This window comes from Salinivibrio kushneri, assembly GCF_005280275.1.
GTDB lineage: Bacteria > Pseudomonadota > Gammaproteobacteria > Enterobacterales > Vibrionaceae > Salinivibrio > Salinivibrio kushneri.
On record NZ_CP040021.1, the window covers coordinates 1,403,290 to 1,460,960 of the forward strand.

General features: G+C 50.6%; 44 protein-coding genes (1 of these 44 running past the window's edge). 18 read left to right on the top strand and 26 right to left on the bottom strand.

What is annotated here, in order from left to right:
• From FCN78_RS06730 to pepN, 3 genes are all read right to left on the bottom strand, one after another.
• A protein-coding gene (locus FCN78_RS06730) for an NAD-glutamate dehydrogenase (protein WP_077658639.1) crosses the window boundary here: on the bottom strand, window positions 1-1,585 show its 5' end (the start). 3,236 nt of this gene lie to the left of the window's left edge; only the first 1,585 of its 4,821 coding nucleotides appear in the window; it begins with the start codon at window positions 1,583-1,585; the stop codon falls past the left edge of the window.
• A gap of 203 nt (window positions 1,586-1,788) precedes the next feature.
• Complete coding sequence (locus tag FCN78_RS06735; RefSeq protein WP_069362421.1) at window positions 1,789-2,007, bottom strand: DUF2835 domain-containing protein; 219 nt, start codon at window positions 2,005-2,007, stop codon at window positions 1,789-1,791.
• A gap of 124 nt (window positions 2,008-2,131) precedes the next feature.
• Entirely contained in the window at window positions 2,132-4,741 is a 2,610-nt protein-coding gene (gene pepN / locus FCN78_RS06740) for an aminopeptidase N (RefSeq protein WP_077658640.1), read from the bottom strand.
• A gap of 278 nt (window positions 4,742-5,019) precedes the next feature.
• On the opposite strand from pepN, the gene pncB reads away from it, so the two are divergent.
• Entirely contained in the window at window positions 5,020-6,192 is a 1,173-nt protein-coding gene (pncB, locus tag FCN78_RS06745) for a nicotinate phosphoribosyltransferase (protein ID WP_077658641.1), read from the top strand.
• A gap of 97 nt (window positions 6,193-6,289) precedes the next feature.
• Here the strand turns inward: pncB and FCN78_RS06750 are convergent, their stop codons facing one another.
• The 4 genes from FCN78_RS06750 to FCN78_RS06765 all read right to left on the bottom strand — a co-directional run bounded on the left by FCN78_RS06750 (window position 6,290) and on the right by FCN78_RS06765 (window position 10,385).
• A complete protein-coding gene (locus FCN78_RS06750; RefSeq protein WP_077458720.1) occupies window positions 6,290-6,940 on the bottom strand; it encodes a hypothetical protein in 651 nt (216 codons plus the stop codon).
• Between the two features lie 188 nt (window positions 6,941-7,128).
• Window positions 7,129-9,138, bottom strand: a complete 2,010-nt coding sequence (gene prc, locus FCN78_RS06755; protein WP_077648846.1) for a carboxy terminal-processing peptidase — start codon at window positions 9,136-9,138, stop codon at window positions 7,129-7,131.
• 17 nt (window positions 9,139-9,155) lie between these two features.
• Window positions 9,156-9,812 carry an RNA chaperone ProQ gene (gene proQ, locus FCN78_RS06760; protein ID WP_077658642.1) on the bottom strand — a complete coding sequence of 219 codons (657 nt, stop codon included), beginning with the start codon at window positions 9,810-9,812 and terminating at the stop codon, window positions 9,156-9,158.
• Between the two features lie 114 nt (window positions 9,813-9,926).
• Window positions 9,927-10,385, bottom strand: a complete 459-nt coding sequence (locus FCN78_RS06765) for a GAF domain-containing protein (protein WP_077458723.1) — start codon at window positions 10,383-10,385, stop codon at window positions 9,927-9,929.
• 76 nt (window positions 10,386-10,461) lie between these two features.
• Here FCN78_RS06765 and FCN78_RS06770 point away from each other — a divergent pair, with 76 nt between their 5' ends.
• The 3 genes from FCN78_RS06770 to FCN78_RS06780 are packed head-to-tail and all read left to right on the top strand — an operon-like array spanning window position 10,462 to window position 16,117.
• The gene (locus FCN78_RS06770) at window positions 10,462-12,261 is read left to right on the top strand and encodes an ABC transporter ATP-binding protein (RefSeq protein WP_069362428.1); all 1,800 of its coding nucleotides are present in this window, start codon (window positions 10,462-10,464) and stop codon (window positions 12,259-12,261) included.
• Between the two features lie 3 nt (window positions 12,262-12,264).
• A complete protein-coding gene (locus FCN78_RS06775; protein WP_077658643.1) occupies window positions 12,265-13,518 on the top strand; it encodes a paraquat-inducible protein A in 1,254 nt (417 codons plus the stop codon).
• Window positions 13,481-16,117, top strand: coding sequence for a PqiB family protein (locus FCN78_RS06780; RefSeq protein ID WP_077658644.1), 2,637 nt, complete (start codon window positions 13,481-13,483; stop codon window positions 16,115-16,117). Before FCN78_RS06775 ends, FCN78_RS06780 begins: the two co-directional genes overlap by 38 nt.
• A gap of 242 nt (window positions 16,118-16,359) precedes the next feature.
• Here FCN78_RS06780 and FCN78_RS06785 read toward each other — a convergent pair whose 3' ends face one another.
• Window positions 16,360-17,193 carry a CvfB family protein gene (locus FCN78_RS06785; RefSeq protein ID WP_077486276.1) on the bottom strand — a complete coding sequence of 278 codons (834 nt, stop codon included), beginning with the start codon at window positions 17,191-17,193 and terminating at the stop codon, window positions 16,360-16,362.
• 182 nt (window positions 17,194-17,375) lie between these two features.
• On the opposite strand from FCN78_RS06785, the gene FCN78_RS06790 reads away from it, so the two are divergent.
• The 3 genes from FCN78_RS06790 to FCN78_RS06800 all read left to right on the top strand — a co-directional run bounded on the left by FCN78_RS06790 (window position 17,376) and on the right by FCN78_RS06800 (window position 20,605).
• Complete coding sequence (locus tag FCN78_RS06790) at window positions 17,376-18,845, top strand: protein adenylyltransferase SelO (protein ID WP_077658775.1); 1,470 nt, start codon at window positions 17,376-17,378, stop codon at window positions 18,843-18,845.
• A gap of 169 nt (window positions 18,846-19,014) precedes the next feature.
• Complete coding sequence (locus FCN78_RS06795; RefSeq protein WP_069362432.1) at window positions 19,015-20,070, top strand: 3-deoxy-7-phosphoheptulonate synthase; 1,056 nt, start codon at window positions 19,015-19,017, stop codon at window positions 20,068-20,070.
• A gap of 52 nt (window positions 20,071-20,122) precedes the next feature.
• Window positions 20,123-20,605, top strand: a complete 483-nt coding sequence (locus FCN78_RS06800; protein WP_069362433.1) for a YajQ family cyclic di-GMP-binding protein — start codon at window positions 20,123-20,125, stop codon at window positions 20,603-20,605.
• A 112-nt stretch (window positions 20,606-20,717) separates the two neighbouring features.
• Here the strand turns inward: FCN78_RS06800 and FCN78_RS06805 are convergent, their stop codons facing one another.
• Window positions 20,718-21,455 carry a substrate-binding periplasmic protein gene (locus FCN78_RS06805; protein ID WP_077458728.1) on the bottom strand — a complete coding sequence of 246 codons (738 nt, stop codon included), beginning with the start codon at window positions 21,453-21,455 and terminating at the stop codon, window positions 20,718-20,720.
• A gap of 480 nt (window positions 21,456-21,935) precedes the next feature.
• Between FCN78_RS06805 and FCN78_RS06810 the strand changes: the two genes are divergently transcribed.
• The 4 genes from FCN78_RS06810 (at window position 21,936) to FCN78_RS06825 (ending at window position 27,225) form a co-directional block, all read left to right on the top strand.
• A complete protein-coding gene (locus tag FCN78_RS06810; RefSeq protein ID WP_077486280.1) occupies window positions 21,936-23,627 on the top strand; it encodes an NAD-dependent malic enzyme in 1,692 nt (563 codons plus the stop codon).
• 119 nt (window positions 23,628-23,746) lie between these two features.
• The gene (locus tag FCN78_RS06815) at window positions 23,747-24,418 is read left to right on the top strand and encodes a SanA/YdcF family protein (RefSeq protein ID WP_069362436.1); all 672 of its coding nucleotides are present in this window, start codon (window positions 23,747-23,749) and stop codon (window positions 24,416-24,418) included.
• A gap of 230 nt (window positions 24,419-24,648) precedes the next feature.
• Window positions 24,649-26,019, top strand: coding sequence for an SLC13 family permease (locus FCN78_RS06820; RefSeq protein WP_077458730.1), 1,371 nt, complete (start codon window positions 24,649-24,651; stop codon window positions 26,017-26,019).
• A 123-nt stretch (window positions 26,020-26,142) separates the two neighbouring features.
• Entirely contained in the window at window positions 26,143-27,225 is a 1,083-nt protein-coding gene (locus FCN78_RS06825) for a ketoacyl-ACP synthase III (RefSeq protein WP_077658645.1), read from the top strand.
• A 44-nt stretch (window positions 27,226-27,269) separates the two neighbouring features.
• Here FCN78_RS06825 and nagK read toward each other — a convergent pair whose 3' ends face one another.
• From nagK to FCN78_RS06840, 3 genes are all read right to left on the bottom strand, one after another.
• Window positions 27,270-28,172, bottom strand: coding sequence for an N-acetylglucosamine kinase (nagK, locus tag FCN78_RS06830; protein ID WP_077658646.1), 903 nt, complete (start codon window positions 28,170-28,172; stop codon window positions 27,270-27,272).
• 107 nt (window positions 28,173-28,279) lie between these two features.
• A complete protein-coding gene (locus FCN78_RS06835; protein WP_077658647.1) occupies window positions 28,280-29,029 on the bottom strand; it encodes a tRNA-uridine aminocarboxypropyltransferase in 750 nt (249 codons plus the stop codon).
• Window positions 29,030-29,151: 122 nt separating this feature from the next.
• Complete coding sequence (locus FCN78_RS06840; protein ID WP_069362441.1) at window positions 29,152-29,496, bottom strand: DUF3802 family protein; 345 nt, start codon at window positions 29,494-29,496, stop codon at window positions 29,152-29,154.
• A gap of 350 nt (window positions 29,497-29,846) precedes the next feature.
• On the opposite strand from FCN78_RS06840, the gene FCN78_RS06845 reads away from it, so the two are divergent.
• From FCN78_RS06845 to FCN78_RS06855, 3 genes are all read left to right on the top strand, one after another.
• On the top strand, window positions 29,847-32,990 hold the full coding sequence (locus FCN78_RS06845; RefSeq protein WP_162274061.1) for an ATP-binding protein: 3,144 nt from the start codon (window positions 29,847-29,849) through the stop codon (window positions 32,988-32,990).
• 128 nt (window positions 32,991-33,118) lie between these two features.
• Complete coding sequence (locus tag FCN78_RS06850; protein WP_077458734.1) at window positions 33,119-33,805, top strand: DUF3334 family protein; 687 nt, start codon at window positions 33,119-33,121, stop codon at window positions 33,803-33,805.
• A gap of 405 nt (window positions 33,806-34,210) precedes the next feature.
• Window positions 34,211-35,659 (top strand): glyceraldehyde-3-phosphate dehydrogenase, encoded by a 1,449-nt coding sequence (locus tag FCN78_RS06855; RefSeq protein WP_077600000.1) that lies wholly within the window; start codon window positions 34,211-34,213, stop codon window positions 35,657-35,659.
• 72 nt (window positions 35,660-35,731) lie between these two features.
• On the opposite strand, the gene fruA is transcribed toward FCN78_RS06855, so the two are convergent.
• Genes fruA through fruB form a run of 3 tightly spaced genes read right to left on the bottom strand, consistent with a single transcriptional unit; the run spans window position 35,732 to window position 39,609 of the window.
• Window positions 35,732-37,459, bottom strand: a complete 1,728-nt coding sequence (gene fruA, locus FCN78_RS06860) for a PTS fructose transporter subunit IIBC (protein ID WP_077658649.1) — start codon at window positions 37,457-37,459, stop codon at window positions 35,732-35,734.
• Window positions 37,460-37,486: 27 nt separating this feature from the next.
• Window positions 37,487-38,443, bottom strand: coding sequence for a 1-phosphofructokinase (pfkB, locus tag FCN78_RS06865; RefSeq protein WP_069362447.1), 957 nt, complete (start codon window positions 38,441-38,443; stop codon window positions 37,487-37,489).
• On the bottom strand, window positions 38,440-39,609 hold the full coding sequence (gene fruB / locus FCN78_RS06870) for a fused PTS fructose transporter subunit IIA/HPr protein (protein ID WP_077658650.1): 1,170 nt from the start codon (window positions 39,607-39,609) through the stop codon (window positions 38,440-38,442). Before fruB ends, pfkB begins: the two co-directional genes overlap by 4 nt.
• Before the next feature lie 428 nt (window positions 39,610-40,037).
• Between fruB and cra the strand changes: the two genes are divergently transcribed.
• Window positions 40,038-41,051 (top strand): catabolite repressor/activator, encoded by a 1,014-nt coding sequence (gene cra / locus FCN78_RS06875; protein ID WP_077658651.1) that lies wholly within the window; start codon window positions 40,038-40,040, stop codon window positions 41,049-41,051.
• Here the strand turns inward: cra and FCN78_RS06880 are convergent.
• The 7 genes from FCN78_RS06880 to rsuA form a co-directional block, all read right to left on the bottom strand.
• Entirely contained in the window at window positions 41,048-42,136 is a 1,089-nt protein-coding gene (locus FCN78_RS06880) for a lipocalin-like domain-containing protein (RefSeq protein ID WP_162274062.1), read from the bottom strand. The genes cra and FCN78_RS06880 overlap by 4 nt on opposite strands.
• A 40-nt stretch (window positions 42,137-42,176) precedes the next feature.
• Window positions 42,177-44,642, bottom strand: coding sequence for an ABC transporter permease (locus FCN78_RS06885; RefSeq protein WP_077658653.1), 2,466 nt, complete (start codon window positions 44,640-44,642; stop codon window positions 42,177-42,179).
• Entirely contained in the window at window positions 44,623-45,294 is a 672-nt protein-coding gene (locus FCN78_RS06890) for an ABC transporter ATP-binding protein (RefSeq protein WP_069362451.1), read from the bottom strand. The genes FCN78_RS06885 and FCN78_RS06890 overlap by 20 nt, the downstream gene beginning before the upstream one ends.
• 150 nt (window positions 45,295-45,444) lie before the next feature.
• The gene (locus FCN78_RS06895; RefSeq protein ID WP_235607519.1) at window positions 45,445-46,818 is read right to left on the bottom strand and encodes an MATE family efflux transporter; all 1,374 of its coding nucleotides are present in this window, start codon (window positions 46,816-46,818) and stop codon (window positions 45,445-45,447) included.
• 97 nt (window positions 46,819-46,915) lie between these two features.
• Window positions 46,916-47,557, bottom strand: a complete 642-nt coding sequence (locus tag FCN78_RS06900; protein ID WP_077658654.1) for a DUF2913 family protein — start codon at window positions 47,555-47,557, stop codon at window positions 46,916-46,918.
• Window positions 47,554-48,762 (bottom strand): Bcr/CflA family multidrug efflux MFS transporter, encoded by a 1,209-nt coding sequence (locus FCN78_RS06905; RefSeq protein WP_077658655.1) that lies wholly within the window; start codon window positions 48,760-48,762, stop codon window positions 47,554-47,556. Before FCN78_RS06905 ends, FCN78_RS06900 begins: the two co-directional genes overlap by 4 nt.
• A 220-nt stretch (window positions 48,763-48,982) precedes the next feature.
• Complete coding sequence (gene rsuA, locus FCN78_RS06910) at window positions 48,983-49,675, bottom strand: 16S rRNA pseudouridine(516) synthase RsuA (RefSeq protein WP_077658656.1); 693 nt, start codon at window positions 49,673-49,675, stop codon at window positions 48,983-48,985.
• Between the two features lie 288 nt (window positions 49,676-49,963).
• Here rsuA and FCN78_RS06915 point away from each other — a divergent pair, with 288 nt between their 5' ends.
• From FCN78_RS06915 to rplY, 3 genes are all read left to right on the top strand, one after another.
• On the top strand, window positions 49,964-50,425 hold the full coding sequence (locus tag FCN78_RS06915; RefSeq protein ID WP_069362456.1) for a GNAT family N-acetyltransferase: 462 nt from the start codon (window positions 49,964-49,966) through the stop codon (window positions 50,423-50,425).
• A gap of 61 nt (window positions 50,426-50,486) precedes the next feature.
• Window positions 50,487-52,292, top strand: coding sequence for a DNA repair helicase RadD (gene radD, locus FCN78_RS06920; protein WP_077658657.1), 1,806 nt, complete (start codon window positions 50,487-50,489; stop codon window positions 52,290-52,292).
• Between the two features lie 192 nt (window positions 52,293-52,484).
• Window positions 52,485-52,766: a 50S ribosomal protein L25 gene (gene rplY / locus FCN78_RS06925; RefSeq protein ID WP_046073181.1), complete on the top strand. Its 282-nt coding sequence runs from the start codon at window positions 52,485-52,487 to the stop codon at window positions 52,764-52,766.
• Window positions 52,767-52,846: 80 nt separating this feature from the next.
• Here rplY and FCN78_RS06930 read toward each other — a convergent pair whose 3' ends face one another.
• From FCN78_RS06930 to FCN78_RS06945, 4 genes are all read right to left on the bottom strand, one after another.
• Window positions 52,847-53,809: an ion channel gene (locus tag FCN78_RS06930; protein WP_069362458.1), complete on the bottom strand. Its 963-nt coding sequence runs from the start codon at window positions 53,807-53,809 to the stop codon at window positions 52,847-52,849.
• 87 nt (window positions 53,810-53,896) lie between these two features.
• Window positions 53,897-54,181, bottom strand: coding sequence for a DUF1289 domain-containing protein (locus FCN78_RS06935; protein ID WP_077523038.1), 285 nt, complete (start codon window positions 54,179-54,181; stop codon window positions 53,897-53,899).
• A 60-nt stretch (window positions 54,182-54,241) separates the two neighbouring features.
• Complete coding sequence (locus FCN78_RS06940; protein ID WP_077658658.1) at window positions 54,242-56,608, bottom strand: DNA polymerase II; 2,367 nt, start codon at window positions 56,606-56,608, stop codon at window positions 54,242-54,244.
• Between the two features lie 111 nt (window positions 56,609-56,719).
• Complete coding sequence (locus FCN78_RS06945; protein ID WP_077658659.1) at window positions 56,720-57,607, bottom strand: hypothetical protein; 888 nt, start codon at window positions 57,605-57,607, stop codon at window positions 56,720-56,722.
• Between the last annotated feature and the right edge of the window lie 64 nt (window positions 57,608-57,671).

The following is a 57,671-nucleotide window of genomic DNA, read 5'->3' on the forward strand; positions in this document are numbered from 1 at the left end:
CAGGGAGCATGGCTTCCTTGTACGAACGTGGAAACGCGCGTAAATAGCGTTTGGCGATTGGCGTACCTCGGTTTTCACCAAAGTTAGCAATCACCGCCTCTTGCAGGCGATCGTCCCACGACGACGCTGCCTCTGTTAGGTTTTGTTCGATCTTCTTCACATCAATATCGAAATTGTTGTTTTCTACTCGGACGATATAGTGCGTCCGTGCCAAGGGGCTTTCCGAGAAGAAAGTGGTAAATTCTACCGTCTGATCGGAACCAAAGTATTGCTGGAGAATACGCTGGGTTTGACGACGGAACTCGGTGTTGTAGCGCTCACGAGTGATATACACCATGCACGAGAAAAAACGCCCAAATGGATCGCGACGGACAAACACTCGCAACATGTCGCGATCTTGCATCTGCACCACGCCCATCCCAACGTCGCGCATTTCGTCTTCCGTCGCTTGGAACAACTCATCACGCGGATAGTTTTCCAAAATATTCGCTAATGCTTTCCACGAATGAGATTCACGATAAAAACCACTGTTATCGAGAATGCGGCGTACTTTATTTCGCAGGACGGGAATACTTGCCGTGGATTGGTTATAGGCAGATGATGCGTAAAGGCCTGTGAAACGGTGTTCGCCAATCACATTCCCTTGTTTATCAAACTTTTTAATGCCGATGTAATCCACATAAGCCGGACGGTGAACTCGCGATTTGGCGTTACTTTTTGTGAGCACCAGTAGCTCTTTTTTCAACGCTTCAGCACGGGCGGACTCTGGCATTTCTGACAAGCTGAGTACCGCGGGCGATTTATGTTTTTTCGCCAAGCCAAGCGCATTACAGTCTGTGCTTGCTCTCAGTTCATAATCCCCTTCAACAGGCACTAAATCAAAACACTTGTACCCCATAAAGGTAAAGTTGTTGTCAGTAATCCAACTCAAAAACTCGATCGCTTCTTGCCGACGCTCGTCATCAATCGGCAACGGTGTGTCTTTCAATTCCGACACCAACTCAAGCATCTGCTCACGCATCGGCTTCCAATCGTTCACCACCATCACCACATCCGTTAAGGTTTCAGACAGCTCAGCCTCAAGTGCCGCCATCTCTGACTCATCGGACATTTTGTCAATTTCGATATGGAACGTGCTTTGGAACTGGCCATTATCATCACCAATGGCAATCACATCACCCTGCTCATTCTTTTGTGATTTTATAGGGGTGTTAAGCATTAAGTGGGTGGTGATCCCCAAACGGTTGAGCGCCATACGCACCGAATCAACCAAGAAAGGGGCGTCAGGTGCCAAGATCTCGACAATGGTGTGGGTTGACTGCCACCCATTGCCACTAAGACTGGGGTTAAAGACTTTTACAAAGACTTTATCTTGTTCAAAGGTGTTGAGGTGGTGCCACAAACTCATCACAGCACCGTAGAGATCTGACTCATTGCGTTCCTGCAAATCATCATCAGAGATTTGACCCAATATCCTTTTGGCTAATGCATCGACAAGTGGTTGTTGAGTTTCATCGAGTTTATCGGCAATCAACTGATAAACCTTCTCAAGTAACACAGGTACTATAGGGTCACGCGAGGTCATTCTGGAGCTCCGTTGTCCTTTTTAGAACATTATCGTTGTGAGTATTCAGAGGTAAACATTGCGTTAACAAACGCACTGTCTAGTGTAAGGCTTGGCAGATAAAAACGTTATAGATAAACGGCTGGATTTACGCGAATTTCGCCAGAATGTGACTGGTGTGGCTATTTAAACAGAAGAATTGATGAGGCTTTACTCGCGCACCACTAGGCTACCCGCATTAACGACTGGAACTTGTGGTTGGCGTCTGTCACCAGTTTAAAACGCCCGCGTATACCGAGGTGTGATAAGAAAGGACGAAAACGAGAAGCCGGGATCTGAAGACGCAGCCCCTGATCGGATGTCACCACCACATTGGCCGCGGCACCACTGTAGTAGTGTTGATACTCTGAGTAAGCAATGTAAACGTTAAAATAGTACTCCATCTCTTCCGCTCAATCTATCACCGTGACACCGCAAACCAATCAACCACCGAAAACAAAAAGCCGCCCAAGGTGGACGGCTTTTCACACTTGTTAACGCTTGGCTGATTTTATCCCAAATCGTTTCTTACTGCTCAAGTGTTTTTTCTACTTTTTCATAAAGATCCGCTGCTAAGTTATCCATATCGGCCAACTCTTGCAATATCTGGCGCATTTGCTGCTGGCGATCGCGATCGTAATGGGCAAGCTTGAGCATAGGATCAATCAATCGAGACGCCACCTGTGGGTTAGATTGGTTGAGTATCACTAAGATCTCTTTCAAAAACCGATAGCCGCTACCGTCTTTAGCGTGGAAACGCGCAGGGTTTCGGTTGCAAAAAGCGCCCACTAAGCTGCGAACACGGTTGGGGTTTTTAAGGGTAAAGGCCGGATGGTCCATTTGCACTCTAACTTGGTCAAGCGCATTGTCTGCTGGGTTTGCCCCTTGCAGCATAAACCATTTGTCCATTACTAGCCCATCATGCTGCCATTTATCACTGAAATCTTTCATCAGTGGTTCACGGCACGGCAATTGCGCATTGTTGGCAGCATTCAATGCTGCCATGGTGTCGGTCATATTATTCGCAGCATGGTAATGACGCTCAACATGCGTATTGCCGTTTTCCGTATGGGCGAGATAGCCCAAACAGGTATTGCGCAACGCGCGCTCACCGATAGCTTTATGAGTGATCTGATATTCAGGCTGCGCATACTGGCGGTATACCGCATCAAACTCATCAACCATATGATCGGCAAACTGCTGCTTGAACGCCGCCATCACCTGGTGAATAGCATCAACGTCAACGGTATCAAACCACCCTGCCACTTCGGTTTCACTTGGAAGATTAAGTACTTCTGCAATCAAAGCCGGATCCGTGTTGTCACTAAGGAGTACGCCACGGAACGCATCAATCACAGACAGAGGCACATCAATAGGCTGCTCGTTCTGTACCCGTGCGACGTTCGCTTTAATATGCTTAGCCAGTAGGCTCTGACCCGCATCCCACCGCGCAAAGTCATTACGCGCATGTTGCAATAAGAAGGCTAATTCATCATCTTGATAATCATGATCAAGCTTCACCGGCGCCGAGAACTCGCGCAGTAGTGATAGCACAGGTTGCTCGTCCACCTCATCAAAAATAAAGGTTTGCTCTGTCTCCGTTACCGCGAGCACATTGGAGACGCTCTCACCGTGACGCTGTAACTTAATCACACTGCCATCACGACGATACAGCTCGATATCCAATGGGATGTAAAGCGGCAACTTCTCCTGTTGATCCGCCGTTGGCGGGGTGTGCTGAGAAACATGCAGTGCTAATTGTTTGCTATCAGGATCATACGTCGACGACACGCTGAGCACTGGCGTTCCCGACTGGCTATACCAACGACGGAACTGGGTCAAATCAATCCCAGAGGCATCCTCCATCGCTTGAACAAAATCATCACAGGTTGCCGCGGTACCATCATGGCGCTCAAAGTAAAGCTTAACCCCTTTTTGGAAGCCTGCTTCACCCAAAATAGTATGCATCATGCGGATAACTTCGCTGCCCTTCTCATACACCGTCAGGGTGTAAAAGTTATTCATCTCGATCACCTTCTCTGGCCGAATCGGATGAGACATGGGGCTGGCATCTTCAGCAAACTGCGGGCCACGCATAATACGTGCGTTATTGATACGATTAACCGAGCGCGAGCCTAAATCTGACGAAAACTCTTGGTCTCGGAATACCGTTAGCCCTTCTTTGAGGCTCAGTTGGAACCAATCACGGCATGTCACTCGGTTCCCCGTCCAGTTATGGAAGTACTCATGGCCAATGACCGCTTCGATGCCAAGATAATCGGTATCGGTGGCGGTTTCTGCGTTTGCCAATACGTACTTGGAGTTAAAGATATTTAAGCCTTTATTCTCCATGGCGCCCATGTTGAAGAAGTCAACGGCGACGATCATGTAGATGTCTAGATCGTATTCAAGATCAAAGCGATCCTCGTCCCATTTCATTGCGTTTTTGAGTGAAGTCATTGCGTGATCGGCACGATCCAAGTTGCCTTTATCAACAAAAATCTCCAACGCCACATCTCGGCCAGATCGTGTGACAAACGTATCGCGTAACACATCAAAATCGCCACCAACCAGCGCAAATAGGTAGCTGGGCTTGGCGTAAGGGTCATGCCATTCCACCCAGTGGCGGTCACCTTCCAATTCACCCGACGCGATCTTATTACCATTACTGAGTAAGTACGGATAATTTGCTTTATCCGCAATCACCTTGGTGGTAAAGCGCGCTAACACATCGGGACGGTCGAGATAATAAGTGATTCGGCGAAACCCTTCCGCTTCACACTGGGTGCAGTACGCCCCGCCTGAGATATAGAGCCCCTCTAAAGCAGTATTGTTTTCCGGGTCAAGCTGAGTTTGTACGGTTAACGTAAACGCTTCAGGAACGTCTCGGATAATCAATTTACCCGCTTCTTCACTATAAGCCGTCCAAGGGTCGCCGTTGATGTCTAGGCGCACTAACGTCAATGCGTCACCGTCTAGTTCGAGATCCGTCGCGTCATTATTCAGGCGTTTTACCTGACTGACGGCAGTGACCAGGGTGTTGTTCGGATGGAGATCAAACTCAAGATTGATGTCCGTAATAGTGAAATCCGGTGCACGGTAATCATCACGGTATTTGGCGGTGGGTTGTTGAGACATGTCGTTTCCTTTTTATCGAGTGTACCTCAGCCAACGAACTGTATTCATTCGCCCAAGGGCGATTTTGCATGCCATACCTTACCGCGGCTTGGCATCGATGACTATAGATTTAACAGTTTGTTATCAAATGTTTGCGTTTACATTCAATAAATGCCGCATAATGTCAACGAAGCCTGCCAATCCCAACGGAAATATAATGTGACGACGGTTAAATTTTATAAAAATTGCGGTACTATGACGCTCATTTCGTTTTGTAACCCGTAAGGCGTTCACCACGCATGCACAATCCGATCATTACATCACTTTTGGATACTGATGCTTATAAAATCAATATGCAGCAAGCAGTATTCCATCATTATCCTGATGTCCACGTTACCGCTGACTTTTACTGCCGCAGTGATGAAGACCTCTCCTACCTATGTGAACAGGTGGTGGATCATGTCCACCATCTCGCGACATTACGGTTTCGTGAAGACGAGCTCAGCTATCTGGACTCGCTAGGTCTGTATCAAGCAGACTTTCTCGCCTTTTTGTCAGGTTTTCAATTCGATCCTGACCAGGTCACTGTCGGTATCGAAGACGGTCAATTGGCGATTCATATCGCCGGCCCCTGGCACGAGGTGATTCTCTGGGAAGTACCCCTACTGGCGATTATTTGTGAGTTGAGAAATCGCGCCTGCTACCCTCATCACACGGTCAATGACGCGCTCACGCGTCTTGATGATAAACTTGCACATCTACCCAAAGATGGCTTTGCGGATGGGTTTCAGCTGGTGGACTTTGGCACACGACGACGGTTTTCACGCGAGGTGCACCAAGCGGTAGTGACACGACTGCACGACGTCTATCCGCCTTTAAAAGGCACCTCTAACGTGTGGCTAGCGAAACAGCTAGGGCTCCCGCCTGTCGGCACCCAAGCACATGAGTGGTTTCAGGCCCATCAGCAGCTTGCCGGCCAGTTAGCTGACTCTCAGCAGCTTGCGTTACAAGTCTGGCTACAAGAATATCCCGATAGCCTCGGGATAGCGTTAACCGATTGCATCAACATGGATGCCTTTTTACAGGACTTTGATCGTTCACTTTGCCATGCCTTTAGCGGCTTACGTCATGACAGTGGTAACCCGATTGCGTGGGGTGAAAAGGCGATCGCGCATTATCGGGAGCATGGCATTGATCCCAAAGATAAGACGCTGGTCTTCTCCGATAGCCTCACGCTGGCGAAGGCTGTGCACATCTATCAATACTTTGCCGACAAAGCCACGACCTCATTTGGTATTGGCACGCAGTTGACCTGTGATCTGCCCAATGTGAAAACCCTGAATGTGGTGATCAAACTTACCACCTGCCAAGGGAAACCTGTCGCCAAAATTTCTGATGAACCTAACAAAGCCATTTGTAAAGATGAGGCGCACCTCTCTGCACTAAAAGCCGCGTTCAAGTTACCGGACTAAACCGTTGTCGGACGAGACGCTTCACACCTACAGAGAGGGCCGGTTAATTACCGGCCCTTTTTAATCTCGACTTCTTCTACTGATATAGCCACCACCGCTAACGTTGGCGTTGTAACACCGCCTCCATACCAAACACCTCATTGGTTAAGCGTAAGGTATCTGAGGCGAGTTGGTACTGGGATGAATGGCGTCCTTGTTCATAAATAAGCATCAGGTTGTCACCTTCAACCAAATACACCCCGCGGTGAGTAATGGAGCGGCCATCGTTGCCACGCACCTGCATCGCGAAGAGAAAGTCTGGGCGAAGTTTCAGCGACACACCATCCACCGCTTCACTCACATCTTCCCCTTCAATACGGTTTGAACGCCATACACCGGAGAGATCCTCCGGCAGCAGTTTGGTAAAAACCGCCCCCTGAAGCTGCAACTGGTTATGATTCAACTGGTAGGCATGCACTTGATCCGCCCCCTGCCCATCGTACAACCGTAATGCTTGATGGTTCACCGTATATCTGCCGGCCGCCGTTTCAAGTTGCCCATCACGACGCAGCATATCAATACGAAATTCATAATGAGAATTAAACGAAAGGTTAATGGCTTTATAAGGATGACGAGCCTCTGACTCTTCCTCAGCACTAAACCAATACCATTGACCAAGCAGTAACGGGACGTCAAATCGCGCTAAGTCGTCACCGCGTACTGGCAACGCCATCACTAAGGCCACAAAAGCACCCAATAAGCAACGCATACCTTCCCCCTTATTGGCAGTGATGCCCTACCAATAAGGTTAGACGGACTTCTCAGTTTTATGCAGTTTTTTGAGCAAGATCTCGTTTCATGTTGAGTGACACCGTCTCGTCGTCACCATAATGTCATAAAAAAAGCCTAGGCGAATGGCCTAGGCTTGGGGGGACTCGGACAATGCCAACCTGCTACCTAACGGTTGGCAGAAAGAAGATTAGCCAAATCTTTTGTGATGCTCGCGGCTTCATCTAAGTATGCATCTGGCTCTTCGTAGTCTTTAGGCACATCATCGAGCGTTTTAAAGGGGGGCTCACCCAATGCTTCCTGGCGCGTATTCAACCGCGCCAAACGCGCTTCGTCTTCCCGATCCATGTCTTTGCGACGTTTTTGTTCGTTCAAAGAAATCGTATTTTTATCTTTCTCTTCTTGGTAACGCGCAATATCTTGGCGAATGAAGTCGAATTCACGATCATCTTTGATCCGCGCTTTGTGCCTTTCGCCCAGCGTGCTTACCAGCGACGAAGGCAGCGATCTTGGTTGATAATCTGCTTTTTCAATCCGATCCCAAGGAAGCGCATTCTCCTCGACACTCTCACCGGTTTCATCCGGTGTGACGGGAGAAGGAAAGACAATATCTGGCACCACACCTTTGTTCTGGGTACTGCCACCGCTAATCCGATAGAACTTCTGGATAGTGTATTGCACGTAACCCAGCGGTTTGTCGAACAAGTCATAAATATGGTTGAGCGAACGGTGCTGCTGTACGGTTCCTTTACCAAAAGATTGCTCACCAAGCACGACCGCGCGATCGTAGTCTTGCATTGCCGCGGCAAAGATCTCAGACGCTGACGCACTATAGCGATTGATTAATACCGTCATCGGCCCGTCGTAGAAACGTTTGCCGTCCGTATCACTGTTCACTTTCACTCGCCCATAGCTGTCTCTGACTTGTACAATGGGGCCTTTCTCAATAAACAAGCCACTGAGCGCAGTTGCTTCACTCAGTGCACCACCACCGTTATTGCGTAAGTCGACAACGATGCCGCTGATCCCCTTTTCTTTAAGATTGGCGATCTCTTTTTTGGTGTCATCGGCCAGCCCGACGTAAAACCCGGGGACCGTCAGTACGCCGATTTTTTCGTCACCACGCTCAATCACGTCAGATTTTACCGCGCGATCTTCTAGGCGTATTTTGTCACGGGTTAGAGTGACGTTGTAACTCTTAGCGTTAGCCCCTTCGGGCAAGATCTTGAGTTTCACCTCACTGCCTTTAGGGCCTTTAATCAGCTCGACCACATCGTCCAATCGCCAGCCAATCACATCAACAACCGCCTCGTCTTCTTGGCCCACGCCAATAATACGGTCGCCAGGTGAAAGCTGTTTGGACTTAGATGCCGGGCCACCGGCGACGAGGGAACGAATCACTGTGTATTCGTTTTTCACTTGTAACACCGCCCCTATTCCTTCGAGGGACAAGTTCATTTCCGACTGGAATTGCTCGGCATTACGTGGTGATAGGTAGCTGGTGTGTGGGTCAACTTCACGCGCAAAGGCATTCATGTAGACCTGAAACACATCTTCGCTGTGACTTTGGGTTAAACGCTTCAATGCGCTGTTATAACGCTTGCCCAAGGTCTCTCGGATTTCTTCATCCTCTTTCCCCGTCAAACGTAGGTTCAAAGCATCGTTTTTAACCCGTTTATCCCAAATGGCATCCAGTTCGGCTTCGTCAGCCGCCCAAGGCCGCTCCGTCCGATCTAGCACCATGCTTTCGTCAGCAGAGAAATCAAAGGGCTTGTCCAACACGCGCAGCGCGTACTGATAACGCTCAAAGCGTTTTTTCAGCACATGATTGTAAATCGCATAGGCTGCTTGTGTATCACCTTCTTTAAGCTGGTCATCTAAACGCGTTTTCCAGCGTGATAGACGTTCGACATCACCTTGGGTTAAAAACACACGGTTATAATCCAGTGTTTCCAAATAACGATCAAAAATCGCCGCTGAGAAGGCATCGTCGAGCGCGAACTGCTTATAGTGGGATCGAGTGAAACGAGAAGTTACACGCTTGGAAGCGGTTTCATGTTGGGGTTCAGCGGACAGTGAAGGGAGTTCACTGAGTTGAAAATTGGCTTCTACGGCCTGGGCAGAGGCTGCCAGCATCAAGCTGGCAGCGATAGCCGAAACGCGGCGTCGACAAAACATGCGTCGAGGAGTCTCCTTTAGGCGCTGAGGTGCTCCGCTTTTACTAACATGGTTAACCCGTTAGTCAGGCGAACACGCACCTCATCCTTGTTAATTTCAACAATGGTCGCTGGCAGATTACCGTTGCCCATGTTCACATTCACGTCTTTACCTACGACAACGTCGTTGGCGTTGAGTTCGCGACGTGGCTCACTCTCTTTCTTAGTCATTTTAGCGGGCTTTGGTTTACTCGTACGGCCTTTCGCTGATTGCGCAGCCGCCTTTTTGCCTTTTGGTGCGGCTTTACCCGCATTTTTCGCCTGGCCTTCTGACTTTTTCGCTTGTTGCTGCTTACGACGCTCTGCCGCACGCGCTTTGCTTTCTGACAAGGTCTGCGCAGCATGGTCGATATGCTCTTGCTCAAGCTCGCCACACGCATTGCCATCAAGGTCAACGCGTGACGCCCCTGGTTTCACGCTGTGCAGATAACGCCAGGAAGACGTGTACTGACGAAGCGCAGCGCGCAATTGGGTTTTGCTTACCTTGGGATCGCCTTCAAGACGTGTCGCAAGATCTTGAAAAATACCAATTTTTAACGGCTTGGCTTCGCCTTCAACAGTAAAACATTTAGGGAAACGTTCAGCAATGTAGGCAATGACTTCTTTGCTGTTCGCGAGCTTTTCAGTATTTTCCATGTTTTTTCCTGGCCTGCTGCGAGAAACCACAGCAGCGTATCTACGTGTATTTAAGTATGAAAGTGGTGCGTATTATAGATACCTGATATGAAAAAACTACCAAGATTGGCGAAATCACAAGTGTTTTTGCATTTCTTTGACCAAAGTAGCCAGTCCATGTTCATCTTCTTGGTCAAAGCGACCGATACTTGGACTATCAATATCCAGTACTGCCTGTAATTGGCCATTGACCCGAACAGGCACCACAATTTCCGAGTTACTCGCCGCGTCACACGCGATATGTCCTTCAAAGGCGTGAACATCTTCTACTCGCATCACGGTATCTTGGCGATAGGCCGCCCCACATACCCCTTTGTCATAAGGGATGCGTACACAGGCTGGTTGGCCTTGAAACGGGCCGAGCACTAACTCTGCGCCTTCGTCGAGATAGAAACCCACCCAGTTAATATCTTCAAGCTGGCTATTGAGTAACGCACTTATATTCGCCAGTTTTGCAATAAGGTTGGGTTCCCCTTCACATAACGCAACCGCTTGTTGGGTTAACAAACGGTAAAAATCAGCTTTGTTTTCCATAAATCACTGCATCTCAAACAACAAGACCATTACAATAGAAATAATCCAAAGACTTTTCAATTGAGTAACCCTATTTATGATCACTTGGCGCTGGCTTCTTGACCAAGCTCGACCCCATCGCACTCGGCTTATTTGGGCCAATGTGGTAGCCATTGCGGCCACCTTGGTCAGTGTGCCTATTCCGTTACTCATGCCATTATTGGTCGATGAGGTATTGCTAGACAAGCCAGACTGGGGGCTTGCGGTACTCAACACCCTGCTCCCAACGAGCTGGCAGCATGCGGCCGTCTATATCGCCGCTGTGTTGGTGATTGTCGTGTTGATGCGTGTGATTAGCCAGGGACTCAATATTTTACAAAGCCGCCAGTTCACGCTCGTCGGCAAAGCGATTACCTACAAGATTCGCCAACACTTGATTGCCAAGCTCGGGCGGATCAGTATGCGTGAATACGAATTACGCGGGAGTGGCGGCCTTACCTCTCACCTTGTCACCGATGTCGAAACCATCGATAAGTTTATTGGTACCACACTAAGCAAGTTTATTATTGGTCTGTTGACGGTGACTGGCACCGCGGTTGTCCTACTTTGGATTGATTGGCGACTCGGTCTGTTCATCTTGCTAATTAATCCCATTGTCGTGGCATTAAGCCGCACCCTTGGCCAACGGGTTAAGCATCTTAAAACAGAAGAAAACCAATCTTTTGAGCGTTTCCAGCAACGTCTCGTGGATACGTTAGACGGCTTGTATCAACTTCGTGCCGCCAATCGAGAGCGTGAATATTTACGTCAACTTGACCACAGTGCCAGTGAAATTAAAGACAGTGCTGACAAGTATGCCTGGCAGTCAGAAGCCGCAGGACGTTTATCATTTTTGATGTTCTTGATCGGTTTTGAGCTGTTTCGCGCCGTGGCCATGGGCATGGTCTTTTTCAGCGATTTGTCGATTGGTCTGATGTTTGCGGTATTTGGCTATTTGTGGTTTATGCTCGGCCCGGTCCAAGAGCTGCTAGGGATCCAATTTGCTTGGTACAGTGCTAAAGCCGCAATGACACGTATTAATGAGGTTTTACAACTGGCCGAAGAGCCGCGTCGACCCGCGGGCATTGATCCCAGTCGTATCGCCACCCACGCACAGGGCTCGGGCTTAACGGTCGAAATTGATAACCTATGCTTCTCTTACGATGAGGATAAATCGGTACTCAATGGTTTAAGCATGGATATCCCTGCCGGCCAGCGTGTCGCATTAGTCGGTGCCAGTGGCGGCGGAAAATCAACCCTAATTCAGTTGCTGTTAGGACTATATCCGGTAGAACAAGGGGATATACGCTTTAACGGCCACTCGATTAATCATGTCGACATGGATGCCCTCCGTCATCAAATTGCCGTGGTATTGCAACAGCCTGTACTGTTTAATGATACGTTGAGAAATAACTTATGCTTGGGGCGTCATCTCGCTGACACCGCGCTTTGGCAAGCTATAGAGCACGCCCAATTGGGGGATGTGGTGACACAGCTCACCGACGGACTCGATACACCGCTTGGACGCCAAGGGATCCGTTTATCTGGCGGTCAGCGACAACGCGTGGCGATTGCACGCATGCTACTGAGTGACCCTAAACTGGTTATCTTGGATGAAGCCACGTCAGCGCTAGATACGGCCACTGAGCGCGCGCTGCACCAAGCAATGCAAACATTTTTGGCGGGACGGACAACCCTTATCGTTGCTCACCGTCTCTCGGCAGTTAAAGAAGCCGATCTGATTTATGTGTTGGATGAAGGGCAAGTGACCCAACAAGGCACGCACACAGAGCTTGTTAATGCGCCCGGGGTCTATCAAACCTTGTATGGGCCAATACAACAGGCGGCGGGAAAGTAGACCATGACACAATCACCAGACAAACCATGGGCGACGTCTCCACCTTTAACGAGGTGTTCGGGGTGCGATCTGGTGTTACAACCGTGCCAAACAGGCTCCGATCACCTAGCGATCTGTCCACGCTGCGCCACCAAGCTCGCACACGGACGGCGGCTCTCTTTTAATGGGGAAATAGCCTTAGCGCTGACGATTTTGGTGCTGTTTCTGCCCGCTCACCTTCTGCCACTCCTTTCCATCGATTTACTGGGAAAAACCATCACCACATCCGTGCTTACCGGTGCCGAGATACTTTGGTCTTCATTTCCATTTGTCGCCAGCCTCGTCATATTCTGTGCGTCATTCGCACCGCTTTTATTTACCTGTGCCTTATTGGTACTGCACCTCTCTCGACGCCGACAATCTATCCGATGGTTTCGTCCAGCGGTGCGCGTGATTGCGCACAGCCGCCACTGGGTGATGGCGGATGTTTTAATGGTTAGCTTAGCCATCGCCTGTTTTAAAATCCAAGATTATGCCACCCTGCACTTTTCCGTAGGGCTTGCCTGCTATGCAACGATACAAATCTTGCTATCGGTTTTACTGGTGCGGGTCAACACGCAAAGATATTGGGATGCGTTTACACAACCAACGCCGCTGCCCAATCATACGCCACTGATGCGCTGCGACCACTGTGGGCTGACTCAAACCGTCAAGCAAGACACTCGATGTCACCGATGCCACCAAGTGCTTCATCCTCGTCTGATACGTAGCGAACAAAAAACCTGGGCCTGTTTGATCACCGCTACCATTTTTCTGTTTCCGGCCAACCTATTCCCAATCTCCATTTTGTTCTCCAACGGCATTCGACTTGAAGACACCATTTTTTCTGGGGTCGCGAGTCTGATTAATAATGGGATGCCAGGCATCGCTGCGATCATTTTTACTGCCAGTATCGTCGTGCCCGTTGCAAAGATACTAGGGCTAAGTTTGATATTAATAAGCTTACGGTGCACCACCGCCATCACACCACGTCAACATATGTGGCTATACCGAGGCGTGAAATGGATTGGAAAGTGGTCGATGATGGATTTATTCGTGATTGCGTTTATGGTCGCCTTAGTCGATCGTGGTCGCATTATGGACTTTATGCCTGGACCGGGTGCCATTGCATTCGGCTTGGTCGTGGTATTAACCATGCTTGCTACTGAATTTCTGGATACGCGTTTGATATGGGATCATCATGAGCGACAAACAAGACATACCCTCACCGATCGTTAAAAGCAGCTATGGCTTGTCTCCTCTATGGATACTGCCTGTATTGGCCTTATTGATGGCCGCTTGGCTGCTATTTCAATCCATCAGTGAAGCGGGGCAGCGGATTCAAATTGTGTTTAGCGATGCGCAAGGGTTAGAAGCTGGCCAAACCACGATCCGTTACCAAGGATTAGAAGTGGGGAAGGTGCGCAATATCACACTCGCGGATGACTTGGACGGCATTTATGTTGATGCCAATATCTATCCAGAAGCAACAAAACTGCTCACCAGTGGCACCGAGTTCTGGCTAGTGAAGCCACGCGCCTCAATCACTGGCATCAGCGGCCTCGAAACCTTGGTCTCAGGCAACTATATTGCCTTACAACCGGGTAGCGGCGATCCCAGCCTATCCTTTGTTGCGCGTGACGAACCACCGACAGACATCGCCGAAAAAGCTGGCACAACGGTCAAGCTACACGCACCGACATTAGGATCACTCAATGTCGGTTCGCCGATTTACTATCGGAAAATTCGTGTCGGCGAAATCTACAGTTACCGGCTCGATCAAGATGCGCAAGGGGTGACGCTCTCCGCGTTAATTGAGCCGCCATTCTCGCATTTACTCAAACAAGACTCACGCTTTTGGTCGATCAGTGGTGTAACAGCCAATGTTGATGTGTCTGGTGTTGACGTGCAGCTCGAGAGTGTGGCGAGCTTGATTGCCGGTGGCATTGCATTCGACTCCCCGAAAACAAGCCCAACACTTGAAGAAGGTCGCCCTTTCCAGCTTTATCAAAGCCTTTCACAGGCTGCACGCGGTCAATCGATACAAATAGCGCTCCCTGAACAACATGGACTGCCCGGCTCGGGAACGAAGATCACCTATCAAGGGTTAGAAATCGGTGAAATTACCCATATTGACATCGAAGCACAGCAACAGCAGCCTGTCGCGACCGCGCACATTGACCCCAGCATGACCTGGCTTCTCAACCAAGACACCTATTTTCAGATAGAACAGCCACAAATTGGTTTTGATGGACTAAAGAACCTGGGGAATTTAGTCCTCGGCAACTACTTGGCGATCCAGCCTGGTTCGGCAGATGCTGATCCCGCGATGCCTGACGATATCTTTACTGCCCGCACTTGGCACCAACAGCAAAAGCAACTGGCCAATGCCCTCACGGTCACCTTAACCGCAGACGATGCCTACGGCTTAACTCCCCACACCAAAGTATTACATCGTGGCATTCAAGTGGGTTTTATCGACCGTGTCGGGCTTAACGAAAGTGACACTGTCACTTTGAAGCTGCTCATTTACCCAGAATACCGCCATTTGGTGAAGCAACAATCGCAGTTTTTTATTCTCGGTGGGATCACTGGCGAGTTCAGTGGTGATGGTCTCAATGTGGTCGTACCGGCGATGGAGCAAATTGCCGATCCGGCTTTAAGCTTTACCAGTGAAGGGGCAAAAGGCGTTAAGAAGACGTATCCACTCTACACCTCCCCTATCCAAGCGAAGCACGCCAAGCAAGATGCCCGCGGTGAAACACGCTTTACCTTAGTGGCGAGTCGTATGCCCGGTGTGAGCGAAGGCAGCCCGGTGATGTACCGTAACTTTGTGGTCGGCCACGTCGAAGGGTATCAGCTGAACGGCAACAGTGTGTCTATCGCCATCGCGGTGAATAATCGCTATAAGCATCTGATTAATCCGCAAACCGTATTTTGGAATCAATCTGGGCTGGATATCAAAGCTAACCTCAGCGGCGTCGAAATTAATACAGGCTCGTTGCGGTCACTGGTTAACGGCGGTATCGCGTTCGGCACCATGCCTGGCATCAGTAATCAACGAAACGGCGATTGGAAGCTTTATCCCTCAAAGCAAGACGCCGCCCAATACGGTGTTGATATCAGGCTAACGGTTGACCAGGCCAACGGGGTGAAAGTGGGCAGTGCTATCCGCTATCAAGGGGTCGATGTTGGCGAAGTGATCACCTTAAGCCCCAACTTCGACCAAGATAACGTGACCATTCAGGCTCGCCTCTATCCGGAATACAAAACGGCGCTTGCGCGAAGCGGCAGCTATTTTTGGCTGACTCAACCTGTCCTCAGCCTCACTAAAACAGAGAACTTGGACTCGTTATTTGGCACCTATATCTCCGTGGTGCCCGGAGACGGCGACTTCACCCAACAATTCATCCTCCATGACTCGCCCAAATATCCAAAAGGGCTGACACTCATCCTGGAGAGTGACGCTCGCCACTCTATCGCCCCTGGCACACCCGTGTTACATCGCGATATAGAAGTGGGTATCGTCTCTAGCGTTAAATTAGGCGAGCTATCTGACCGAGTCATTTTCGAGCTACAAGTCGCGCCCCAGTATGCGCACCTGGTTCGTAAAAACACGGTATTTTGGAACGAGTCCGGGGTCGATGTATCCATCGGCCTGACAGGGGCGGATCTAAAAAGTGGCACCATTGATAGTTTGCTGAAAGGCGGTATTGCTTTCTCAACTCCAGACGATCAACCTTTGCAGCCGGTGGCCAATAATCATCGCCATTTCTTGTTGCACAGTGAGAGCAAAAAAGTATGGCGAGAATGGCGAACCGCTATTCCAACACCATAAACGCCGTACAAAGTGACCATCGATAGGCGCTTTAACAGCAAATCAGGGACCTTGGCTTACTCGCTAGGCCCCTGATAATACTGTTTATTCCACAAAGTCGTGTCACAAACTGGCAAGCCGTTATTGATAGACTACACTTTAGTAATCACAACCTAAATATTGGCATATGGCTCTTTGAGCCTTTTCCCTGAACCCGGAACAGGACGTTCCGGGTATTTTTTTACGCTTAGAAAGTGACACCGTCACTTGTTCAGGTAAATCCCGTCCGCTTCGATACGAATTTTACGTTGCTTGTAAAGTCCGCCCAACGTCTTTTTAAACGTGGCCTTGCTGGTACGAAAGAGAGAAAAAATAGCGTCCGGCGAGCTCTTATCATTGAGTGGTAGAAAGCCCCCTTTGCTCTCAAGCGTTTTCATCACTTTGTCACTCAGATCATCAACCCGCGCCTTGCCGTGCTTTTGTAGGGCAAGATCGATTTTGCCGTCCTCACGCACGGTTTTTACAAAGGCACTGAGCTTTTTACCGATAAACAGCTTCCCGAACGCTTCAGCGCGATAAATAAGCCCCCAGTACTGATTATTCACCACGCACTTAAAGCCGAGATCAGTGATATCCGTAATGATGACCGACACTTTGTCACCCGCTTTTAAACGCGGCTTTTCGTCGCTGATAAACTTGTTGAATTTGCGGCTAGCGACGATACGGCCCGAGGCTTTATCCGTGTATACGCGAACCACATAAGGCTTACCCTCTTCCATGCGCGTACGTTGCTCGCTAAAGGGCACTAATAAATCTTTGCTTAACCCCCAGTCGACAAACGCCCCGACCGAATTCACGCCAACACAGCGCAACGATGCAAACTCGCCCACTTGCACATACGGCGTTTCAGTGGTGGCAATAATGTCATCTTCGGAGTCAAAATAGATGAACACATTAAGCTCGTCGCCGATATGGGTATCCTCCGGGACGTACCGAGTTGGCAGCAAAATATTGCCGAACTCATCACCATCAAGAAACACGCCGAAGTCTGCCTGCTTCACTACCGTCAATGTGTTGTATTGGCCTAGTTTAATCATTGTCTCAGTGCTGTAAAAAATAATGCCTGTGAGTATACGCAATTTGTCCTTCAGATGTGGAAGAAATGCGTTGTGGGTGAGGAAAAAAACACCAAACCATGCCAGCTAATATCCCTACATTCTATCTCTTGTTAGCCACCGCTAAGCTGTTAGGCTTACACCATAAAACCAAGGGGGAAGATATGGCAGTATTTGATGGTGAACACATTCGGTTTAGCTTTAGCCAGCTAGGCAGTGCTTTTGGCAATGCAGTGAAACCCACTCCCCTCGACAATGGCCGGCTTCTAACATACAACGCCGCACTGGCTGATGAGCTTGGATTAACGACGGCAGACATTCACAGTGAAAGCTTTCGAGCGATTCTGTCTGCGGAGGCGCCGCTTGCGGGCCGCCAACCCTTTGCAATGAAATACACAGGGCACCAATTTGGTCAATATAACCCTGAACTCGGTGATGGCCGTGGGGTGTTATTGGGGGAGTGGCGTGATGATAAAGGCACACTCTGGGATTGGCATTTGAAAGGGGCGGGAAAAACCCCCTATAGCCGCCACGGCGATGGTCGAGCGGTGTTGCGTTCGACACTCCGTGAGTATCTCGCTAGCGCCGCCATGAGGGGGCTCAACATCCCCACCACACAAGCATTAGCCATGGCCACCAGCGATACCCCGGTGATGCGCGAACGTATCGAGACCGCCGCAACGCTGCTTCGCGTTACCGAGAGCCACGTGCGTTTTGGCCACTTTGAGTACTTATTTTACAGCCGACAGCACGATGCGCTGCGCACTCTCGCTGATTATGTCATTGCACGCCACTTCCCTGAGCTTGCCGAGGCCGAGACGCCCTATGCCGCATTGCTACAGGAAATTGTCGAACGCACGGCAGAAATGATTGCCCAGTGGCAGGCAGTCGGCTTTAATCACGGGGTGATGAATACCGACAATATGTCGATTTTAGGCCAGACCTTCGATTATGGCCCCTATGCTTTTTTGGATGATTTCAATCCGAGTAATATTTGTAACCACACTGATTACACCGGGCGATATGCCTTTAATCAGCAACCGGCTATTGCGCTATGGAACCTCTCTGCGCTTGGCTACGCCTTTACGCCGCTGCTTGAAAGTGACGTGATTAACGACATTCTCGGCGGTTACGAGCATCACCTCCAAGTTGCTTATAGTCAGGTAATGCGCAATAAACTCGGGATCTCCGATGCCCAGCAAGGAGACAGTGAGTTGTTCAATGCCCTCTTTTCGTTGCTCGAGTCTCAACGTGTCGATTATACCCTGTTCTTTCATAGACTCAGCCACATCACACAAGATGCGTTATTAAGCGCAAAGACACTCAGCCAGTTTAACGACCTCGTATCAGATGCTGACACATTAACGGCTTGGTTAAGCGAGTACCACCAACGGGTAGCGGCACATGACGACAACACTCGCCTCACTTGCATGCAGGCCACCAACCCTAAATTTGTTTTACGTAATTATTTGGCCCAACAAGCAATCGAGGCGGCAGAACAAGGCGACATGCAGCCAACGCACGATTTAATGCGTGTTCTGGCTGACCCCTTTCGATCACACAGCGGCCTCGACCATCTTTCCCAACGCCCCAATGATGATGAGAAAGATTTGACGCTAAGCTGCTCATCCTAAAACATTGTGCGCCTCCGCCATTTATTTGGCCGAGGCGCACGCTGCCCAGCCAAGAGGGCATTCTAATAAGAAAAATCCAACAGATGTCACATTGATGCTTTCATGGGCGGCGTTTTTTGCTATCTTACTGGCTTCGCAACAGAATAAGATGTGAGGAAGGCTGTCCTCTATGCCCCTGAAAACCGATGAGCTTCGAACACGCGTGGTCGATACCATGCCCACGCCCGCAGAGGTGGAAGCTGCCCACCCCATCAGCGACAGTGTTGCTCACCATATCACCGCCGCTCGACAGGCGATCAGTCGCATTCTAAATGGCGACGATCAGCGGCTTCTCGTGATTGTTGGGCCCTGCTCCGTCCATGATCCCGATGCGGCCCGTGATTATGCGGAAAAACTTAAAACCCTAGCGGACAAATACACCGATCAATTATTGGTGGTGATGCGCACCTATTTTGAGAAACCACGTACTGTGGTTGGTTGGAAAGGTCTCATCAATGACCCGCACCTTGACGGTAGCGGAGACATACGTGCAGGGCTATTCACCGCACGAGAGCTACTGTTAGATATCAACAAAATGGGTCTCCCGACCGCCACTGAATTCCTAGACATGATCACGGGTCAGTACATTGCCGACTTGATCAGCTGGGGCGCGATTGGTGCCCGTACCACGGAGTCACAAATCCATCGCGAGATGGCCTCTGCGCTATCGAGCCCGGTAGGATTTAAAAATGGCACTGACGGTAACATCCGTATTGCGGTCGATGCCATTCGCGCAAGCAGAGAGTCACACCTTTTCTGCTCGCCCGATAAAAATGGCAGCATGACCATTTATCGCACCGCAGGCAACCCAGATGGGCATGTCATTTTGCGAGGCGGTCATCAACCGAACTATGGCGCCGACGATGTGAAAGCCGCTGCGCAAACGCTGAGCGATTTCAAATTGCCTCGCAAGCTTGTGATAGACTTCAGCCACGGTAACTGCCAAAAACAGCATCGCCGCCAACTGGATGTGTGTGCCGATGTGGCTGAACAGATCCGTCATGGCGAACAAGCGATTGCTGGCATCATGGCTGAGAGCTTCTTACAAGAAGGTAATCAAGCCATGGGTAACGTCCAATCACGTGTTTATGGCCAGTCGATCACTGACCCCTGTCTGGGTTGGGCCGATACCGAGCGCTTGCTTGCACAACTGGCTGATGCCGTCGCGGCGCGCAACAACTCATAATGACTGACGATTTATCGGCGTGACTGACTCATGCCCCAATTAGGAAAAGACTATGCCTTCATTTGATATTGTCTCTGAAATTGACAACGTTGAGCTAAAAAACGCAGTGGATAATGCCAACCGAGAGCTTGCAACTCGCTTCGACTTTCGGGGTGTCGAGGCCAGCTTCGAACTTGATAAAGAAACCGTGAAAGTAACGGCTGAAGCAGATTTTCAGGTTAACCAAATGATGGACATGTTACGCAGTAACCTCGCCAAGCGTGGCGTTGACGCACGCGCAATGGAAACCCAAGACATGGTCCACTCTGGCAAAACCTTTTATCAACAAGTGAAGTTTAAAAACGGTATTGAAACGCCTGTCGCCAAGAAGATCACCAAAGCGATTAAAGATGCCAAGATGAAAGTGCAAACCCAGATTCAAGGCGAGCAAGTCCGTGTCACCGGCAAAAAGCGTGATGATCTACAGGCCGTGATTCAATTAATCAAGGAAAGTGACTTTGAGCAGCCTTTCCAATTTGAAAACTTTCGCGACTAACCCAAAGCCCTTTTATCGATACAATAAAAAACGGGCCTATTAGACTTAGGCCCGTTTTATCCGGCGGTACGTGTGTCGCTAAGCGCTTTTTCGTGACAACACTCGCACTGCGTTACTTGTACTTGCTTTTGATGGCCTCAAGCGTGCCATCTGCGGTCGCTTGGTCAATGCCCGCTTGTAGCTTTTCAATATAGCTGTCTGGCGTGTTGTTACTAAAGCTATAGTAGAGCTGAGACTCATCCAAGACATGAACCACTTCAAACTGGCTGGTATCAATATTGTTTTGGCTCATAATAAAGGCACTGACGTTTTCCTCGTAAGCCCACATATCGACACGGCCCGCCGCCAATTGTTTAGCGAGTAAATCCGCTTTTGGCGACAAGCGCAGCGCGTCTTCATCGACCCCCATTGAGCGTAACAAGTGCTCGCCGACGTCATCGCGTACAACGCCTACTTTATAATTGGCAAAGTCACTCGCATTGTCGATAGTGATCCCTTTACTTTTAGGCGCCCAGACCACAATTTTAGTGTCTGTAATCGGCCCAACCCATTTAAATTTATCTTCCCGTTCATCCGTCCGCGTGGTTGAAAACAGTACCGTATTGGGCTCAGACAGTGCTGTGGCATAACCACGGGCCCATGGCTGAATTTTCACTTGATCTCGGCTCACCGGATCGCCCGCTGCTTCTGTCGCAGCTTCGAGAAAATCAACCGCAATCCCCTTTAATTCACCGCGCTCTTCATAGTTGAACGGCGGATACACCTCAGTGATGTAATCCAGTTCGCCTAAGTTTGCAGCGACTGTGGTGGTTGAAAAAACCAGCAAGCTGGCGGCAATGAGTGACTTCATTGGACTACCTCTTTTAACCTTCCATTAAACATGCCTAGCCAACATTATTATTATTCGCTCGTACCAAATAGGGTAAGTGGCACCGAACAAGGCATGACCTTATCGCGATTCACTTACTACTTTTAGTGTAGTCAGCTTCCATATCCCGTGCGCAGTTTTGCTAGAGGTTGTGATCTAACTTCCGTTTTTTCTATACACAAGCGTTTGAATAAAAAGACAAAAAAGAGCCCTTCAGCGCTGATTACGAATTTAAACGCGCCCTCATATGCCTCTGCCAAACCCGCACAATCAAGTAAAAAAGTTGAATTAGGTCACCATTCATGCCTAAACTTTGTCCCCAATTACAGCGTAGTTATGGGTTATCGCAGACCAACGCCTTTACAGCGTTTCGCAAGGGATCATTTTTGCCACGAAGGCACCAGATAACGCCCAATACTCATCATCGACCTAATTAAAAGACAATATCGAGTCTGATCATTCATGAATAACCAAAAACGTCCTCTCTATATTCCCTATGCGGGACCGGCCTTGCTAGAAACACCATTGTTGAATAAAGGCAGCGCATTCAGCGTCGAAGAGCGTAAGTTTTTCAACCTCGAAGGCTTGCTGCCTGACGCCATCGAAACAATCGAAGAACAGACGGAGCGCGCTTATCAGCAATATCAACGTTTCGAGAACGATATCGACAAGCATATTTATCTACGCAACATCCAAGATACCAACGAAACGCTTTTTTACCGGTTGGTTTCCAATCACATCACCGAGATGATGCCTATCATCTATACCCCGACGGTAGGAGCAGCCTGTGAGAACTTCTCCAATATCTATCGTCGAGGCCGCGGGCTTTTTATTTCCTACCCTAACCGTGATCGCATTGATGATGTGCTCAACAACGCATCACGTCACAACGTCAAAGTGATTGTGGTCACCGATGGGGAGCGTATCCTTGGCTTGGGCGATCAAGGCATTGGCGGCATGGGCATCCCGATTGGTAAGTTATCGCTTTACACGGCTTGTGGCGGGATTAGTCCAGCCTACACACTCCCGATCGTGCTGGATGTCGGTACCAACAACCCACAACGTCTTTCCGATCCCATGTACATGGGCTGGCGTCACACCCGTATAAGTGGACAAGAGTACGATGCCTTTATTGAAGAGTTTATCCAAGCGGTGCAGCGTCGCTGGCCAGATGCCTTGATTCAATTTGAGGACTTTGCGCAAAAAAATGCTATGCCGATCCTGGAGCGCTATAAGGATCGCGTCTGCTGCTTTAATGACGATATTCAAGGCACCGCCGCGGTAACGGTTGGTTCCTTGATTGCGGCGTGTAAGGCGGCAGGTACCAAGCTCTCCGAACAACGCATCACATTTTTGGGCGCGGGATCAGCGGGCTGTGGTATTGCCGAAGCGATCATCGCGCAAATGGTCTCTGAAGGGATTTCCGACCAAGAAGCCCGCGCACGTGTCTACATGGTCGATCGCTGGGGATTGTTAATCGATGCCATGCCTAACTTACTCGACTTTCAGCAACGACTGGTGCAAAAGAACGAGGCGCTCAGCCACTGGCAGTTAGAAGACAGTAACATTTCATTGCTCGATGTCGTGCGTAATGCGAAACCGACCGTGTTGGTCGGTGTCTCTGGCGCACCTGGATTATTTACCGAAGACGTGGTGAAAGAAATGTATGCCAATTGCCCACGTCCTATCGTTTTCCCTCTCTCTAACCCGACCAGCCGTGTAGAGGCGACGCCCTTTGATATTCTGCGCTGGACAGAGGGTCAAGCACTGGTTGCTACGGGGAGTCCGTTCGAGCCTGTCCGTTTAGACAATGGCAAGACCTTTCCTATTGCGCAATGTAATAACAGCTACATTTTCCCAGGCATCGGGCTGGGCGTGTTAGCCGTCGCCGCCTCCCGGGTGACAGATGGCATGCTGATGGCCTCGTCACGTGCTTTAGCTGAGTGCTCGCCGTTAGCCAAGCGTGGCACAGGCGCCCTACTACCGTCGTTAGAAGATATCACTCAGGTATCAAAACGCATCGCGTTTGCGGTAGCAAAAGAAGCGATCACTGAGGGGGTGGCATCAGAACTGTCTGACGAGGCGCTTAAAAAGCGTATTGAAGAGAGCTTTTGGTCACCGCAATATCGTGCTTATAAACGGACCTCTTTTTAACGCGAACCTAACAGAAAAAAGCGTCTACCGAGGCGCTTTTTTTGCTATTATTCCACCTACTTGCCCGCACACGTGACCCCGAGTGCGGCTTAATGCTCGCAAAGGTAATAAAACGCACCATGGCTCTCCAGCGCCTTTTTCGTCAGGCGATTTTCACATTGATTGGGTTTACTGTGGTCACCGCTATCGTGATGGCTGCCAGTGATATCGCGATCACAGTTAACGCCAAAGGCCGGGTTTATCAACACGCTGAGACGCTACCCGCTCGGCAAGTCGGCTTGGTTCTGGGAACCAGCAAGTACATTGGTAAAACCCCCAATCCCTATTACACCTATCGGATTGAAGCGGCGGAGTCGTTATACCATGCAGGTAAGATTCAGCACCTTTTGCTCAGCGGCGACAACGCGCACCGCTCGTATAATGAGCCCTGGACGATGAAGCGAGATTTACGTCAAGCAGGGATCCCGGAAGAGACAATTCACCTAGACTATGCTGGCTTTCGAACGCTGGACTCTGTTGTCCGTGCGAAAACCGTTTTCAGTTTGGCGCGCTACACCGTGATCAGCCAACAGTTTCATTGCGAGCGTGCGTTGTTTCTCGCCGATGTAAACAATATTGATGCTATTTGTTACGCCGTACCGAGTCCGCAAGGCTGGGCAGGGGTCAAAATTCGCGCTAGGGAAGTATTAGCGAGAACCAAAGCGGTACTTGATAGCTTTATTCTCAACGTCAAACCTAAGTTTACCGGCCCCAAAGAGCCAATCAGTGGCGTCTCAACGTCGAAGGACTAACCCCAGTACCGACCAGTGCCGACCCAATCACAATTTTCACATTACTTTAATCATTTGTTTAAAAACCTGCCTGCAATCGATTAACACACTGACTATTTAGGCGTATATTAGCCGTCGCTTGACGGCCAACTGCCACCCAAATAGCAGCAACCCTGTCCCTATCAAGCACCTAAAAACTCAAAGTAAAACATTATAAAAACACTCAATAACGTTTAAGAAAAGGACGCCCTATGGATGTGCAAACCCTTTCCTCCCGTGCGCCGGGGCTGGATAGAAAAGCGTGGATCTTGTTTGCTGACATTGCCCTGTTTTTCATCTTGTATAATACTCTGCCGTTTGAAACAGATGTCACAACCGGCCTGAGTCTACTGATATTCATTGCCGTGCTATGGCTGACTGAAGCGATTCATGTCAGCATCACCGCGATCCTGGTGCCCATTATGGCCGTCGCGCTTGGCGTGTTTGAAACACCCGCGGCGATGTCAAATTTCGCTAATCCCATCATTTTTCTCTTTCTCGGTGGCTTTGCCTTGGCAGCCGCGCTGCAGGCCCAAGGCCTCGATCAAGCCATCGCCAATAAAGTGCTCACGATTGCGCAGGGCAAAATGTCAGTGGCCGTGATGATGCTGTTTGGGGTCACCGCCGCCCTTTCCATGTGGATCAGTAACACCGCGACCACCGCCATGATGTTGCCATTGGTGTTAGGCATTTTACACAAGGTGAACAATCAAAAAGATCATGGCACTTATGTGTTTGTGCTCTTGGGTATTGCCTATTGCGCGAGCATCGGCGGCATAGCAACCATTGTCGGTAGTCCCCCTAATGCGATTGCAGCGGCTGAAGCCGGGCTTAGCTTCGCAGATTGGATGAAACTAGGCCTGCCTGTCACTCTGATATTGCTCCCCGTCGCGGTTATCGTCTTGTATGCACTGACCAAGCCGAACCTTAACCACCGTTTTGAAGCGGATCAGCGTGACTTCACCTGGAGCACACCTCGCGTGATCACGCTTGTGATTTTCGCACTGACCGTCAGCGCTTGGATTTTCAGTAAACCATTGAATGCCATGCTCGGTGGCCTGAGCAAATTTGACACCATTGTGGCGTTATCTGCGATTGTCTTGCTGGGGGCGACGCGGGTTGTAAAATGGAAAGAAGTCGAAAAAACCGCTGACTGGGGCGTGCTGTTACTCTTCGGCGGCGGAATTTGCTTGAGCAATGTGCTCAAAGCAACCGGTACGAGTTTGTTTCTCGCCAACCACCTGAGCAATGCACTGACAGGATCTGGGCTATTTTTCACCATGCTAGGCGTGGTGGCATTCGTGATCTTCTTGACTGAGTTTGCGAGCAATACCGCCAGCGCCGCATTATTGGTACCGGTTTTTGCCACCATCGCCGAAGCATTGGGCGTGTCGCCAGTCGCACTTTCTGCGCTGATCGCGATTGCCGCGTCGTGTGCCTTTATGCTGCCCGTTGCCACGCCACCAAACGCCATTGTGTTTGGCTCAGGGCATATAGAGCAACGTGATATGATGCGTGTTGGCTTATATCTCAACATTGTTTGTATTGCGGTCTTGGCGATTTTCACTCGCCTATTCTGGTAATCACTCTCCCACTACCTGGTGTTTGCGCCAGGTAGTGTTTTTCACGCCTTATCGACCATCAAAATTGTTTCATCCGAGTTTCAGGTTTACACTAGCGCCACGCTAAACAACCCGTAACTAACTATGGCATTTGCAGAAATTACAGGCTGGGGGAAGTGTCTTCCGCCCGCGGTGTTGAGCAATGACGATCTCAGCACAATTTTAGAGACCAATGATGAATGGATTCGCTCACGCACAGGCATTGAAGCACGCCGAGTGAGTCATGTCGAAACCTCTGAGCTCGCCACTGTTGCCGCCCAACGCGCGTTAGCGACAGCAGGGATTGAAGCAAGCCAGCTCGATCTGTTGATTGTAGCGACCTGCTCACCAGATACCCTGATCCCTAATATTGCCTCCAAAGTGCAAGGCAACTTGGGGGCACTTCGTGCCGCGGCATTTGATATGAATGCTGCTTGTACCGGTTTTTTATACGGGTTAGAGACCGCAACCAAGATGCTCCAAGCTGGCCATTATCAGCATGCACTCATTATCGGCGCAGAGCATTTAACCTGGTATTTGGATTGGAGCAAACGCGATACCGCCGTGCTATTTGGTGATGGTGCCGGCGCCGTCGTGGTAAGCAAAAGCGAGCAGGAAGTGGGGTTACTTGATGCACAACTTGGTTGCGACCCAGCAGGCCGTGACGTGTTAGCGATCCCCGCTTTCGGGACGGCAATGGATCGCTTCGACCCGGATAATGGCTATTTTGCGTTTGATTTTATCGGCCGTGATATTTTTAAGCGTGCGGTCAAAGGCATGGGATCAGCGGCAAATCAGGTATTAACACGGAATCAGCTCAACGCCGACGGTATTGATCTGGTCGTGCCGCATCAAGCCAACAAACGGATTATCGAAACCTTATGTGAGCACGCTGGCATCGAGTTAGACAAGGCGTTTATTAATATCCAGCGCTATGGCAATACCTCAGCAGCCACCATCCCTATCGCCTTGTGCGAAGCGGTTGAGCAAGGGGCCGTTAAGCCAAATAGCCAGCTGCTCACCGCGGCATTTGGCGCTGGCCTGACATGGGGCGCAGGATTAATCCGTTGGGGCGAGCGTACAACACCGATCGCCGAGTCTGATGCGGCGTTACCGCCAACGGACAAAACGGCACTTGAGTTACTCGACAACGCCATCCGCCATTGTCAGAACAAAAAACCAGAATAAAATCGCTCACACAAAGCCGACGTTCGTCGGCTTTGTTATTGGCATCAGGTTAAATGTAAGAAGGCAGCGCCACGCACCCCTCCCGCATCACCGTGCTGCGCTTTCACAATATCAGGGGCGTTAGCCGCAGACAGCAGATGTGCCGGTAAGCGCTCAGGCATCGCTTGATACAGCTCATCAAAGTTAGAGAGACCGCCACCAAGCACGACCATGTCTGGATCAAACGCGGTTAACACGCCTCCCAGTGCCATGGCTAATACATCAAAAAAGCAGTCAACAAATGCCACCGCATCCGGCTCACCTTGGCGATACTGTTCGATGATTTCGATCGCTGACAACGGCTGATAAAAGTGAGCATAAAGCTGTTCAAACCCACGCCCAGATAAATAATTGTCCAGGCAGCCTTTATTGCCACAGCCACAGTCAAACATCGGCGGTTTATCCCCCAACCGTAACCAGGCATCAATCGGCATACGCATGTGCCCGACTTCGCCTGCCATTTGGTTTTTACCATTAATGACCTTGCCATTGATCACTAATCCACCACCGAAGCCGGTGCCCAAAATTAACCCTAGAACGGTTTTTGCCGATTGCGCTTGCACATCCCATGCTTCCGACAACGCAAAACAATTGGCGTCATTGCTAATCCGCACTTCTCGCCCCACACGTGCTTGTAAATCATCTCGCAACGACTGTCCATTTGCCGCGGGAACATTGACCGTCAGCACCGTGCCATCTTCTGCTTGAGAGCCAGGGATACCAATACCAATGGTTCCTTTTTGCCCTAGCTCCGCATCATACTTTTCCACCAACCGCACTAATGTGTCGATTAAGGCAGGGTAATCTTGCGTTGGGGTTGGGTGACGCTCGGTCGCGACACGATTGAGTTGTTTATCGAAGGCACCAAATTCAATTTTCGTGCCGCCCACATCAAAGCCGTAATACATGGCTGAGCCACCTTAAATTGTCGTTATTTAACTAGATTATTCAGCAAAACAAGGCAAAAGTCCGTGATTTGCCCCAAGTTTCGTTGTTTTCCAACCAGACTTTTCACTCAGGTGTCGACATTTTTCGCCAGCGTTTGGACATCAAGCAAGCGCGTCAGCGCATTGTCTTCTGCAAGGTGTTGTTGTCGTTTGCCTGCTAAGTATCGCTCACGAAAGACATCGAACCATTGGTTTAAGTACTCTGCCGCCTTGCGCTCTTGATTCACGGCAAGCACTTCTGCAGCCACTTCTGCTGTTGCCAGTTGATTTTCACCGTGAGCATCGCGCACGCGATAACGAGATAATGCCTGAGGCTCGATGCTTAAAACCGGAAAGTGATCAAGCCAAGGGCTTTTGCGAAAGATTTTTTTCGCCTCCCGCCAGGTACCGTCAATGATGATAAATAGCGGCCGCTTCGCGTTATCATGGAGACGTGCTGGTGAGGTCATGCGCGTCGGGGTCGTGTACTGAGCAGGAAAGACCACATACGGTTGAAAAGCTGAGCGGGATAACAACGCCAGCATGTCAGGATCAGGGTGCGTGCGAGACCAGATAAAGGCGTAGGTATCGGCCACGCAGTCAGCAATCAAACGTCCTGTGTTACTCGGTTTTAGTACCTCGTCGTCGTACATCAGTAACATGAACGCAGCATGGGTCTGGCGGGCGGCACGGTAATCACACACACAGAAATGACGAACTAACATACATGCTGAACAGCGGTCTACACCAGCGCCACGTGCGCGATAGGGACGCGTTGCACGTGCCAAACGGGCGGAGTAAAGCTGATGAATAGCGTGACGCGGAGCGGATGGGGACATGGTAAAATCTAAGGTTGTCAATGGGCCGTCTAGTATACCGACCTGAGCTTAGCTGTCAGTCTCGATCGCTCACAATCGTACAAGGGGTATACAGGCATTAGACGGTTACCGTCAGGGGGTCACTAGCGTAGCTCGACCATGGCACCATCGAACAGGTTTTTCACCAGGGCAACGTACTCTTCGAGAAAGCCAACCTGCTCGGCGGTGACTGGTTGCTCCCAGCGACCCGCCAGCACTTCTTCCATATCTTCCACTACACGGTCTGCCTCTCGCAATATGGTGAAGCGCAATGCAGACGAAAGCCCAGGATTTTGCTCGCAAATGGTCATAATGTTAGAGGCGACTAGATCGTGCACAATATCCGCAACGGTATCATCGCCAATGGCTTCACCCGGTTTTTCAAACACAGAGAGATTAAACGCAAAATGTTCGATCAGTGCTTGATACCCGTCTGAATCTACTACCATGATTACTTGTCCTTAGACTGTTCAACTATCGTTATTGTATCGTGCCCGTCGGCTATTTGCGCCTCTTGAAGGCGAAATTAGAAAGCGAGTCACGCTTCGCAGTGCTTAGCGTACTGTATACTATAAACTAACCATCGTACTATGACACGATGGCTGCTCTCACCGCCCCTCCCTTTCATTCTAGCTCGAGCAAGGAGAGAGCAGAGCGGCAAGGCCAAATCATACAAACGACTGACGCCAGTCTCTTTGCAGTATAGTCTGGCTTCACCGTGATGAAAGCAAACAACACAACGCGCAATTTAACACGGATCACGCCCAAATCAATCGTTGACAAGGATGTAGGAATCGTCATGAAGGTAAATCGCCCTCGCCCATTTGGTAAGAGTATCGTCAGCAAGATTGGGTTGATTATGACCTTCATCACCTTGATGGTGTTGGGCCTGTCAGTCTCGAGCTACATCATGCAAGATCGGGTTAACCGCGATGTCGGCCGCGCCACTCATCAAGAAATCCCGAGCGCGATCATCACCATGCGCATGCAACGGGCCGCCAGTGATATGAATGCCAGCATGCTCAAATATGTCATGGGCCGTCATGAATCGCTCGCCGTTTTTTTAGAAAGTCAGCAAGATTTTGAGCAATTACTGGCGCGCCTTCGTGAGGTAAAACCCGACGCAGAGCAGCGGCTTTCCTTGATCAGCCAGCTTTATGAGCGCTTCCAGCGTATCGCTCATCAAAAAGTCTTAACGGAGTTTGATCCCGTCGCTGAGCAATGGGCGCGTAAACAGGTGATGCGGCTATCCATTGATGTGGTTCGCCCTATCGATAACTTGATTGCCGAATTAAAAGCCTCACAAGCGCTGACACAGCCTGATAACCTTGCCGTGTTGCAATACCTTGATGAACTGGTGGATGAAAATGGCGATATGCTGACTGAGCTTAATCAGTATTTAGATGGGCGAAAAAGTAGCCGACAGCGCTTTATGGAGGATATGGCAACCTTTGAGCGCTATCTTTCCTTGACGCAGTTCGAGATCAATCACCCTGACTCACTCAACAAACTGTCGAGCATCCGCCACCATTTCACCAGTTTAAAGCGCAGTGGTATCGCTATTTTTAACAACTATCAACCCAGTGCCAAAGTCGCCGCCATGACCGCAGTGCGAACCTTGAGTGACCAAGAATACCAGGCGCTTGAGGATGCGCTCTCTACGTTCGCACAAGAGACAGGAAAAGTGGTAACCCGGTCTATGGTTGATTTACGTGCAATACTCCACTCAAATCAACTCAACCTTGGCTATTTACTGATTTTTATCTTGTTCGTTAGTGGCGCGATGTACTTTTATATTTACCGCACATTCACTCAGCCGATTGCCAAACTCGCCGACTCCATGCAGCGCCTTGTGGCTGGCGACATGACGCCCCCGGCCCGCAATTTTCAAGATCGGACGGATGAAGTCGGCAAAATCGCTAATGGGTTAGTCATATTCCGCGCGCATATTATTTCTCGTAACCAAGCACGCGAACAGTTAATGGCCGAAAAAGAGCGCGCCGAAAGCGCATCACGTGCGAAAGCGCAATTTCTTGCGACCATGAGTCACGAAATCCGCACGCCAATGAATGGCGTGATTGGGATGCTCGATATGCTTCGTCGCTCGTCGTTAACGCCCTCTCAATATAGCCTGACGAGTACGGTGCGTGAATCCGCCCTTTCTTTGCTCTCCATCATTAACGACATCCTCGACTTTTCTCGCACCGAGGCCGGAAAGCTGCAATTTGAACGCGTCACCTTTTCTTTATCCGACACCGTAGAGCAAGTGATGGACACCCTCAGCCATCAAGCCAACAAGCGAAAGGTGACACTGTCACTATTTATTAATCCTGACCTCCCCGAACAACTGGTGGGCGATCCCAACCGATTAAAGCAGATACTGTATAATCTTGTTGGCAATGCGATTAAGTTCTCCGGCGGCCAGCATCGTCAACCCGGTTTTGTCGCTGTCAATATTGACGCGATGGATAACCAAGACGCGCAAAAAGCCCAGCTGGAGTTTACCATCACCGATAACGGCATCGGCATTGCGCCTGATAAAGTCGACACCATCTTTCAGCCATTCAGTCAGGCGGAGTCGTCGACCACCCGTGAGTTTGGTGGCTCTGGGCTTGGCTTAGCCATTTGTAAGAATATTATCGATCTCCTCGGCGGTGATATTGACATTGAGAGTGAGCTGGGAGTCGGCACACGATTTACCGTGCGTATCAGTTATACGGTGAATCCATTAGCAGAGCCTGAAGATTTACCGATTACTCGCGAGCAGGCGCAACAATTATCGGTTGAAGTGGATATTCCTCAAGACGCACTCAATCACGCAGTGTGCCGCTATCTGGCGCACTTGGATATCGCTTATCACCATGGCTCAGCACCGTCTAACGCAGAAAAGCAACCGACGAAGCACCGATTATTGATAACCACCCACACCGAGCCAAGCACATTAATCACTGAACGCGCTGTCGAGCATGTGATTGCACTCAAACATACCTTATCGCTAGCAACCCACCCTGATAAACGCATCGTCGAGCTGTTTGCCTCGCCATTAACCTATCGTCGTCTGGTCCACGGTCTACGCGTCTGCCTCGGGCTTGAGAGCCCTGATATCAGCATGTTAGCGGAATCTGACGCAATGCTACCTCTTCCCGACGAGGCAGACGCCAAAACATGCGAGCCGGAACGCACTCGTGGATGTATTTTAGTGGCAGAAGACAACCCCACTAACCAACAGGTGCTGACTCAGCAACTCCATTACCTCGGCTATGAGGTGGTGATGGCGGATGATGGTAACCAGGCACTCGCGGCATATCAGAACCATCAGGTAGATCTTGTCCTCACCGACTGCCATATGCCCAATAAGGATGGTTATGCGCTCACCGCCGCTTTACGCGAGATCCAAGGTGCATCGGGTTGGGTACCTATTATCGCCATTACCGCCAATGCGCTCAGTGGTGAACAAGCGCGGTGTTTTGAGGCAGGCATGGACGATTACATTACCAAGCCCATTGAGCTGGATCCGCTTGACGAACGCTTAACCTATTGGATTAACCGTCCTCACACCACGACAAGTTCGACACCCCCCCCTGTGACAGCCAGCGCCGAAGAGCCACATGTACTTGATCCAACGGTGGTTGAGCGCTTATATGGCGGGCAGCAACAGGCCTATCAAGATATTGTCGATGTTTTCCTTAAACGTAGCGTCCCTAGCCTACGCGCCCTCGCGCAATCGCAACCGCCTTTTGAACATTGGCAAGCATTAAAAGAGGCCGCACACAAACAAAAATCTGCCGCAGGCAGTATTGGTGCAACAGCCCTTCATCAAGCCTGCCTTGAGGCCGAGCAAGCCGCTAACCAGCAGCAAACAGAGGGACTCATTCAGGCACTAACTCGTATCAACACCGCACTGGATCAGTTGCTAGCGGTACTACCTCGCGCCTCTCAATGATCGAATAGGCGCAATCACAGACGGATGAATGTGATCCCTTATCCGGATATCCAGAAAATCGGTGTACAAATTGCGCAATCCAGTGCCACACTGACAGTAAGTGTTATCAACCATGACGGTAGTGAATAATGAGAAAAACCAAAGTAGTCACCTCCGAGGACATTCTGCTCAAACTGTGTCAGTCCGCCACGGCAGTATTAACCAAAGCGACTGACTCTCCCGTGCACCATGCTGCAATGGTACAAAAGATTGCCAAAACCAGTCTCAAGCCTGACCTCGGCTGTTTTGTGCTGTTTGATGGTGGCTTCTCTGGGCTTGTTGTGATCAACTTTTCCTCCGCCGCGGCGTTAGAAATCTACCGCAATTACATGCAGCATATGGGGATCCCCGAAGAAGAGTTGGCCAGCTTACACACCGCAGATGAAGTGGGTGATGTGCTCGGTGAACTCATGAACCAGATTATTGGCGATTTCACCGGCAAGATTAAGCGCTCAATCCAAACCTCGATCACCCAAAACCAACCGAAGATGATGGCGGTTAACAAAAATCTTACCGTGTCAGTCGATAGCAACATCGACAAGCCACAGGCGCGCCGCGTGAGCTTTACCACTGAGCACAACAATATCTTCTATCTTGAGCTTGCCATGGAACGTACCGAATTTATCCAGCTTCAAGACTTTGAAGAAGGGGAAGAAGTTGATCCTGATTCCATTCTGGAAGCAGAAACGGTTCGCCAATTAGAAGAAAAGTCTAACGACAAAAGCGATAAAAAAGATAGCGGTAGCAACGATTTACTTGATGAGCTAGGGATTTAACCTCTCCCTCTTTTGACTTTAGCTAAGACAGAAACACGAGTGACTCGCGAGTTATCATAGCCTCTCGGCAACGATCCGAGTGGCTTGTGTTTTCTTTTCGTCCACTGACTTTTTTCTTGCCGATTATTAAGAAACTTAACGGACGTCGTACCTCACAGTTATAAATGCCCAATGTAATTTGTTTCATTTAGGTTACAGCTTCGATCACATTTGCTAGATCGTGTGGTCGTCATTCTACCCACCTCTCACCGTCATAACGCCTTATCACTGCCCACTTTTTTTTAGTAGGTGAATAATGCCGCATCATTTAGACTGCGCGGCATAATCAAAAGGCTGGCAACGATCAGCCAAATACCCTACTGGGCACCCTGCCCACCCACTATCATTCGTGAAAAAGGTCGATTCATGAGTCCAGAAAGCTACCTACTCGATTGGCAAACCAGTCAAACTCACTCTGAAACCATGTATCCGCTGCTTAGCCAGCTTTATCGCCAAAAAGGCGTCGAAATCCAACTGTTCGGTCGTCAACTGATCAATGCGAGTACCATTGATATCATTAAGGCACACCGCGTGGCGCGTCGCTATACGGGGGGCACCTTATCCCCCAGCCAGACGTTGCCATTAATCGAAGTGATGGCTGAATTGGATCTTGCTCCCAGTAAAATCGATATCGGTCAGCTCGCCTGGACATACTGGCAACAGCATGACAGTGAAAATGGCATTCCTGATTTTCTTCATAGCCAGCTTGGGCATTTGCTAGGGACAGGCAACGGCGTTGATCCGAAAGACGTGGTACTGTATGGCTTTGGTCGTATCGGTCGCTTACTCGCACGCTTACTGATTGAAAAAAGCGGTCCTGGCTACCCCTTACGCTTACGCGCTATCGTGGTGCGTGGCGGAAAAGAAGGCGACCTGGAAAAGCGCGCCAGCCTGCTGCGTCGCGACTCTGTTCACGGCCCGTTCAATGGCAGCATTACTGTTGATGAGTCGCGTAACGCGTTGATCGCCAATGGTAATTTCATCCAAGTCATTTATGCCAATAACCCAACGGACGTCGATTACACCCAATTCGGTATTCATGACGCATTGGTAGTCGATAACACAGGTATGTGGCGAGATGAAGAAGGCCTGAGTCAACACCTTGACAGCAAAGGCGCTAAGAAAGTCCTTCTCACCGCGCCGGGAAAAGGCGATCTTAAAAATGTGGTATTCGGTGTCAATCATGACGTGATTAACGACGATGATCGAATTATCTCTGCCGCTAGCTGCACCACCAACGCCATTACCCCGGTGCTCAAAGCCATGCACGATAAATTTGGTATTGATGGCGGACACATTGAGACAGTTCACTCGTTTACCAATGATCAAAACCTGATTGATAACTATCACAAAGGCGATCGCCGTGGCCGCTCTGCGTCTTTGAATATGGTACTCACGTCTACCGGTGCCGCGAGTGCTGTTGCCAAAGCACTGCCTGAGCTTAAAGGTAAATTAACCGGTAACTCTGTGCGTGTGCCCACGCCCAATGTCTCTATGGCTATTGCTAACCTGAATTTAGATAACCCCACTCACAAGGATGAAATCAACGCCTATTTACAAGACGTCGCTTTGTACTCGCCGCTATCGGGGCAAATTGATTTTACTCAGTCGACCGAATTAGTATCGAGTGATTTGGTGGGATCACGCTTTGCCGGTGTGGTGGATAGCCAAGCAACCATCGCCGAGGGCAACCGTTGCGTGCTGTACATTTGGTACGACAACGAGTTCGGCTATAGCTGTCAGGTAGTACACTGTATGGAGCAAATGATGGGAGTACGCTACCCCATGGTTCCCGAGCCAGAAGCGCTTTCTTAAGACTGACAAAACGAAAAGGCCCAAATGGGCCTTTTTTATTGGTGTATCCGCTTGTGCCAGAAAAATACCTGGTTATGATTGCTCGGCGGCCGTCAGTGGTGAAGGCTGACTGACGGGCTTAAGCACCGCATAAACCAAACCAGTTACCAAGGTACCTGCGGCAATAGCAGCCAGGTACATAAACACAGGGCTGATGGCATTGGGGATTAACAGCACGAAGAGGCCACCGTGTGGTGCCATCAATTTTGCCCCAATCAACATAGAGATTGCGCCTGTCAGCGCACCACCTGCGATGCAAGATGGGATCACTCGCATTGGGTCTTTAGCCGCAAAGGGGATCGCCCCTTCCGAGATAAAACATAGCCCGAGCACAAACGATGCTTTACCCGCCTCTTGCTCGGCATCATTAAATTTACGCTTGGCTAAGAAGGTTGATAGTCCCATCCCTAGCGCCGGCACCATACCAGCCGCCATGATCGCTGCCATCGGCATATAGGTACCACTCTCAATCAGGCCGACGCCAAAGGTATACGCCGCTTTGTTGACCGGACCGCCAAGGTCGAAACACATCATCGCCCCCAATACCACGCCTAGGATTACTGCGTTCGTTGAGTTCATCCCCTGCAAGAAGCTGGTCAGGCTTTCCATGGCGACAGAGACAGGCCCGCCCACGACATAGATCATCACCAAACCGGTAAACAAACTAGCTAATAAAGGGATCACGAGAATGGGTTTAAGGGCTTCCATTGAAGCCGGCAAGCTGACTTTATCTGCCACAAACTTAGCACTGTAGCCGGCGATAAACCCCGCCAGTATGCCCCCTAAAAACCCAGCGCCGGTGGACGCGGCGAGCATGCCACCAATCAAGCCTGGTGCCAGACCCGGGCGATCCGCAATTGAGAAGGCAATAAACCCGGCCAGTACCGGTACCATCAGCGCGAACGCACTACCACCACCAATTTCCATCAGTGCGGCTGCAAGTGTTCCCTCCTCTTTAAAAGCTTCAATCCCGAATACAAATGAGAGCGCAATAGCTAAGCCACCGGCCACAACCAGTGGTAACATATGTGATACGCCTGTCATCAAGTGCTTATAGACACCGGTACGTTCGCCTTGGTTAGCACTGGCGTTCGATGAACTCGCTTGCGTTGTTTGGTAGACCTCAGCGTTAGCAAGCGCATCATCGAGCGTCTGCGATGCTTTTTTCAGCGCCATGCCTGTACTGGTTTTATATAAACGTTTACCCGCAAACCGGCTCAAATCAACCTCAATATCTGCGGCGATAAAGACGAGATCCGCGGCTTCAATTTCCTGATCCGTTAATGCATTTTTCGCACCCACCGACCCACGTGTCTCAATTTTGACCTGATAACCTTTCGCTTTAGCCGCTTCTTCAACCGCTTCCGCTGCCATAAAGGTATGTGCAACACCGGTAGGACACGCGGTAATACCCACAATGCTGACGGTACCGCTTTCGCTTGGCGTCTGCGCGTGATACGGCTGTGCATGATCCGCGGCGGCCTCCAATACCGCTTGGGGATCGGCCATTACCTCATTTAAGCTTGCTTGATAGACAGGCTTGCCGTTAAAGCGAGCCGACTCTTTTGGCTCACCGACCAAGAGAACACGGTCAGCGTTTTCAATATCAGCAGTCGATACCGCCTGTGTTGGTTGCACACTAGACTGACACTCGATCTGTGCCGTCCATCCTTTAACCTCGGCAGCCTTTTCTAACAAGCCCGCCGCGATAACGGTATTGGCGACGCCACTTGGGCACGCCGTCACAATCACCAGATTCATACCTTTTACCCCACTCATGGATTGGTTTTATTCCGCGTGCACTGACAGCTCAACAGGCGACACGCTGATTTTTTCGATTAATTGGTTCACGTCTTCATCATTGCGCACACCGACCCCCACTTGGGTTACCGCGAGCGCAGAGATAGCGACCGCGCGACACAGCGCCGCCTCTTTGCTTAGGCCGGTCTGGCATCCTGATACCAGCCCTGCCACTAAAGAATCCCCGGCCCCAACGGTACTCACCACCGATTGCGCCGGTGCCACAGCCTTAAGCCAGCCTTCCTTATCGCGCCAGAGCACCCCGTCTACGCCGCGAGAAATAACCACATTCGCGATCCCTTGGTTAAACAATTGCTCGCCGCGCGCCAGCAACACGGCTTGCTCATTACTGATGGGCGCGTTGAGGCATTGCGCCAGTTCTGCTTCATTAGGCTTTACCAACCAAGGTGTTGCCTCAACGGCGGCGCGTAAGGCGTGCTGGCTGGTATCGACAACCACTTTTTTCCCTGCATCGCGCAAGGTGGTGATCCAAGTGGTCAACTGCTCGGTCGAGACACCAGGTGGCAAACTGCCCGCTAGCACGATCCACTCATGGTGCTCAGCCAGACTGAGCAAGCGTGCCGTCAATGCCTCAATATCGGCCTGTTCAACCGCCATACCAGGAAAATTCAAATCAGTGACACGTCCCGCTTTTTCAACCAGCTTGACGTTGGTGCGGCTCACCCCCGGCACGCGCAAAAAGTGATCGGCAATGCCGTGCTCGGTAAAAAGGTGAGCAAACGGGTCTTGGTTATCTGCACCAAGAAAGCCTGACGCCGCGACCGTCGCGCCCAAATCCGTTAAGACACGTGCGACATTGACGCCTTTTCCCGCCGGGTGCAGTGTATAGTTTTGCACCAAGTTGACATCACCAGGCTGTAGCGCACTGACTGAGCCTGTCATGTCGAGTGCGGGATTGAAGGTTACGGTCAGAATGGCACTCATGCGTTCTCTCCCAACCCATCTTTAATGGCATCACCCAGTGCCGCAATCGCTTGTTCGGCGTCGCTTCCTTGGGCGGAAAACTGTAACTGGTGCCCATGCTTCACCCCAAGCGCGATCACTTTCATCAAGCTTTTTGCGTTAACCGGCGCCGACTGGGTGGACGCGTTGGCAACCTGTATATCAGCACTGAATTTTTTCGCTGTATTGACCAACATCGCCCCAGGACGAGCGTGCAAACCATGCGCATTCGTCACCGTATACAGGCCTGTTGATCCCTCTGCGGTGAGCGCTTCAGACGGCGCCGCTGTATGAGGTTGTGCGGGGGCGGGTTCAGCAGACAACGCATCAACCAGCGCTTGTGGCGAGTAACGGCCAGATGCCGCCAGTTGTTTATCAAGCTTCCATTGCATCAAGGTATTGAGCACAGGAAGATGCGCAGGGTTGTTGGCTGCGACACACCAAAGCGCACTGACCGACTGGGATTGGTGAGACAGTGACGTCGCGGGCATGACCACCGACATCCCGGTCTGCAGTACACCGTCTCCCACACCGAGCAACCAATGCTCTTCACCAAGGTGCACCGGCTGGCCCGCGACAGCGTGGCTGACGCCATCGCTATTTAAACAATGATGGTTTTTGAGCAATCCCGCGCCCACGGCTTGCAAGGTAGTGATATCTGACGCTGGAAAGCCGGTTAACACCATGTCGCTGCTAAACGTGAAGGCCTGAGTATCCGCCGTTTGCCCATTGAGTAGGGTAACCAGTTGCTCTGATCCCGATATGGTTTTTAATTGTTGCTCGATGCCGTCTTGTGACAGCACACGCGTCAACTGACGTAAGATACTCAAGTGTTCGTCTGATTTGGCGGCGATACCAATGGCCACGTAAGCGAGGTTTCCCTCTCCCCAGTCAACCCCCTGGGGAAAATGAAACACTTGTACCCCTGTTTGTTTAACTTGATCGCGGGTATCCGTTGTGCCATGCGGGATGGCAATACCGTTGCCCAGATAGGTACTGGTTTGGGCTTCACGCGCCAGCATTCCGTCTTGATAGCCCGCTTCTACTAGTCCTTTTTGGGTGAGTGCTGCGGCCATGGCTTTGATAGCCTCGTGCTTAGACGCCGCGTGTTGCTGCATATGAATATCGTGTGCGTTGAGTGCCAACATGAGGTCATTCCTCTTTTTTCAGTGCCGCGGCACGGGTTGATGTTGTCGTCGGCCACATCAGTATCACTAAGACATGGCGGACATATTGGTTGGTCGCAAGTCACCGTTGATTGGCAGTGTTCGTGTTTGACTTGCCACATTCGCTTTACCTAAAAACTGAAACGATTCAGCTTTTAGGTAAAGCGATAGAAATTGCTACCCGCGTTTGGTCAATCTCTTCCACTTATATGCGCCGGAAGCGATGAGCCGCATCGTCGTTCCAGCGTCTTGAGATCAGCCGCCAATATTTGACACAAGCTGAAACCTTTCAGCTTTAAGGCTGAATCCTTTTAGCTTATAATGCAAATAAATTATGGATCTGAAGTGCGTAAACTTTGATCGCATTCACAAAGCCATCAATAACGATCGGCCTACTTAAGGATCGCTTTATGAAGCTTGATGAAATTGCCCGTCTTGCCGGTGTATCACGCACAACGGCCAGTTATGTGATTAATGGCAAAGCCGACCGTTATCGGATCAGTGAAAAAACGCGAGCACGCGTGATGGCAGTGGTCGAACAACACAATTATCAGCCGAACCGCGCCGCCACCGCCTTGCGTGCAGGCACCACACAAACGCTGGGGTTGGTCGTGCCTGACTTAGCGAACACCAGTTACGCCACGTTGGCAAAACTCTTTGAACGAAAAGCCCACGATCAAGGCTATCAGGTTATTATCACGGGCTCTGATGACGACCCAGAGCGAGAAAAAATAGTGGCTGAAACTCTCGTCTCCAGGAAAATTGATGCGTTAATCGTGGCCTCTTGTTTGCCTGCAGATAATACCTTCTACCCCAAATTACAACAGCAAGGCACTCCCATCGTTGCCATTGACCGTGGGCTGGATGCCAACCAATTCGCGAATGTACTGAGTGATGATGAAAAAGGCGCTTACCAGCTCACCGAGATGTTAATTGCCCCAACGGATGTCTATCAAGCAGGACTGATTGGTGCCGTCCCCTCGCTGGCCATCTCACAAGACAGGGAGAACGGCTTTCGTGGTGCGTTAGCGGCACAAGGCGTAGATGGACAAGTGCGTTACGGTCAAGCTTTCAGCCGTACAGAGGGGCAAAGGCTGATGACAGAGTGGATTGAAGCCGGTGACTTACCCGATGCCTTACTCACCACCTCCTTCACGCTTTGTGAAGGAATACTGGACGCCATCCGGCAAACAGGGATCGCCCCCACTGCACTGTATTTTGCCACTTTTGGGGATAGCCGCATCCTCGATTTTCTTCCTTTTGGGGTGCAGTCTCTCCCTCAACAGTTTGAAGCGATTAGTGACGCGGCACTCAGTCTCGCGGTATCGGCCGCACAAGGAGACAATCATCCTGGGGTTATCACGGTTGAACGCCAACCGATTTGGCGCCCCCATCAAACACAAGCTTGGGTCGGACTGGGTTAATAGCCTGTCGCTTCCATAAAGCCACGGCCTGTGGCACTGCCATGCACTTCCACAGGCCCTTCCCAATAGGGAAAACTCAAGTCCATCCAGCTCTGTGGGTTAAGCGGTTGCGTAGTCAGGCTAATGCCCTCACTGGGTACTTTGATCTGCCAACGAATCGGCAAGTTAGCGCCCTCCGCCATCTTGGCATGACTGACCGGCAGCATACGAATATCATCCTGGCTTAGCGTCACTACTCGGCCATCAGGAAACAGTAATGAACCAAACATAAACGGCTCGGTGCCGCGTATTTGGGTAACCATTAACGCACGGCCATCATCTAAGTTAAGCCCAAACCAATCCCATCCCGTTTGTTCGGCGGCCATCGCGCCATTCGACCACTCCTTATCAAACCAGCCTTTTCCTGTCACGGGAATGGTTTCACCCGCAATGGTTAGCACACCCTTGACGGTTAGCTGTGGCAAAGAAAAATAATACGAAGCCGACGGCTGACTGGCATGACGGACACTATATCCCTCTTCACCGTGCTTGACCTGTTGTCCATTCTCTCGCACCTCCAACGTAAAGCCGACTGGCTTACCTTGCGCAGGCCATATCGCACGCACACGGGCTGGAAAAGGTTGTTGACCGCCCTGCCATTGCCAGTCGTCTAACCAAGCCTGAAAAGGTGACAGCGTCACTCCTGTTTGATCAATCCCGCCACGGGCAAAGCGCTCCGACTCCCATTGTTTATCATCGCTCGTGATCGCTACATGCGCCATATACAGCTGCTGACTCGCCCACCCTTCTTTGCGATCCGGAGCTAACGCGCGGCGAAACAATGTCCATTGCACGCCATACGCTTGTCCATTAGCGTCGGTTAAGGTCGCGGTCAAATACCACCATTCAGTAGCAAAATCTGAGTGTGCCGCCATGTCTTGGGGATAGGTAGGCGTGTGGTCTGGGGTTACAGAGGCAAAGCCACTTTGCGAATCAAAAACGGCAAAATTTCCACGGGTATCAGGAGACGATGACGGCGGCTGCCCCCACCATACTAGCGCGCCGAGCGCGATGATCACACCACCCCCTAACAATGAACGTATCATTTTCCGCTTCCATCGCTGAATCACTTCACTGCCTCTTTTTTTACTGCGCATCACGCAACGACGCCGCCGCGGTGCGTTTTAGCATGCGATAAACAGGCCAAGCCCCTGCGACCATAAGCGCCAACATGGACAGCCCGATGGTGGTGGCATAGCTTATCGGGAAGAAGCTCATGGTCATGGTCCACCCAAACGATGCTTTCAGGACAACATGGATCAACATACCCGCCAGCACAAGCCCCAACGGGATGGCAATTAGCGCACTGGTGAGGCCAAGCAGCACCAATTGCCCTCCCCCGAGCGCGATAAGCTCACGCCCTGACAGGCCAAGGTAACGTAGCAAGCTATATTGCCGTTGGCGCGATAGCTCGGTCGCCAAGGTGGAAAAGAACAACCCACATATCGCGACAATCAACATCAGTGCACACAAGCTTTCCGTCACGGTAAAGGTACGATCAAAGATACGCATTGCATAACGCATAATATCCGCTTGGTTTTGCACCTGCCCAGTGGTCAGCGAAAAACGGTGATTGATGCGATCAACAAACTGCTCGGTTTGCGTGTCCTGATTGAGGACCACCGCCAGCGATGATCGGCCCTGCTTTAGCCATTGTCCCGCATCACTGCGGGTAGACACTACTAGCTGGCCATAGGGGTTGCCATAATCGTAATAGATCCCAGCAACCTGCCAGTGCTCGCCCATTGGGGCGGGAAGATTGATGCTCTCTCCCACGCCAACGCCAAATTTAGCCGCTAACGCTTCACTGAGTAATACCGTGCGCGCTTGATGTAATTGCGCCCAGTAATCAGGTTGGGACGCCTTCATCGCTAACGTTTGCTTCTCAGACATACGGTTGCCTACCGACAGCACTTCAAGCCGCCCTTGGTTTGTCGTCAGCTCACGCCGATACGTGGTCCAAAATTGCGCCACGTCTTTATTCTTTACCAACCATGTTTCCATCTCCGCGAGAGCAGCATGGCTCGGCCTAACATAAACGTCCGCTGCCAAGCGTTGTTGCAGCCAAGTCTCAGTGCTCGTGCGAAAGCTACCGACCATGGTTTCCATACCAATATGTGCCGAAACCGCGAGCATAAACGCCATCGCCGCCACACCACGGTAACTTAAACTTGCCGCCGCATCGGTGAAAAACCATCGCCATCGCGCGCCCGCATACACTGCTGCACTGGTATGAAACAGCCAGCCACACAAATAAGGCAGCGCTAAAGCGGCACTTAGCATGGTAAAGGCAATCAAGGTAAACCCTTGCCATTGACTCGTCTCCCAATACGACACGCCCCACGCCGCCACGCCAAGCAACACCGCTAAAATAGCCTGTACGGCATATTCTCGATGTGTACCACGCATCAGGGTCATCCGTTGCGATAAGCGCCCCGGGGAGGTGTTGACTAAGCGCACCAAAGGCCAAGCGGACGCCATCGCCGCCCCTAAAATAGCAAGCAGTAAACTGTAGAGCCCCCATTGCCACTGCCAATGCATCACTAAATTAATGTCTGCGCCGTACAAATCAGACAAGGTCGTGGCGACCGCGGGAAGTAATTGGTTGGCAAGTAACATACCCAGGACGTTGCCACTGACCACGCCGAGTAGCACCCAAAGCAACAACTCTGTTGACATGACAGCTGAGAGTTGGCGTCCATCAACGCCAAGCTGCCGCAAGGTTCCGACCAAGGGCTGACGCTGAGTCATGGAAAGGGAGATCGCCTGATAAAAAATAAACAGTCCCACCACAAAAGCCAATAACCCCATCGCGAGCAAATTTAAGTGAAAAGCACGGGTGAGTGGGCCAAGTTGGGTTGATTGGGTTTTGGTCAACGTCAAGGCTGAGGGTAACGCTTCGCGAATCGTTTGTCGCTCCGCTTGAGACAAATCGCCGCATAACACCTCGGTAAACCCAGTACGCGCAGAGAGATGACGCAGTAGCGCCATATCAGCCACCAAGTAAGTGCCCATACTCAGCGCATCATTATCGATAATACGCAAAGGGCCGATCGGCGGGTAATCCAGCAAATCAATCATTTGCCCCTCTTCCCAGCCTTTATGTTCAGCCATGGCCTCTCCCACATAGACAGGATATGGCATTGAGATCGCATCCATAGGGGACAATGAAGGGGCTTCATCGGCTCGCTGATTGGCGATAAATGGCAGCATCGCGATTGTATCCACCCCCATCAGATGGATATCACTAAGTGACGGTGTCACAACATCGAGACGATCAATCGGCACACATTGGGTTAAGCCTTGACGGCGCAAGCCAATGTAAAAGGCATGCGGCACGCGTTGTGTTCGCTCGGTATGATGAATGCTAAAAGGGTAAGGGTTGCTAAAAAGCTGTTCACCTTGGCGATAGCTTTGCTGCGCATGTTGGTTTATCGATAACACGCCAACCAGCAAAGAGACACCCAGGGTTAACCCAAGCCAGACGAGAAAGACTTGAAAGGGATGGCGACGATAATGCCCCCATAAAGCGCTAGCGACGGGCCCGAACACTGAGCACGCCTCCTTGTAGCCCTACACTACCCTGCAAATAGCTAGCCACGGTATCACTGTGTGTCACCAACAGCAGTCCGGCTTCCTGCTGACTGGTTAGTGTGATAAGCAAACGCATCACCGCATCCGCATTGCGCTCATCCAAACTCCCCGTTGGCTCATCGGCAAGTAGCAGTTTAGGCGACATATATAACGCGCGTGCGATGGCGGCGCGCTGCTGCTGACCACCAGACACCTCTTCTGGGTAACGATTGAGCAACGGCATTAAATCAAGCTGAGAAACAATTTGTCGCCACAGACAACTGTCTTCTTTCAAGCCTTTTAGTTGGCGACAGAAACGAATGTTATCCGCAATAGAGAGGGTGGGAAGCAGATTAAATTGCTGGAAGATCAAGCCGATGTTTTGGCGTCGAAACTGCGTGCGTGCCCCCTCGCTCAACCGATGGAGAGGGGTATCGTCAAACCAGATCTCACCGCTATCGGGTTTATCCAGCCCCGCAATCACATTTAACAAGGTACTTTTACCCGACCCACTCTCGCCCATCAACGCCAGTTGACTGGTCGACGACAGCGACATCGCGGCGCCTTGCAGCACAGGATGGAAGTCGCTCCCATCCTGATAACCTTTACACAGCCCTTTAATTGCTAACATGCCAATGCACACCCTTATAGTGTCTTAAAAACAGCAATAAACGAGAACTAGGTCACACTGTTTGATTAATTTGGCAATGTACCCCAATTAAGAGGCTGAGAAAAGCGTTAAAAACGGTGGGCAGCTTCCCAATTTCTTTTTCGCCGATCCTTAGCCGTCATTAACAAGATTATTGAGCCAAACGCCTGACTTCACCCGAATCAAAGACCCAACCCATTTGACCACTTCTTCCACTCCCAAAAGCGCATAAACCCAATAAACCGGCCACTCAAAGACCACCGCGGCGGTCAATACCACAGGAATACCAATTAGCCACTGTGCAACAAAATCTTGTCCCAGGCAGTAGCGCACATCACCCCCAGCACGCAGTACCCCAACAATCATTGCCATGGGGATGGTTTTCACCACAATCAACGCACACATCGCCCAGTAAAAGTAAGCCGTGATCTGTGCCGTCTCGCCCGTTAATGCAGGGAAGAAACTCAACACCCAGGGCTGAATCATCAGCATCACGCAGGCAATCGCCACACCGGCAATAAAATTAAATATCGCCACCTGCCAGGCTTGGTGATAAGCGGTGTCCGTTTGTTGGGCTCCCAGGTTATTACCGACCAACACCGCCGCTGCATTGGCTGTACCAATCAAAAACGACAGTGAGAGTGACTCGACGGGAGTGATAACCGCAATAGCAGCCAGGCCGGCTTCGTTAACATGACCGATAATCGCGTGGTAAACGAACAGACCGGACGACCACATTAAAAAGTTAAACGCCGTTGGCAACGAAAGCGACAAAAACCGCTTTACTGCCACAAGCGTCAGCGAGGCTTTCCAATCAGATAACGAGAAGGCAACCAGATGTTGGCGACGATATAGATAAGCGTACAAAGCGACAACTTCGACGATACCACTCAGGACGGTAGCAACCGCTGCCCCTTTCGAACCCAGTTCAGGCGCGCCCAGATTACCGAAGATAAAAACCCAGTTGAGCACCACGTTGACACTGATCCCGACTCCGCTAAAAAAGGTGCTAATGCCTGGCTTGTGCATGGCACGAAGCCCGGCAGCCAGCCCTGAGACACTGGCCAAACAAAACAGTGATAAGCCAGCTATTTGTAAGTAATCTTTCCCCAACGCAATAACAGTAGGATTGTCACTGGCAAACCCCACAATGACATCCGCATAAGCCCAGAAGACAAACGCACTTAACGCCGCCGTGGCATTGGTTAAAGTCACCGTTAGCGCTGTTTTTTCACGAAAACCTTGTCGATCCCCCGCGCCCCAATATTGCGCCACCAACATAGAGCCGCCGGTCATGGCACCAAGGATCAGTAAGGAGGAGACAAACATCGCTTTACCGGCAATACCAATGGCGGCGACATCCGCTTCACTTAATTGTCCCACCATTAAGATATCGACCAAACTGCGGCTCGAAAACATCATGGTTTGTAGTGCAATCGGTACGGCAATTAACAGCAAACGCTTTAAAAACACAGGATCAAAGAAAGGACGGGAAAGTACGCTCACAAGAGACTCCAGCTTAGAGGGGACCGATGTAGTTTACGTGCCTTTAAAACAGAAAAAAACGCCCGAGAGCGTTTTCTTATCTGCGAATCAATGCCGATTAGCGCGGCATCACCATTAAGCCATCGGCTTGATTGTTGGGCCAAATACGGTACTCAGCATGGTATTTGACGATCGATTTATAAGCCGTCACCTTCGTCGGTGCTATCCATGCCTGATGCGCCCATTGTATTACCTCGGCTTCTGGCCCTCGGACATACACGCTCAGTGGTGAGACCAAGTGCTGATCATCATCAAAAGCCGATTGCATCGCGTCTGGGCACACGGCCATTGAATGCTGCCCACCTGATATAATTTTCACTTTTCGATCAATCGTATCTTGCGTATGCACGCACCATCCCGCGTCAATTGCACAATCAACCCACTGTTGCAATTGCTGTTTATGCACTGGCTTGACGGATTCACCGACGGGAAACCACTCGGCATACACCTGTTGAATTTGACCAAACTCGGTGTCTAACCCGGCTTGGGTCCCGGCACTGCGGGCGCGCTGGGTCCAGCGTTGTAAGTCCGCTTTGACACTGTGATGAAAACGTTGCTGCTTCACCGCTTGTGCCACCCAACGGCCCAAAAACGCTTCGCGCGCGTGGGGCGCATTAGCCACTTTTTTGGCGGCGATCGCAGCCCAGAGATCGTCATAGGCAGCGGCCATCACAGTTTGAATTTCGGTGACATAACTCATGGTTCTTTGCTTGCTAATAGCCAATAGAAAGCGGCAGAGAGTATCGCACAAAGGGCTATCGCGCCAACCATGCCCCACGGCGTACCATCAGAGGCAACCGCCACACCCGCACCGACCAGCGAGCCGATACCAAACCGCATCGTCCCCGCCAATGAAGAGGCCGTTCCCGCCATTTGCGGATAGCAAGCCAACAAACACGCCATGCTGTTGCTGCCGATAGTTGAAATCACGCCAACGTACATCATCACTGGAATCACGGTGCCCCAAAGCCCAATATCTAACCATTGGAAAGTGGCAATGGCTATCCCAGCCACCAGCTGTAAGCCTAACCCTAGGCGAAGCATCCAATGCGAGCCCATTTTGCGCACCAAACGGCCATTAATAAAGGTCATCACAATCAGACAGACAATGTTTAACGCAAACAAGTAGCCAAACATCTTCGCGCTGACGCCATAATAATCAATGTAAACAAATGAGCCTGCGGTCAAAAAAGAGAACATCCCAGCAAAGGAAAACCCGGAACAAAAGATCATGCCCACAGCAAACGGTGTTTTCAGCATACGGGCATAGTTACGCAGTGACGCACCAATACGCATCGGCGGCCGATTGTGTTTAGGTAAGGTTTCAGGGATCCGGACAATAATGCAAAGCGTCACAAAGCACGCCCATCCGGCCAGCACCCAAAAAATTGCGCGCCAGTCAAACCAGGTCAGCAAATAACCACCAATCATCGGGGCAGCTAAAGGCGCAATCGTCATGACCAAGGTGATGAACGACATAGTCCGCGCAAACTCCTCGCGCTCAAACATATCACGGACCAAGGCTTGGATAATGACGGCGGCAGCGGCTCCAGCAAACCCTTGCGTTGCACGTACAACGGTCAGTACGTCTATATCTTGAGCCATCGCACTGACCACGGCACAAATGAAAAACAGTGCCACACCGACCAGCATCACCGGTTTGCGGCCATAACTATCAGAGATCGGGCCATGAAAAAGCTGTCCAATCGCAAAGCCGGCCGTGTACGCGACCAAGGTTGATTTCACCGCACTGCTGGGTGCATTTAAGTCCGCGGCAATCGCTGGCATGGCTGGGAGGTACATATCAATCGCCAACGGCGTCAGCGCCGCAATCGCGCCAAGCACCAAGATCAAAAGCCAGCTTAATTGCGTCGGGGACGACGTGACAGCCGATGATTGCGACATAACTCTCCTTAACGTAAAAGACAGGAAAAAAGGAAATAACGTGAGCGTGGTCAAAGTGTAACAATTTATTGTGTCGCCGTGGGAAATAATGTCTTTCTTTTTATCACACCATCGTCACACTCCCCCCCCTTAGGCTGAAGGCAAAAAAAAGCACAGCCCATGCTGTGCTTACCGTTGCTTACCGAGAACCTGCAATGACGAAGCGAGCCAGTCACCTGCGTTAACCCAGTAACGCGATCTCTTCGTCTGTTAATGGACGATATTCACCCGGCTCTAAGTGTTCGTCTAATACCAAGTGACCGATGGATTCTCGATGCAGCGCGTCGACTTTATTGCCCACTGCCGCAAACATACGTTTTACTTGATGATACTTGCCCTCTTGAATGGTGAGCAGAGCCTCGTAATCACCCACTTTCTCTAGGGTTGCCGGTAGCGTGGTTTGCTTCTCGCCTCGTAGCATCACCCCTTCTTTAAACGCAGGAGCAGTCTCAGGACTAATCGGATCAACCAGCCACACACGATAGGTTTTAGAGCACTGATGCTTGGGTGAGGTAATACGATGTGACCACTGACCGTCATCAGTCAATAGCAACAGCCCGGTTGTATCCGCATCCAAGCGACCCGCTATATGCAGCTTCTCCGCATTGACTTCATCCAGTAATACAAACACCGTCGGATTAAACGCATCCTCATGCGAGCACACCACGCCAGCAGGCTTGTGCATCATAAAATAGCGCGGGCCTGATAACGTCAGCGGTCGTCCCTCAAACGCCACCTCTTCATGCTCGTTCACTTTGACGGCCCCCGACTTGATCACCTCACCATCAACCGTCACCCGTTCGCTTTTAAGCACACGCCCTGCTTGCTTGCGTGTCACCCCTAGGGTTTCACATAAAAATTTATCTAATCGCATATTACCGCTTATTGCACCTTTGTTTGCCGCGGATTATACGTCACATTGCGGCTCAGACACAGATCAAGTTTTATCATATCTGACGGAAAAACAGTCCGTGATGGGATAAACTGGATGTCATTGTCCACGTGATGGACAGATGACAATGCAAGCAAAACCCAACGCTTTTTGCTGAGACGCCGAGTCTGTCACAACCTGCCAATCAAAATATTGTTGGTGATTGAGCGTGCCAGCTTGGCGAGTATGATACGGTCGTCTTGACCAATCAGTGATATAGAAGGAAACACCATGATTGTCTCTCTTCGCCGCCCCGACGCCGATGCCTTTGAAACCTTATTGACGCTGTCACACGAACAGCACGACCACGAAGCGCTGCCTTTTGATCGTACTCCCGTCGCGGCCACCTTCAGCACCTTGCTCTCACAGCCAGAGCGTGGTGACGTTTTTCTGATTGATGTTGAGCATGAGGGAGAAACCGAAACCATTGGCTTTTTAGTCGTCGCCTATAGCTTCAGCGTAGAAAACGGGGGGAGCGTCGGTGTGATAGATCAATTCTTTATCCAACACAGCTGGCGACGGCAAGGCGTGGGGTCGCAAGTGATCCCACACGTGGAAGCGCGAGCCAAAGAAAAAGAATGCGTGGCCGTCATCCTTGAGGTCAATATTGGTAACAAAGGCGCTCGGCTTTTCTATGAGCAGTTCGATTACCAGCCTCGCCGCCAGCACTGCATTATGACGAAACGACTTTAATTCTGTACCTGACGTCACAAGTCAGTAAACTAAACGGCCTCACTTAGGCCGTTTTTTCATTATGTATACCCTACGTCCCTATCAATCTGACGCGGTGAAGGCCGTGCTGCATTATTTTCGTCGCCATGCGTCTCCTGCTGTCGCCGTGTTGCCGACCGGTGCGGGAAAAAGCTTGGTGATCGCAGAGCTTGCGCGTATCGCCAAAGGCCGAGTACTGGTGCTTGCCCACGTTAAAGAGCTCGTCGAACAAAATCATGCCAAATATGAAGGCTATGGATTAAACGGAGGGATCTTTTCCGCGGGGCTGGGCCGTAAAGAGTCTCAAGACAAAGTGGTTTTCGCCTCCGTTCAATCGGTGGTGCGAAATCTGGATGCCTTTGCCGATCAGTTTTCCTTACTGGTCATTGACGAGTGCCATCGTGTGCCTGATAACCAAGACAGCAGTTATCGCCGCGTGATTGCGCATCTGCAAACGGTCAACCCTGGCCTCAAAGTGTTGGGACTCACTGCCACCCCTTACCGGCTTGGACAAGGGTGGATATATCAGTACCACACCAGTGGCAAGGTGCGCACCACAGAGACACGCTTTTTTCGCGATTGCGTGTTCGAACTGCCGATAAGTCACTTGCTTGATGAGGGCTTTCTTACCCCTGCCCATGTCTTGGATGCGCCATTACTGAGCTATGACTTTTCTCAAGTCTCTCGCACTGCAAACGGCTATTACCGCGAAGCCGATCTAGAAAAAGTGGTGGCCAACGCCCCTCGTGCAACCCCGCAAATTGTCGAACAAATTGTTGACTATGCACGGGAAAGGCAAGGGGTGATGATCTTTGCCGCCACGGTGAATCATGCGCGAGAAGTCTTGTCTTATTTGCCAGCGCAAGCATCCGCGCTGATCGTGGGTGACACGCCCAGCACAGAGCGCGATCGCTTGATCACTGCGTTCAAGCAAAAAGCACTGAAATATTTAGTCAACGTGTCAGTCCTGACCACCGGTTTTGATGCGCCTCATGTAGACTTGATAGCGATTTTACGCCCCACTGAATCGGTCAGTCTCTATCAGCAAATAGCCGGGCGTGGCCTTCGCCTCGCGCCAGGAAAGCAAGATTGTTTGATTCTCGACTACGCCGGTAATGTCTACGACTTGTACCAACCAGAAATAGGCATGCCCAAACCTGATAGTGACAGTGAGCTGGTGACGATCCCCTGCCCGGCATGCGGGTTTAATAACAGCTTTTGGGGCAAACTTGAGGACAATGGTTTCTTGATTGAACACTATGGCCGCCAGTGCCAAGGCTATTTTGAGGATGAAGATGGCGAACGCGAGATCTGTGGTTACCGCTTTCGCGCCAAGTTTTGCGATGAGTGCGGCGCCGATAACGACATTGCCGCGCGTCGCTGTCACCAATGCGATGCCCCTTTGATTGACCCCGATAAGAAATTGCGAGAGGCACTCAAATTGAAAGATGCGCTGGTCGTGGCGTGTAACGACATGACACTGACCGCCGGAAAAAACCGCTATCAAAAACCACAGCTCAAAGTGACCTATCACACCCATGAGGGCAACGACTTACACGAAGTGTGGCCGCTCGCCAGCAAAAAACAAAAACAAGACTTTCTGGCACGATTTGTCCGACCCCACCTGGTCGATCGCCACCGCCCATTCGACGCCACCGCCCCGACAAAAGTGACCGCGTCACAGCATCGATTTCATCCGCCTGACTTCGTGATTGCGCGTAAACAAGGCCGGTTCTGGCACCTGCGCCAGAAAATCTTTGATGTGGAGAACTTTATTAGCCAAGACAGGCTAACGGCCCTGTTAGCGCAAAGCCGAGGGCAAGCTTTCGCCGAATCCGACGCGAGTTGAACGCACTGAGGGTCAATCCATAAACAATTTCACGAGAAAAAGGCACAGTATGGGCGGCTTGGGCACTGATGCCCCCACCGATAAGGCTTGTTTTAGCGGCCAAGCGGTGCTAATATCCGCGCTCGTTTTTGGGTACTGAGTTAGGTCGCTACGCTCAGTACTGTGTTTTCACTCTAAAGAGAGTTATTAATTATGTTTAAGTTCGAAGCTGAAGTACGTACAGAAAAGGGTAAAGGTGCGAGCCGCCGCCTACGTCATCAGAAGAAATTCCCTGCGATCGTTTACGGTGGCAACCAAGAGCCTGTATCAATCGCACTTGACCACCCAGTGGTTGTTAACCAAATGGACAAGCCTGAGTTCTACGAAGGCATCATCTTGGTTATCGATGGCCAAGAAGTAAAAGTTAAGCCACAAGACATCCAGCGCCACGCGTTCAAGCCAAAAGTTGAGCACATGGACTTCATCCGCATCTAATCGCCCTGCGATCATGATAAGATGAGAGAAGGCGCCTTAACGGCGCCTTTTTTGATTGCTCGAGAGTCCTCTCTCTTCCCCTACCTCGTCATCTTCTTCACGAACACCACCACAAAAAGTGCCATGGTAAAGCTGCCTAGAAACGCCTCAAAGGCGGCGATAAAACGGGCAAAGCCAGACGGCGTAATGTCCCCGTAACCTAAAGTGGTAAAGGTCACCACACTAAAATATAACGCATTCAGCAGCTCATAAAAGCGAGCCTCTACGCCAGTTAGATCCGGATAAATCGGGTTGGCTTGCGTGGTGCCAAGCGCGAAATACGCCAGTGCACAAGAGACAATCACTAACACGGAAAAAATCACTACCCGTAGCGGATCTTCGCCGTAACCACAAAACAAATCGACCGTTTTCGACAGAGCGCGCTGAAAACTGAACGTTGGCATTTGATAGCGACGAAAACGCATTTCCTTTTTAAAAAAATAACCCGCCACATCAAACAGTCCTTGTTTTTCACACTGCTTACGAATGTTTCGGCATACCTCTTCCGACTCTTGGAACAGAGACTGACGCCGAGACGGATCCTTTTCCAAAAAGGCCAATCGCTCTTGCTTAAATTGCTCGCCCCAATCGACATTTTCAAGCCCCGTGCGCGCCATATCTGCACCCAATAAATTACTACCATCAAGGTGCGTACAGTTAAGGTTGGCGCGCAGCAAATTGGCTTTCATTAGCGACGCATTGCGTAAATCTAAGCCAAAGCAATGGGCTTCGGTCAAATTGGCACGATAGAAGTCTGCCCCTTGGCAAGAGTACCCTTGCTTATTGCCACGGTTGACCAAATGAATATCTGTCAAGTTGGTACGCGCCAGCTGAAAACCATCGAGTGGCCGGCCCGAAGCCGCCCACGCTTCCACATCCGCTTTGACATCATGATGCCGCTTATCAACATTCGGATCATGCCAATAGCAAAGACCGGACTCACCCGCTTGCTGATCACATTGCCATCCATTACGCGCTTTAAAACCACACACTTTACCGCTCATCGCTCACCCTCCTATTATTATTTTAGAAAGGACATGCCAACTCGCCAGCAAAAGTGACGTTCAATCAAGGAAAAGGAAAGCCAATCACTAAGATGAGAGATCGTCGTTTGGCTCATCAAACAAGGAAGGTTGGTAAGGCAGGGGCTCAGCACCCAAAGCGGCGTCTTGCGCTTGTTTTCTTTTCGCACGTAAGATGCGCAGATAGCGCTGATGGCAAAGGCGGACAACATTACGTTTTTGCTCGTTGGTGAAGTCATACCAATAAAAGCGCTCGTCGCGACTGCGAAAGCATCCTTTACAGTACCCTTTATTGTTCACCTGACAGATGCCTTTGCATGGACTCGGCACCTCGAAAAAATCGAGCTGTTCCACGTCATCCTCCCTGCTGATTCTTTTATTCAAGCGGGTGGACAGCAAAATTGCAAATTTAGATTAAAACAAGCCCAGTTGCGGCAAGGCTAAGGTATCAAACTCTTTGCCAATAAAAGGTAAAATACCGTCAGCAATCGGCTTAAGCTGTTTATCGATATAGTGCTGATAGTCAATTGGACTACGTAGGTAATCACAAGGTTCGGGGCCATTGACCGTGATCACGTATTCTATCCAACCACCACGCTGATACTGCGCAGGCCGCCCCCGTTTCTGGTTTTCGCTTTCTGCCATCCGCGCCGCGCGCACGTGCGGTGGCACATTTTTTTGATACTCCGCCAAGGGTCGGCGAAGCCGTTTGCGATAGACCAATGCATCGTCATGCTCACCTTGGTTGGTACGCTCGACAATCTCACGAATAAACCCGTCTACCTCGTCGCCATCAAACACACGTTGGTATAACTGTTTTTGGAAGGTTTGTGCCAATGGCGTCCAATCGGTACGAACGGTTTCTAACCCTTTAAACACCAACCTCGATTCGCCAGACTGTCTGTCTATTACGCGGCCGGCGTAGCGCTTTTTACTGCCCGTTTCCTGACCGCGAATGGTGGGCATGAGAAAGCGTTGGTAATGGGTTTCGTATTCAATGTCTAACGCCGAGTCCAAACCGTATGTGTCACTAAGGTGTGCTTGCCACCAACCATTCACCTCACTCACCAAGTGCTGCCCGATCTGATCAGCTTGCTCGCTCGACTTCTCGCCCCCCAAAGAGACAAACGTCGAGTCCGTATCGCCATAAATGACCTCAAAGCCTTGCGCCTCAATCAATTCACGGGTGGTTTTCATGATTTCGTGACCACGCATGGTGATCGACGATGCCAAACGATGATCAAAAAACCGACACCCTTGTGAGCCCAGCACCCCATAGAAGGAATTCATGATAATTTTTATCGCTTGTGAAAAGGCTTTTTCGCCGGCTTTTTTGGCCCGATCGCGAGCTTGCCATAAATCATCAATCAAGGCAGGAAGGTAATGCTTTTCTCGGTGAAAGACGCCGCCACGGAAGCCAGGTACCGTCTTTGCCTCTTCACCCGTTTCTTGTGCTTTTAATCCCTCGATAAGCCCCAGCGGATCGATAAGAAAGGTACGAATAATAGAGGGGTACAGGGATTTGAAATCCAAAACCAATACCGAGTGGTACAGCCCCGGCTTGGAGTCCATCACGTAACCACCAGGGCTTGCGATCCACCCCTCACTGGCAAGATTCGGTGCCACATACCCCGAACGATGCAAACGTGGCAAGAACAAATTAGTAAAGGCCGCTACCGACCCCCCGACACGGTCAAGCTCTACCCCTGTTAACCGCGATCGCTCAATAAGAAAATCCAGTAAATGGGTGTGAGCAAATATCCGGTTGACTAATACACAGTCTTGCAAGTTGTAGGTCGCCAGTGCCACCTTATCGTGGTGAAACATGCGATTGATAGAGGCCATCCGGTCATGGGGATTATCAATCGCTTTTCCCTCTCCCAATAACGTTTGTGCAACCGCCTCCAGTGCCCATGAACGAAACCCATAAGTCGCGGTTTTTAGTGCGTCGATACCATCAATCACCACCCGTCCCGACAAACTGATAAAGCCAGATTTATTGCTTCCCCCATCCCGCCAATAAGCCCGCTCTCCACCGCGACCAAGGCGCAGATCGCGCTGATAGGCCTGGGCGCGCTTCATAAGCAAGCGAAAATCAAAATCAATCACATTCCAGCCTACCACAACGTCAGGATCGTAGTAGGCAAACCATCTTTCTAACGCGCCCAGTAACGCTTCCTCGTTATCGACCCACTCTATCCAGTCAGGCGCATTGTCTTCAGGCGTACCCACCATGATCACTCGGCTGTCTTTTTCACTCGCGAGTCCCACCGAATAAAGCTGGCCTTTTTGTGAGCATTCAATATCAAGAGAAACATGATGCAACGTCGGAGTGTAGTCTGCCTGTTTGGCTTTGCCTTGAGTCACCTCTAGGTAACCTTGGCGTTGACGAGCTTGGCCGGTGAATAGCAAGCTGCCACAAATGTACCGCTCCATTAAATAGCGGTCGGCGAGCCGAATATCGCCTTCATATAAAGGAATAGCCGCCCCGCTTATCACCCTTTGTCCCTCTTGCGCGCGTTTCACACTACTGAAATAACAAGCCGCCACGGGCGTGTGTTGAAAGGTGGATAATGACACTGCTTTACAGTAAGCGTGAGGATCAACCGATGGGAGTAAAGCATCCACGCGCGCTTTTTCTTCTTGCGGTACAAAAAACACGCTTTGCTGATCATCAACGCACAGCTTGACCGGGCCATCTGGCGTCGATAGCCAAAGTATAATCGACGTGGTTTGACCGCGATCACGCTGTTGACGTGTGATCACAAAGCCTTGCTGCATGTAGGACGAAGAGAGTGAGGGCACAGGCGTTATCAGGGTTACTTTGTGTGAGTCATCTTCTCAGTGTAACAAACCCCACCAATTACTGTATAGATAAACAGCTCTGAGAAATTAGTCGGAATGCTCTGCGCGCCCGGCACCACCAATGACAATCAACCCAATCACCACAACTGCAGCCGCGCTCGTGAGGCGCATATTCATCACGCTGTTTTGATCCCAAGCGACCAGACCCATCAAGACGAGCAAAACGGTCACCCAGATGATTGGTTGTACCAATAGCCTCTGAGTTGAAGCTATCATGTGCCAGAATACGCCAGCAGCCAACACAAACAAAGCGCCAGCAAAGACAGCGAACCCAACACCGCGCAGTGAGAGAAACCCATTGGGTAAAGTAAAAATGAGTAAGGGCAGCACGAACAATAAACTCATCCGTAAACTGGTCGCCACGATGACGTCGGCTTGATGAGCACGTTGGGTCACTTGCAGCCAAAAACTCGCCCATGCACCACCACTCATCAGCCCAAGAATCATGCCTAACGGGCTGGGTGCATACATGCCCGGGGCAAGTAAGTACCCCAACCCCGCGAAAATCAACATTAAACCCATCCATAATCGGTGTTGATGGGGAGAGCGAGATGCCAGCCCCAATACACCTTGCACACTCGCCACCAGCACCAAGCCCAAGGTGGCGATATCCAGTAATCGGCAGGCGAATACCGCACTGGTCACCGCAAGGAAAAGCAAGCCTGCAAGACGCCATGTCGAAAAAGGCGGCATTTGACGCGAGAAGCATGCTTCTCCTCGCCAACGCTCGGCCACGTCCTTTAGCGGGTAAAGTCGCTGTCCTACCAACGCCATGACGGCGGCAGATAACAACCAAAGGCCAATGTAACTGGCCGGATCTACCCATTGGTTAATCGCACGACGGCCCACCTCGGCATTGATCACCGCAATCACGACCACTACTAACGCGCCAATGACACCACCCGCTTTTTTCATTCGTATTCACGCCTTGTTACTCATCCTTTCTATAAGACCGAGCACAACCGTCAATACTTTCAAC

Excerpts from the sequence above, each read along its gene's own strand:
- FCN78_RS06735 (WP_069362421.1), bottom strand. The coding sequence starts at position 2,007 with ATGGAGTACTATTTTAACGTTTACATTGCTTACTCAGAGTATCAACAC.
- pepN (WP_077658640.1), bottom strand. The coding sequence starts at position 4,741 with ATGTCTCAACAACCCACCGCCAAATACCGTGATGATTACCGTGCACCG.
- pncB (WP_077658641.1), top strand. The coding sequence starts at position 5,020 with ATGCACAATCCGATCATTACATCACTTTTGGATACTGATGCTTATAAA.
- FCN78_RS06750 (WP_077458720.1), bottom strand. The coding sequence starts at position 6,940 with ATGCGTTGCTTATTGGGTGCTTTTGTGGCCTTAGTGATGGCGTTGCCA.
- prc (WP_077648846.1), bottom strand. The coding sequence starts at position 9,138 with ATGTTTTGTCGACGCCGCGTTTCGGCTATCGCTGCCAGCTTGATGCTG.
- proQ (WP_077658642.1), bottom strand. The coding sequence starts at position 9,812 with ATGGAAAATACTGAAAAGCTCGCGAACAGCAAAGAAGTCATTGCCTAC.
- FCN78_RS06765 (WP_077458723.1), bottom strand. The coding sequence starts at position 10,385 with ATGGAAAACAAAGCTGATTTTTACCGTTTGTTAACCCAACAAGCGGTT.
- FCN78_RS06770 (WP_069362428.1), top strand. The coding sequence starts at position 10,462 with ATGATCACTTGGCGCTGGCTTCTTGACCAAGCTCGACCCCATCGCACT.
- FCN78_RS06775 (WP_077658643.1), top strand. The coding sequence starts at position 12,265 with ATGACACAATCACCAGACAAACCATGGGCGACGTCTCCACCTTTAACG.
- FCN78_RS06780 (WP_077658644.1), top strand. The coding sequence starts at position 13,481 with ATGAGCGACAAACAAGACATACCCTCACCGATCGTTAAAAGCAGCTAT.
- FCN78_RS06785 (WP_077486276.1), bottom strand. The coding sequence starts at position 17,193 with ATGATTAAACTAGGCCAATACAACACATTGACGGTAGTGAAGCAGGCA.
- FCN78_RS06790 (WP_077658775.1), top strand. The coding sequence starts at position 17,376 with ATGGCAGTATTTGATGGTGAACACATTCGGTTTAGCTTTAGCCAGCTA.
- FCN78_RS06795 (WP_069362432.1), top strand. The coding sequence starts at position 19,015 with ATGCCCCTGAAAACCGATGAGCTTCGAACACGCGTGGTCGATACCATG.
- FCN78_RS06800 (WP_069362433.1), top strand. The coding sequence starts at position 20,123 with ATGCCTTCATTTGATATTGTCTCTGAAATTGACAACGTTGAGCTAAAA.
- FCN78_RS06805 (WP_077458728.1), bottom strand. The coding sequence starts at position 21,455 with ATGAAGTCACTCATTGCCGCCAGCTTGCTGGTTTTTTCAACCACCACA.
- FCN78_RS06810 (WP_077486280.1), top strand. The coding sequence starts at position 21,936 with ATGAATAACCAAAAACGTCCTCTCTATATTCCCTATGCGGGACCGGCC.
- FCN78_RS06815 (WP_069362436.1), top strand. The coding sequence starts at position 23,747 with ATGGCTCTCCAGCGCCTTTTTCGTCAGGCGATTTTCACATTGATTGGG.
- FCN78_RS06820 (WP_077458730.1), top strand. The coding sequence starts at position 24,649 with ATGGATGTGCAAACCCTTTCCTCCCGTGCGCCGGGGCTGGATAGAAAA.
- FCN78_RS06825 (WP_077658645.1), top strand. The coding sequence starts at position 26,143 with ATGGCATTTGCAGAAATTACAGGCTGGGGGAAGTGTCTTCCGCCCGCG.
- nagK (WP_077658646.1), bottom strand. The coding sequence starts at position 28,172 with ATGTATTACGGCTTTGATGTGGGCGGCACGAAAATTGAATTTGGTGCC.
- FCN78_RS06835 (WP_077658647.1), bottom strand. The coding sequence starts at position 29,029 with ATGTCCCCATCCGCTCCGCGTCACGCTATTCATCAGCTTTACTCCGCC.
- FCN78_RS06840 (WP_069362441.1), bottom strand. The coding sequence starts at position 29,496 with ATGGTAGTAGATTCAGACGGGTATCAAGCACTGATCGAACATTTTGCG.
- FCN78_RS06845 (WP_162274061.1), top strand. The coding sequence starts at position 29,847 with ATGAAGGTAAATCGCCCTCGCCCATTTGGTAAGAGTATCGTCAGCAAG.
- FCN78_RS06850 (WP_077458734.1), top strand. The coding sequence starts at position 33,119 with ATGAGAAAAACCAAAGTAGTCACCTCCGAGGACATTCTGCTCAAACTG.
- FCN78_RS06855 (WP_077600000.1), top strand. The coding sequence starts at position 34,211 with ATGAGTCCAGAAAGCTACCTACTCGATTGGCAAACCAGTCAAACTCAC.
- fruA (WP_077658649.1), bottom strand. The coding sequence starts at position 37,459 with ATGAATCTGGTGATTGTGACGGCGTGCCCAAGTGGCGTCGCCAATACC.
- pfkB (WP_069362447.1), bottom strand. The coding sequence starts at position 38,443 with ATGAGTGCCATTCTGACCGTAACCTTCAATCCCGCACTCGACATGACA.
- fruB (WP_077658650.1), bottom strand. The coding sequence starts at position 39,609 with ATGTTGGCACTCAACGCACACGATATTCATATGCAGCAACACGCGGCG.
- cra (WP_077658651.1), top strand. The coding sequence starts at position 40,038 with ATGAAGCTTGATGAAATTGCCCGTCTTGCCGGTGTATCACGCACAACG.
- FCN78_RS06880 (WP_162274062.1), bottom strand. The coding sequence starts at position 42,136 with ATGATACGTTCATTGTTAGGGGGTGGTGTGATCATCGCGCTCGGCGCG.
- FCN78_RS06890 (WP_069362451.1), bottom strand. The coding sequence starts at position 45,294 with ATGTTAGCAATTAAAGGGCTGTGTAAAGGTTATCAGGATGGGAGCGAC.
- FCN78_RS06900 (WP_077658654.1), bottom strand. The coding sequence starts at position 47,557 with ATGAGTTATGTCACCGAAATTCAAACTGTGATGGCCGCTGCCTATGAC.
- FCN78_RS06905 (WP_077658655.1), bottom strand. The coding sequence starts at position 48,762 with ATGTCGCAATCATCGGCTGTCACGTCGTCCCCGACGCAATTAAGCTGG.
- rsuA (WP_077658656.1), bottom strand. The coding sequence starts at position 49,675 with ATGCGATTAGATAAATTTTTATGTGAAACCCTAGGGGTGACACGCAAG.
- FCN78_RS06915 (WP_069362456.1), top strand. The coding sequence starts at position 49,964 with ATGATTGTCTCTCTTCGCCGCCCCGACGCCGATGCCTTTGAAACCTTA.
- radD (WP_077658657.1), top strand. The coding sequence starts at position 50,487 with ATGTATACCCTACGTCCCTATCAATCTGACGCGGTGAAGGCCGTGCTG.
- rplY (WP_046073181.1), top strand. The coding sequence starts at position 52,485 with ATGTTTAAGTTCGAAGCTGAAGTACGTACAGAAAAGGGTAAAGGTGCG.
- FCN78_RS06930 (WP_069362458.1), bottom strand. The coding sequence starts at position 53,809 with ATGAGCGGTAAAGTGTGTGGTTTTAAAGCGCGTAATGGATGGCAATGT.
- FCN78_RS06940 (WP_077658658.1), bottom strand. The coding sequence starts at position 56,608 with ATGCAGCAAGGCTTTGTGATCACACGTCAACAGCGTGATCGCGGTCAA.
- FCN78_RS06945 (WP_077658659.1), bottom strand. The coding sequence starts at position 57,607 with ATGAAAAAAGCGGGTGGTGTCATTGGCGCGTTAGTAGTGGTCGTGATT.